The sequence below is a fragment of the Micromonospora sp. NPDC051543 genome, from assembly GCF_044454415.1.
GTDB lineage: Bacteria > Actinomycetota > Actinomycetes > Mycobacteriales > Micromonosporaceae > Micromonospora.
In genome coordinates this window covers 86,554-139,593 of record NZ_JBITDT010000017.1, presented here as the reverse complement: position 1 = coordinate 139,593, position 53,040 = coordinate 86,554, and the positions used below count along the sequence as shown (strand labels likewise).

Genomic DNA, 53,040 nt, shown 5'->3' with positions numbered 1-53,040 from the left:
TTGCACAAGCCACCCCGCGCGCCCCCTTCCGGCCCACGCGCGCGCCCACCCACCCACCCCCCCCGGGGGGGGGGGGGGGCGCCCCCCCCCCCCCCCCCCACCGGTGTACCCGGCCTCGGCCGAGGTGAGCTGACCGTCGACGGGCTGTCGGCCCGTCGGCACGTTCAGGAGTTGGGGCGCTTACCGTGGTTCGCGCTGCTCTTCTTCCGGGCCTTCTTCTTCCGGGCCTTCTTCGCCATGCTGACCTCCTCGTGATGGGTCGGATCCGTCTCGCGCGCGGCCTCGCGCCGGTTGCATCCACCGGCCGCCCGGCGTCGGGTCCGACCCGCTGATGGTAGTGCGACCGACACCCCGTCCCTGCCGCCGGGGCCGATCCGCGCCGCTGCGCACCCATGCTCCAGCCTCGCGTGATTGGATACGTCGGCAGGTACATCGCGAAAAGGGAGGGCCGTGGACATGGCCGAGGAGATCCGCGCCGAGATGGTGGCGAACGTCTGGAAGGTCGTCGCGTCGGCGGGCGACACCGTGTCCGAGGGCGACACCCTGGTGATCCTCGAGTCGATGAAGATGGAGATCCCGGTCGTCGCGGAGGCGGACGGCGTGGTCCAGCAGCTCGCCGTCCACGAGGGCGACGTCGTGCAGGACGGCGACCTGATCGCGGTGATTGGTTGACCGGCCCGCTGGTCCGGCTCGCCGACCCGGCCGACTTCCCGGCGGTCGCCCGACTGACCGTGGCCGCGTACGAGGCGGATGGTCAGCTCAAGGGCGAGCACGGGTACGCGGCGGTACTGGCCGACGTGTCGACCCGGGCCGCCGCCGGCGAGGTGCTGGTCGCGGTGGACGAGGTGACCGGGTCGGTGCTCGGCTCGGTGACCTTCGTGCTGCCGGGCACCCCGTTCGCCGAGTTGTCCGGGCCGGGCGAGGCGGAGTTCCGCATGCTGGCCGTCGACCCGGCCGCCCAGGGGCGGGGTGTCGGCGCGGCACTGGCGCGCGCGTGCGTCGACCGGGCCGCCGAGCTGGGCTGCTCAGCCGTCGTGATCTGCGTCCGCGCGGGGATGGCCGTGTCGGCCCACCGGGTCTACGAGCGTCTCGGCTTCGTGCGGACGCCGGAGAAGGACTGGTCGCCGGCGGCGGGCGTGGCCCTGCTCGGCCTGCGGCTGGAGCTGCCCCGCGGCTGACCGTCGGCCCGTCAGCCGCGAGCGTCGGCCGGGCTGGTGGGAGTGGCGTCCCCGTCTTGCCGAGTGCCGATCGCGGCCAGCAACTCGTCGGCGACCTCCAGCGCGAGCCGGCGGCGTTCGGAGTCGGTGATGCCCGGCGCCCGTACGGCGAACCAGCTCGTGTGCACGGCGAAGAGGGACAGCGCGGCGCGGAGTTGGGCGGCGGGGGAGTCGTCGCCTCGGCAGAGCGCGTTGGCGAGCTGCATCATCCGGCCGCGCATCTGTTGGCCGGAGGAGAGGCTCTTGAGCACGGTCTGGTTCTGCTCGAAGAAGCGCATCACCGAGGGCATGTCGCCGCCGAACATCGTGTCGGCGTAGCGGGAGATCAGCTCGCGCCGAGTCTCCAGGGTCGCCGGCTGTGACTCGCCCCAGGCGGTCAGCGCGTCCATCTGGTCGAGCCGATCCTCCACGAAGCTGGCGACGATGTCGTCCTTGCTCTTGAAGTGGTAGTAGAGCGCGGCCTTCGTGACGTTGAGGCGTTCGGCGATCTCCCGCAGCGAGGTCTTCTCGTACCCTTGCTCGGTGAAGAGCTCCAACGCGACGGCCTTGATCCGCTCTCGGGTGCCGCCTGTGCTCTCCCTCACCCACGCCCTCCAATTCGTTTGACCGCGTGCTGGTATCCAACTTACCGTGCGGCTAGTAAGGTGACTAGCCGGGCGGCAAGTAAGTACGACAAACCTCGGGGGGGGCTTACCCATGACTCAGGCAACCCAGGCCGACGTGCGACCCAATGTACGGGTCGTGCTGTTCGGGCTGATGATCGCGATGATGCTCGCGATGCTCGACAACATGATCGTCAGCACCGCGCTGCCGCGGATCGTCGGCGAGTTCGGCGGCCTCAACCACTTCACCTGGGTGGTCACCGCGTACGTCCTGGGTACCACCGTCTCCACCCCGATCTGGGGCAAGCTCGGTGACCTCTACGGCCGCAAGTCGGTCTTCCTGACCTCGGTCGTCATCTTCCTCGTCGGCTCGGCGCTCTGCGGCATGGCCGGCTCCGGCATCTTCGGCGGGCCCGAGGACGGCATGGTGCAGCTCATCGCCTTCCGGGCCGTGCAGGGCCTGGGCGCGGGCGGCCTGATGGTCGGCGTCATGGCGATCATCGGCGACCTGGTCCCGCCCCGCGAGCGCGGGCGCTACCAGGGCATGATCGCCGGCATCATGGCCATCGCCATGGTGGCCGGCCCGCTGGTCGGTGGCTTCATCACCGACAACCTCTCCTGGCGGTGGGCGTTCTACGTCAACCTGCCGCTGGGTGGCATCGCGCTGCTCGTGCTCATCACGACCATGCACCTGCCGAAGTACCGGACCGAGCACCGGATCGACTGGCTCGGCGCCGGGCTGCTCTCGGTGGGCATCACCGCGATCGTCCTGATCACCACGTGGGGCGGCAACGAGTACGACTGGACCTCGCCGCAGATCTTCGGCCTCGCCGCGTTGGCGCTGGTGACGCTTGTGGCGTTCGGCCTGGTGGAGCGTCGGGTCCCGGAGCCGATCCTGCCCTTGACGCTCTTCGCCAACCGCAACTTCGCGCTGATCTCGGTGGTCGGTTTCCTGCTCGGCTTCGCGATGTTCGGTGCCATGAACTTCCTGCCGCTGTACCAGCAGACCGTCCAGGGGGCCTCGGCCACCAACAGCGGTCTGCTGCTGCTGCCACTGATGTTCGGCATGCTCGTCGTCTCGCTGGCCATCGGGCGGGCGATCACCAAGAACGGCAAGTACCGCGCGTATCCGATCGTCGGTGGCGTGGTGATGGCCGGCGGCATGGCGCTGCTGTCCATGCTCGACACCAACACCAGCAAGCTGACGTCCTCGCTCTACATGGTCGTGCTCGGCGTCGGCATGGGCTTCCTCATGCAGACCTCGATGCTGATCGCGCAGAACAGCGTGGAGCAGAAGGACCTGGGCGCGGCGAGTGGCGCGGCCACGTTCTTCCGGTCGATCGGCGGCTCGTTCGGCATCTCGCTGTTCGGCGCGATCTTCGCTAACCGGCTGGCCGACTCCGCCGCCGGCGCGGCCTTCGGCGGTGAGTCCAGCGGCGGTGGGATGGACCTGGAGAAGCTCAAGCAGCTCCCCGCCCAGGCGCAGGAGCTGGTCCTCAGCGGCCTGGCCGACGCGATCTCGCACGTGTTCCTCTGGGCCGTGCTGTTCACCGTAGCGATCCCGGTGCTCGCCTGGTTCATCAAGGAGATTCCGCTGCGCACCGCCAACGAGGCGCCGGCGCAGGCGACACCGGAGGAAGAGGCCGAGGTCGCCCTCGGCAAGGCCCCGGTGGCCTGACCCTCCCCCGAAGAAGCGCCCCGCCGATCCTCGGCGGGGCGCTTTTTGGCGGGGCGCGGGAAACTCAGCGTCGGTGGGTCAGGCGCTGCCAGAGACGGCGTAGCGGGTTGCGGGGGCGGGGAAGGCGGGGGGCCCGCTCGTCGAGCATCCGGGTGGCCAGGGCGGTGGTGACCGGATCGACGGCGGGGGCGGCCAGCGCGAGGTGGGCCAGCGAGGTCGCGATCGGCACCGGCCGCGTCTGGGCCACCGTCGCCACGTCGGCCAACCGCTCCGCCACCACCCGGGCCACGTCCGACCGCGCCGCCGGGTCCACCCAGGCGGCGGTGACCAGGGCGAACAGCGCCGCCTCGGTGACCCAGTCCTCCACGCCCCAGACCAGGTCGAGCAGCACCTGTCGTCTCGTCGAGCCGTCCCAGGGCTCGTCGGTGCGCTGGTGCAGCAGCCCCAGGCAGGCCCACACCTGAACGGCGCGTACCCAGATCGACGGATCCTGCGCGGCCAGCAACCGGCCCAGCGCGTTGGCCGGCGCGGCGGGCGGGCGTACCAGCAGCCCGAGCAGGTCGTCCACGTCGAGGCCGGCCAGGCCGACCGCCGCGTCGTAGGCGGCCGGCGGGTGCGGCCACGCCGGTTGGGCCACCTGACCGATCCGCTCGACCGCCACCGCCGAGGGCCCGGCAAGCGCCGGCGTCGGCAGGTGACCCGTGAAGGTCCAGAGCCGCCGCGCGGACGCGCGCCGGGGCTCGCGCGGGTCCGGCTCGACCGCGCCCTCCACCTCGACGCGCAGCCCGGGCGCCACGGACGTCACCGTCCGCAGGGCGCTCGGTGGGGCTGCCGCCGTGAGGTGTACGACGCCGCCGATGCCGTTGTCGTCGTCGGCGACCGCCTGGCGCAGCGCGTCCAGCAGGGGCCCGCCGGCCGGCGTCAGTTGCCCCAGCCAGGGCCGCGCACGGCAGCACTGGGCCAGGTCGCCGTGCTCGTGACTGTCGTCCGGGTGGTCACGGATGAAGTCGGCGAGCGCGACCAGGTGGGACACGTCGCCGTCGCGCAGGTGCCGCAGGCGGTGCGTCGTGTGCACCGCGCAGTCGAACGTCGGGTCCCGGGCCAGCGCCCGCTCGGTCCACTCCAGCGCGTCGTCGAGCCGGCCGATGTCCGCCAGGGTGCCGGCGATGTCGGCATAGACGGCCAGGTCGTCGGGGTCCAGGTCGACCGCCCGGTACAGGGCCGCGAGGGCGTCGCGGGTCCGGCCCGCGCTGCGGTACGCGTACCCGAGCCAGACCTCGCCCATCTTCGACGGCTGGCTCCGTACCCCTCGGCTGGCCCAGCGGATCGCCAGCGCGACCTCGCCGAGACGCCGGGCCAGCGCGGACGCCGCGCCCAGCAGCGTCCCGTTCTCCGGATGGACGGTGACGGCGTTGCGGGCCAGCGTGAGGTACGGGGTGAGGGCGGCCCGGCCGGCGCGCGGCACCGGGTCGCCGAGCGCCGCGCAGACCTGCATGAGGACGCGGGCCAGGCGGTCCGGGTCCAGCCGTTCGGCCAGTTCGGGAGCGGTCACCCAGGGCACGCCCGCCCACTCGGCGCCGGGCGCGTGGCCGGTCGCCGCGGCGAGCAGTTCCAGCCCTTCGGCGGGGCGGCCGGCGGCGGCCAGTAGGTGGGCACGGGCGACGACCGCGCCCACGAAGGTGTGGTGGTTGATCGGAAAGAGGTCGAGGCCTCCTCCGTCGGCCGCGGCGAGGCGGGCAAGCGTCTCGTGCACCTCGGGCAGGGTGGGCGCTCGTGCCAACGCGCCAGCGAGGTGGCGGGCGGCGTGGTGGAGGTCCCCCTCGTCCAGTGCCAGCCGGGCCAGGGCCAGCTCCTCCGTCGCGGAGAGCGCGGGGTTGTCCCTTCCCTCGGGCACGGTGTCCTCTCGTCGCAGTTTCTCGGCCGGGCCAGCGTAGTTGATATTGAGATGATCAAGTGATCAACTGCGCACTCGTGCTCGAATAATTGCTCTGACCAACAGAAGGGTGCAAGACTGAGCAGGAAACGCGCGGCAATCGCGCAGGAGGGGAGTGTCCGTGTCACGTGCAGGGTCCGGAATGGCCGCCGACATCGACGAGCAGCCGGCCGGTTACGCGCGCCTGCTCGACACCGCCAACACGGCGGCGATCGCACGGGTGGCCGCCGTCGTCGCCGAGCGTCGACCTCGACACGTCGTCTTCACCGCCCGGGGCACCTCCGACCACGCCGCCCTCTACGGGGCGTACCTGACCGAGATCCGGCTCGGCCTGCCCGCCGGGCTCGCCTCGCCGAGTGTGGTCACCCTCTTCGGCGCACGCCCCGACCTGTCCGACGCCCTCGTCGTCGGGGTCAGCCAGAGCGGTGGCTCGCCCGACCTGGCCGAGGTGCTGCGCGCAGCGCGGGCCTCCGGCGCGCTCACCCTCGCGGTGACCAACGCCCCCGACTCCCCGCTCGTCGAGACGGCCGAGTTGAGCATCGACATCGCCGCCGGGCACGAGCGCGCGGTGGCGGCGACGAAGACGTACACCGCCGAGCTGCTCGCCCTGCTGATGCTGGTGGAGGGCATCCGGGCCGGCGACGGCGTACTCCCCACGGCCGAGCGCGAGGCGCTCGCCGCGCTGCCCGACCTGGCCGCCCGCACCCTCGCCGACGACACCCCGGCCCAGCTCGCGCCGCGTTACCGCTTCGCCCGCCAACTCGTCACCACCGGCCGGGGGTACGCCTACCCGACCGCCCGCGAGGCGGCGCTGAAGCTGATGGAGACCTCGTACCTGCCGGCGCTCGCCTTCTCCGGCGCCGACCTGCTGCACGGCCCGCTCGCGATGACCGATCCGGAGGTCCCGGTCCTCGCCGTGGTCGGCTCCGGCCCCGGCGGCCGGTCGATGGGCGAGGTGCTGCCCCGGCTCGGCGAGCGCCGCGCCGACGTCGTGGTGGTCGGCTCCGCCGACGTGCCGGGCACCGCGCGGCTCGCCGTCCCCGAGGTCGACGAGCGGTACGCCCCGCTGCTGGACATCCTGCCGTTGCAGCGCCTGGCGTTGGCGTTGGCGCTGACCCGCGGCGAGGACCCGGACGCGCCGCGCGGCCTGAAGAAGGTCACCGCGACGATGTGAGGCGCGGCGCGGCGTGGCACCCTGGTCACCGTGTCCACGCTGCGCGACCTCGCCGAGGAGCACACCCACCTCCGTCCGGCCGACATCGACCACCTGCACCGGATCGCCGGTGACTGGCAGTTGCTCTCCGACCTGTCCTTCGCCGACCTGCTGCTCTGGGTGCCCGTCGACGCCGAGGGCACGTTTCTCTGCGTCGCCCAGGTGCGCCCCACCACCGCGCCGACCGCGTACCAGGACGACCAGGTGGGCCGGATCATCGGCGGCTCGGAGGTGGCCCACCTGGCGGTCGCCTACTCCCAGGGGCGGATCTGGCGCGAGGGCGACCCGGTCTGGTACGGCGACGTGCCCGCCCGGCACGAGGCGATCCCGGTCCGGCTGCGCACCGCCGACGGCGAGGCCGGCGAGGTGATCGCCGTGGTCGGCCGGGACACCAACCTCTCCACCGCGCGAACGCCCAGCCAGCTCGAACTCAACTACCTGACCACGGCCGACGACCTCGCCCAGATGATCGCGGACGGCACCTTCCCGCCGCCCCGGCACCCGGGCGAGACAACGTCCGCGCCCCGCGTCGGTGACGGCCTGGTACGCCTCGACGCCGGGGGCAAGGTCACCTACGCGAGCCCGAACGCCCAGTCGGCGTACCGGCGGTTGGGTTACGCCTCACACCTGGTGGGTGAGGACCTGGCGGCGTTGCACCGCCGACTGGCCGGCGACCCGCTCGACGGCACCGAGGCGGCGACCGGGATCCTGGCCGCGCTGCGCGGCGAGGCCCCGCCCCGCCGGGAGATCGACGCGCGCGGGGCCACGATGCTCACCCGGGCGCTGCCGTTGATGCCCGCCGGCGTACCGATCGGCGCGCTGGTGCTGGTGCGGGACATCACCGAGGTCCGCCGCCGGGATCGGGCGCTGATCACCAAGGACGCCACCATCCGGGAGATCCACCACCGGGTCAAGAACAACCTTCAGACGGTGGCCGCGTTGCTGCGCTTGCAGGCCCGCCGGGTGGCCATGCCGGAGGCCCGGGTGGCCCTGGAGGAGTCCGTCCGCCGGGTCGCGTCGATCGCTCTCGTGCACGAGACGTTGTCGATGTCCAGTGACGAGGCGGTCGAATTCGACGGCATCGTCGACCGGGTCGCCAGCGCGGCGACCGAGGTCGCGGCGACCGAGGTGAGCGTCGGGATGCGCCGCCAGGGCAGCTTCGGGGTGCTGCCGGCCGAGATCGCCACGTCGCTGGTGATGGTGCTCAACGAACTGCTGCTCAATGCCGTCGAGCACGGCTTCCCACCGGCGGACGAGGCGGAGGAGCCAGCCGCGGGCGTCGTCGCCTCGGGCCTGGTGCCGGTGGCCGCACCCGAGGTCGATCCGTCGCTGCGACCCGAGGTGGTCGTCTCGGCGCACCGGTTCCGCAAGATGCTGCACGTCTCGGTGACCGACAACGGACGCGGGCTGCCGCCCGAGTTCGACGCCGAACGCGGCAGCCGGCTCGGCCTCCAGATCGTCCGGGCACTGGTCACGGGGGAGTTGCGCGGCACCATCGAGCTGCGCGCGGGCGTCAACGGAGGCACCGAGGCGTTGCTGGTCGTCCCACTGGGCCGCAGCGCCTCGGACGGCCGCTCCCAGGGCTGAGCGGCCCGTTGCCGGCGGGCCCTGCCGGGAAGCGGATATGTGGATGAGCGCGATGCCGGTCAGTCATCAAGATGACTCACCGGCATCACGCTCATCGCAGTGGGCCGGCCACGCCTCCTGGGCGATGAGGTCGTCAGCCGACGCCGCGTCGGTCCGCCCGCCTGCTGCTCGGTCGGGCCCACGGTCGGCCTCGCCTGCGAGCGATCAGGCCGACGGGCGGGTCCGCGCGGTGGCCGGCCGGTCAGCGGCTGGTCAGCAGGGCGACGGTCAGGCCGGGGCGCTGCCAGACCTGGGCGACGGTGAACTGCGCGCGCAGCGCGTCGCCCTTGGCGTCCGGCACGGAGGCCAGCGGCTCGGCGTGCCGGCCGGCCACCACGAGCCAGACCCGTGCCGTGCCGGCCAGGCACTGCGCCGGTCGCGGGCACTCGGCGGCCCACAGATCGCCCCGGGCGACCTCGTCCTCGGTGACGAGCACGTCCCGTGGCGGGTCGTGGAGGTGGTACTCGATGCCCAGATCGAGGAAGAGCCAACTGTGCCGGGGGGAGTAGACCACGGCGTCCCCGGGGCGCTGGCCGTCGGCGATCACCCGGGCCACGCCCGCGTAGTCCACCGGCGCGCTGCGCGGCCACTCGTGGGTCCGCCGCAACGCGGCCTGGTCGGGGAGGCCGAGAAGCCCGGCCAGGACCACCACGGCGAGCGCGGCCGGCGCGGGCACCGACGCCAGCGCCGCGCCGGCCAGCACGCAGGCGAACGGCACCACGAACACCAGGTAGCGGGGCACCCACAGCGGTACGACCGTGCCGGCCGCGAAGAGCAGCAGGACCGGCAGCAGCACCGCGCTCAGCGGTAGCAGGGCGCGCCGTCGGAGTCGGGCCGCGCCGAGCGCCGCCACCCCGACCAGCAGGCCGCCCACCACGCTGCTCTGGGCCACGCCGCCCGGCAGCGCGCTCAGGTCGTCCGGCCGTGCCAGGCCGACCCAGTTCAACTGCTCGGAGCGTTGCGCGCGGGCATACAGCAGCAGCGGTGTCACCACCAGCGCGACCGGCACCAGCGCGACCGCCCACCGCCACACCCGCCGATCCCGACCGCCGGTCGCGGCGATGCCGGCCACCCCGGGGCCACCCCACCAGGCGACCAGCACGACCAGCGCGTGCGCGGCCAGCAGGGTGAGCGCGACCAGGTGGGTGAGCCCGAGCGCGGCCACGGCGACGCCGTACCCGGTCCAGCGGGCCCAACCCGGCCGGCGCAGCGCGGCCACCAGCAGCAGCGTGGCGAGTACCGCGAGGGCGGTGGCCAGGGCGTACGGGCGGGCCTCCTGCCCGTACCGGGAGGTGCTGGGCAGCACCGCGAACAGCAGTCCGGCGAGGAGACCTCCGCGCCGGTCGACGAGGTGCGCCCCGAGCACGGCCAGCAGCCCCGCGGCGAAGGTCATGGCGAGCGCGGCAGGCACCCGCAGGGCGATCGTGGAGTCACCGACGACCAGGACCCAGACGTGCATGAACAGGTAGTACGGGCCGGTGGCGGCGTCGATGGTCCCGGCCAGCCGGGCGAGTTCGTCCGGCGACCGGGTGGCGGCGCTCCAGGTCGCCAGCTCGTCGCGCCAGAGCTGCGCCGAACCGATCCCGGTCAGAGTGACCGCCAGGGTCAGCAGCGCCGGAAGAAGCCAGACCGGCACGCCGCGCGCGACCCCCATCGCCTTCCCGGACAGTCCGCCCACAGCCCCGAGCCTGCCACGCCGCCGGGGCCCCCGGCCGCACCAACCCGCGTCGATCTTGCAGTTTCGGTTGCCGATATGGGTGTCGTGCGCCTTGTGTCGCAACAGAAAGTGCAAGATCGTGGGAAGGGGAGAGGGTTGGCCCGTGATGTGGGATCCCGCACGTGGACATTGGCCGGGCCTTACCTGGTGTGGCAGCATGGGCGCATGACCGCCGCTGTCGTCCGCCGCTTCGTGGCTCGTCGCCACGTCGACTACGGCCGCGTGCGTAGCGCGATCTGTCCGGCTCACTGACGACGCCCGACCAATCTGTCTCGGGCGCGCTCCGCGCCGGCTGTCTCTGACACCGTTGTCCCGCCCGCTTCGTCGGGCCGGCCGTCGCGCCCCGCGCGTGCCCCGAGGCACAGCAGACAACGGAGGACGCCGCGATGGCGGTCAGCAGCATCCCGGCCCGGCCCGAGGACCCAACGGCCCGGCCGGCCCGGCCGCCGCGCCGGCCCCGGGGCGAGGGTCAGTGGGCGCTCGGCCACCGTGAGCCGCTCAACCCCAACGAGCGGATCAAGAAGGACGACGACCCGCTCAACGTCCGGGCCCGTATCGAGAACATCTACGCGCACCGTGGCTTCGCCTCCATCGACCCGCAGGACCTGCGCGGCCGGTTCCGCTGGTGGGGCCTCTACACCCAGCGCAAGGCGGGCATCGACGGCGGGCGCACCGCCGTGCTGGAGCCGCACGAGCTGGAGGATGAATTCTTCATGCTCCGCGTCCGCATCGACGGCGGCCAGCTCAGCCTGGCCCAGTTGCGGGTCATCGCGGACATCTCACGCGAGTTCGCCCGGGACACCGCCGACATCACCGACCGGCAGAACATCCAGTTCCACTGGATCCGCGTCGAGGACATGCCGGAGATCTGGCGCCGGCTCGAGTCGGTCGGCCTGCAGACCACCGAGGCGTGCGGCGACTGCCCGCGCATCGTTCTCGGCAGCCCGGTCGCCGGGGTGGCCCGCGACGAGCTGCTCGACCCGACCCCGGCGATCGACGAGATCGTCGCCCGGTACGTGGGTGACAAGCAGTACTCCAACCTGCCCCGCAAGTTCAAGACGTCGATCTCCTGGCTGGTCGACACGCCGTACGAGTCGAACGACATCGCGTTCCTCGGGGTCGACCACCCCGAGCACGGCCCCGGCTTCGACGTCTGGGTCGGTGGCGGCCTCTCCACCAACCCGATGCTCGCCCAGCGGCTCGGCGTCTGGGTGCCGCTGGCCGAGATACCGGACGTCTGGGCCGGGGTGGTCGGCATCTTCCGTGACTACGGCTACCGCCGGCTGCGTAACCGGGCGCGGCTGAAGTTCCTGGTCGCGGACTGGGGCGTCGAGCGCTTCCGCGAGGTCCTGGAGAAGGACTACCTCGGCCGTACGCTGCTCGACGGCCCCGCGCCGACCCTGCCGTCGAAGCCGATCGACCACGTGGGCGTGCACGAGCAGGCCGACGGGCGGCACTACGTGGGTGCCGCCCCGGTGGTCGGGCGGGTCTCCGGCGCGCAGCTGCGCCAACTGGCCGACGTGGTCGAGGCGCACGGCAGTGACCGGGTGCGGCTCACCCCGTACCAGAAGCTGCTGGTGCTCGACGTGCCGACGGCGCGGACGGAGTCGCTCGTCGACGCGCTCCGCGGCATCGGCCTGGAGGCCCGGCCGTCGGCCTGGCGACGCGGCACGATGGCGTGCACCGGCATCGAGTACTGCAAGCTCGCCATCGTCGAGACCAAGGCTCGCGGCGAGGAGTTGGTGGCCCGGCTGGAGCAGCGGCTGCGCGACTTCGACGCGGACATTTCGATCCACATCAACGGCTGCCCGAACGCCTGCGCCCGCACCCAGGTGGCCGACATCGGCCTCAAGGGGCAGTTGGTGGTCGGCCCGGACGGCCGGCAGGTCGAGGGCTTCCAGGTGCACCTGGGCGGCGGCCTGGGCATGGCGCAGGGGCAGACCGCCGGTTTCGGCCGCAAGCTGCGTGGCCTGAAGACCACCGCCGAGGAGCTTCCGGAGTACGTGGAACGGCTGGCCCGCCGCTACCTGGCCGGGCGCGACGAGGGCGAGACGTTCGCCAACTGGGTGATCAGAGTCGACGAGGAGGAACTGCGGTGAGCAGCGAGAACCGAGCGGCACCCCTGTACTGCCCGTACTGCGGCGAGGAGGACCTGCGGCCGCACGAGGCGGGGCACGGCGCCTGGGAGTGCCACGCCTGCGCCCGCGTCTTCTCGGTGAAGTTCACCGGGCTGCTCTCCCGGACGGTGACCCGATGAGCCTCGTCTCCGCCGCAAGCCTGCGCCTGGTCGGCCCGGGTGGTCCGAAGCCCGCCGACCCGTCCCTGCGCAGCCCGGACGAGCTGCGCGTGCTGGCCGAGGACGCCGGCCGGGAGCTGGAGGGCGCTCCCGCGCTGGAGATCGCCCGCTGGGCGGCGCAGACCTTCGGCGACCGGTTCTGCGTCACCAGTTCGATGGCCGACGCCGTCCTGGCCCACCTGGTGTCCCGGGTCGCCCCGGGCGTGGACGTGGTCTTCCTCGACACCGGTCTGCACTTTCCCGAGACGCTCCGCGTACGCGACGAGGTCGCCCGTACGCTGCCGGTGAACGTCCGGTCGATCCGACCCCGGCTCACCGTGGGGCAGCAGGACGGCCAGTACGGTCCGCGACTGTTCAACAAGTCGCCGGACGACTGCTGCCAGTTGCGCAAGGTGGAGCCGTTGGAGCGGGCCCTGTCCGGGTACGACGCCTGGGCCGCCGGTCTGCGTCGGGACGAGTCGCCGACCCGGGCCAACACGCCGGTGGTGACGTTCGACGCGCGGCGCGGCAAGGTCAAGGTCAACCCGATCGCGGCCTGGTCGCAGGGGGACGTGGACGCCTACATCGCCCGCTGGAACGTGCCGGTCAACGAGCTGTTCAAGCAGGGGTACGGCTCGATCGGCTGCTGGCCGTGCACCCGCCGGACGAAGGCCGGCGAGGATCCGCGCGCCGGCCGCTGGGCCATGTTCGAGAAGACCGAGTGCGGGCTGCACGTCTGACCTCGTCGTCGACGACCCCGACCGGCCCCGGTGCGGCCGGCGGGGCGGCCCCGGTGGTGCTGGTGGCGCACGGCAGCCGGGATCCACGAGCCGCCGAGGCCACCCGGGCGCTGGCCCGGGCGGTGTCGGCGGCCCGGCCCGGCCTGTCGGTGTGGGCGAGTTGGCTGGACCACACCGAGCCGGGGCCGACCGAGGTGCTGCGCACGCTGGCCCGGGCGGGGCACCGGCGTGCGGTGGTGGTGCCGCTGCTGCTGACCGCCGCGTACCACCGTCGGGTGGACATCCCGGCGGCGGTGACCGCCGCGACGACGGCCGGAGCAGCGCTGACGGTACGGGTGACCGACGTGCTCGGCCCGGCGGACGGGACGGTCGCGCCAACGCTGCTGGCGGGGCTGCGTCGTCGGCTCGCGGAGGTCGCTCCGGGCCGCTTCGACGCCCTGGTGCTGGCCGCCGCGGGCACCCGGGACGCGCGTGCGCGCGGTTCCGTGGGCCGGGTGGCCGATGCGCTCGGCGTCGAGTTCGGGGTGCCCTGCCGGGTGTCGTACGCCTCGGCGGCCCCGCCGGCGACGGGTGTGGCGGTGACGCGGCTGCGGTCGGCGGGCGCGCATCGGGTCGCGGTGTCCGCGTACTTCCTCGCGCCGGGCCTGTTCCACGACGCGGTGACCGCCTCGGCGGGGGCGGCCGGCGCGGTGGCGGTGGCGGCCCCGTTGACGGATGCGCCCGAGCTGGCGGAGCTGGTGCTCAGCCGGGTCGACGAGCCGGCCTGACCGCTCGTCCGACCCGTTCGGTCCTGGACAGCAGTACGCCCCGGCAGGCGGACCTGCCGGGGCGTACTGCTGTGTCGTTGGGGGATCAGGCGGAGTGAGCGCGCAGCACCCGGAGGCCGCCGCGCCGCTTGACAGCGCGCCGCTCCTCCTCGCTCATCCCGCCCCAGACGCCGGCGTCCTGACCCGACTCGAGCGCCCACTGAAGGCACTGGTCGGTGACGGAGCAGCGCCGGCAGACGGCCTTGGCCTGCTCGACCTGAAGGAGAGCCGGTCCGGACGTCCCAATCGGGAAGAACAGCTCCGGGTCCTCGTCGCGGCAGACAGCATGGTGACGCCAGTCCATGGCGGCAACACTCCTCATTCTGGATGGGTGGCAATTAATTGCGGGTCGTGCTTTTCCTATATGCATCCGCAGTGCCTATGGTGACCGTTCGCGTCTGACCATTCGGCAGTGCGTGAGCAGGCAGTCAGCCCCGGGGACCTGCTGGAACAGCTCAACCTGACGAGCATATCCAGGCAATGTCCCGGTAACTCAAGTTCGCTTGTGAATACTTTCACGAACGCTCGCGATGTCAAGGGTGACGCTCGGAAAAACTCCGCGCGGTGAGCAAGCCCACAACCCATTTGTCCGGGTTCCAGTGCCTTCCTGGTTACCCGCCGTGCCACAGTCGAGGATCAATATAGTACAGTCCGCGTGACATTGCTGACATTTCCGGCACCCGCCCCTCGGTGTGGCGGCGCCTGTCGAAGCGGTTGCGGCGCCGCGTCGACCAAGGGCAGTACCCGAGACCTAGCAGATTACTCTCAGTGCGGCCGGAATGGAGGTGAATCTGACCTTCTCCCGCTCGCCAAGATAGTCGCCGTCGAGCTGGAACGCCTGCGGGCGGCTGGAGACCAGCGTGAACTCCGCAGTGTCATGGAGGCGTAACACCTGACGTCCGTTCGGATCCGGCCGCCGACCCATGAATTGAGTGACTGTCCGTGTTGTGCTAGCCACCCGGAGCTGACGCAGCGCCAGCACGTCGAGGCCGAGGTCGAACGACGCCTCCGGATTCGGGTTGACCTCCCGATCACCCAGGTACGTCCACGGGGCGGTGTTCTGGATGATGACGGTGGCCAGCTCGCCCTCCGGCTCCTCACCCGGTCGCTCCAGGCTGATCGCGGGATGCCGCCGGTCCGAGGCGAAGAAGTACTGGCCCATGATCGAGCGGAAGTAGAGCCCGGGCGTCGAGACCCGCCCCTTGCGCCGGGCCTGCTCCACCCGGTGGATCACGGCGGCGTCCAGCCCGAACCCGGCGCAGAAGGTGAAGTAGCGGTCGTCCGCTCGGCCCAGCCCGACCGTGCGCTGACGGCCCAGCCGCAGCCCTTCCAGGATCATGCTGGTGGCGTCCGGCCACTCCCGGGGCAGACCCAGCGCGCGGGCGAACACGTTCGTCGAACCGCCCGGAACGGTGGCCAGCGCGGGCAGCCGCTGCGCCATCGAGGCGCCCTCGCCGCCGGCCGGTGGCTCGGCCGTCATCAGGCCGTTCACCACCTCGTTCACGGTGCCGTCACCACCCAGGGTGACGACGAGATCGACGCCCTCGGCGGCGGCCTCCCGGGCCAACGCCATGGCGTGCCCCCGCCGGCGGGTGTAGCGCACGCTGAGGTCGACTTCGCTGCGCAGCGCACGGACAAGCACGTCTCGGCTGCGTTCGCTGGTGGTGGTGGCCTTCGGATTGACCACCAGGACGGCCCGCATGGGCGGCACTGTACCTCTCGGTAGCACGGGTATCGTGGCGCGCGTGACCATCGACTCGGCCCGGATTCCCGGCACGCTTCGCTGGGCGGTGCGGTTGCTGTGGGCGGAGGCGGTCGCCGTCGGGCTGATCGCGGTCTGGTTGGTCTGGGCCGACCTGACCGCCGACACCACCGATCTCGCGTCGGCGTTGCTGGTGACCGCGTTCGCCATCGGAGCGGCCGTCGCGCTGTGGGCTCTGGGTCGCGCGCTGCTGCGCCGCCGGGCCGGCGCACGGCCCCCCGCGATCGTCCTTCAGCTGATGCTGCTGCCGATCGGCTGGTTCATGATCCAGGGCGGGATGGGCTGGCTGGGCATTCCACTGATGGCGCTCGGTCTGGGCGTCGGCTGGCTGCTCGTCAGCCCGCCCACGACGAAGGCCCTCGGCTTCGAGTGACGTCCGACCGGCGGGCTCGACGCAGCCCGACGCAGCCCGCTGGCGCGAGTGGTGGCCCCCGCCCGCGACACCGCGCCTCGCGGCGCAGCGCGGCAGGGCGTGCCGGTCAGTAGCCGCCGGAGCGGCGGGTCAGCAACGAGATGGTCGCCCGGCCGTCGCTGGCCGTGGCGGACGCCGACGTGGTCAGCGCGGTGAGCACCTTCCAGGCGAAGGACGACTCGGCGGGCAGCGTGGCACCGCGGACGGTCGGCACGGTCACCTCGACGGTCAGCGCGTCGTTGGTGACAGCGAACCGACACTCCAACTCGGCGTCACGGGTGGCGATGGCGAGCAGCATGGCGCACGCCTCGTCGACCGCGATCCGCAGATCCTCGATCTCGTCGAGCGCGAACTGCAGCCGGGCCGCGAGGCCTGCGGTGGCGGTACGGAGCACGCCGAGGTAGCCGCCGTCGGCGGGCACCGTGAGGTGCACCACGTCGTCGTCGGTCGTTGGCTGGCCGGTCAGTTGAGTCACGCTCATCCCCCCGGTCGGGGACTCTACCCGGTCAGTCGCCCGGGCGCGTCTCGGCGGCCTCTGCCTGAGCCGCCAGATCCCGTAGGGCGTCCCCGCTGAGCCGGTACGGGACCCACTCGTTCATCTGCTCGGCGCCGATCGAGGCGTAGAAGCCGGCGGCCGGATTCCACTCGATCATCCACCACTCCAGCCGGCGGTAACCCCGACGTACGCAGATGTCGGCCAGCGTGGCGAGCAGTAGTCGACCCGCGCCGGTGCCCCGGGCCGCCGGGGAGACGTAGAGGTCCTCCAGGTAGATGCCGTGCACGCCCGCCCAGGTGGAGAAGTTGAGGAACCACAGGGCGAAGCCGACCGGCACGTCGTGCTCGTCGACCGCGACGTGACCGAAGAGCGCCGGAGCGGTGGTGAACAGCGCCGAGGTGAGCTGTTCCTCGGTGAGGTGGCACTGGTCGGGGGCGCGTTCGTACGCCGCCAGTTCGTGCACCATGGCGACGACGGCCGGTACGTCCGCGGGACGTACCGGCCGGATCGTCGGGGTGACCGGGTTGGTCACGCCTTCTTGGTCTCCCAGAAGATCTTCGCGATCTCGTCGATCTTCGCGAGGAGCTGGTCGGCCGTGGCCGGGTCGAGGCTGCCCTTGACGCCGCTCGCGCCGGCGAGCTTGGTGGCCTCGTTGAACAGGGTGTGCAGGTTCGGGTACTTCTCGAAGTGCGGCGCCTTGAAGTAGTCGGTCCAGAGCACCCACAGGTGGTGCTTGACCAGCTCGGCGCGCTGCTCCTTGATGATGACCGCCCGGGTGCGGAACTCCGGGTCGGTGTTCGCCTGGTACTTCTCGCAGATCATTTTGACCGACTCGGCCTCGATCCGGGCCTGGGCCGGGTCGTAGACGCCGCACGGCAGGTCGCAGTGAGCGCTCGCGGTGACGCGGGGCGCAAGGATGCGCGGAAGTCGCATCGGGATCCTCCATGGGAAGTTTGCGATGATCAAAGGCGACATTACTCCTGGGAATGCTCCCCGAACCGGGTGGAGGTGAAACCGGTGCGCGCCGATCACCCGAGTGAGCCGCCTCGTTTGCGCGGCCCGCTGACGGCGGTCGCGGTGGCCGGCCCGTCCATGGCGCCGACGCTGCGGCACGGCGACGCGGTGCTGGTCCGCTCGGGCGGGCGTCCCATCCGACCCGGCGACGTGGTGGTCGCGGTCTTCCGGACACGGCCGGAACTGCTGGTCGTCAAGCGGGCGGTCCGGCCGCAGGATGGCGGCTGGTGGCTGCGCGGTGACAACGAGTTGATCACTGACGACTCCCGGGCGTACGGCGTGGCCGACGTACGCGGTCGGGTGGTGGCGCGCTACTGGCCGCGCCCCGGACGGGTGCCTCGTCGGGTTATATGACCCTGCTCACATCCGAGGGGCAGGGTCGACACTATGCTCGGAAAGTGCCGGGTGACCCCCCGCGCCGCGTGCCATCGCTCGCCGCCCACCTCGCGGCCGGGCCCGCCGCCTCACATCTGCTCGACAGATCCTGGAGTCACCGCCATGTCTTCATCCACCGTGGACCCCGCTGATCCCGTCTTCCAACTGCACCTCGGCGGCAAGATGGTCGTCGCCTCGACGGTGCCGCTCACCAGCCGCGAGGACCTCTCCCTCGCGTACACCCCGGGGGTGGCCCGGGTGTGCGAGGCGATCGCCGCCGACCCCGCCCTGGTCGATGAGTACACGTGGGTGTCGCACGCTGTCGCGGTGGTGACCGACGGCTCGGCCGTGCTGGGTCTCGGCAACATCGGCCCGCGCGCCGCCCTGCCGGTGATGGAGGGCAAGGCGGTGCTGTTCAAGCAGTTCGCGGGAGTGGATGCGGTGCCGATCTGCCTGGACACCCAGGACGTGGACGAGATCGTCGCGGTGGTGCGGGCGCTGGCCCCCTCGTTCGGCGGGATCAACCTGGAGGACATCAGCGCGCCGCGCTGCTTCGAGATCGAGCGTCGACTCGACGAGGCGCTGGACATCCCGGTCTTCCACGACGACCAGCACGGCACCGCCATCGTGGTGCTCGCGGCGCTGCGTAACGCCGCCACCCTGCTCAACCGCAAGCTCGGCGACCTGCGGGTCGCGGTGAGCGGCGCGGGCGCGGCGGGCGTGGCCGTGACGAAGATGCTCATCGCCGGTGGCGTCAACCCCGACCAGGTCGTCGTCTGCGACTCGAAGGGCATCATCGGCGCGCACCGCACCGAGCTGACCGGTGGCAAGGCCGAGTTGGCGGCGAGCACCAACGCGGACGGCCGCCACGGCGACATCACCGAGGCGCTGCGTGACGCGGACGTGCTGATCGGCGTCTCCGGAGGCGAGATCCCGGAGGCCGCCATCGCCGGTATGGCACCCGGTGGGATCGTGTTCGCGCTGGCCAACCCCACCCCGGAGGTGCATCCGGAGGTGGCCGCCCGGCACGTCGCGGTGGTCGCCACGGGCCGCAGCGACTACCCCAACCAGATCAACAACGTGCTGGCGTTCCCCGGCGTGTTCCGGGGCGCGCTGGACGCCGGCGCCACCCGGATCACCGAGGCGATGAAGGTCGCCGCGGCGGACGCGATCGCCGGGGTGGTGGCTGAGTCGTTGACCCCCGAGGCGATCGTCCCGTCGCCGCTGGACCCGCGTGTCGCTCCGGCCGTCGCCGAGGCGGTGGCCGAGGCCGCCCGCCGCGACGGCGTGGCCCGGCGGTGACCGCGACGCCGCGACCGACGGTGACCGCGACCGGCATGGTGACCGCGACGGCGTGACCGGCGTGCGGCGTGGCCGGGCGGTGAGCCCTTCTTAACGAGCGCTCAGCTTGTTACCGTGCCGATCATGCGTGCTGCCTTCGTCTCCCGCTTCGACGACTCCGATCCGCTCGCCGCCCTCACCGTCGGTGAGCGACCCGAGCCGACCCACCCGGAGGACGACTGGGTGACCGTGCGGGTGCGCGCCACCTCGCTCAACCACCACGACCTGTGGTCGCTGCGCGGGGTGGGGCTCACCGAGTCCCAGCTGCCGATGATCCTCGGCTGCGACGCGGTGGGTGTGGACCCCGAGGGTAACGAGGTGGTCGTCTACCCGGTCGTCGTCACTCCCGGTGACCCGCGCGGCGTCTCCATCCTCTCCGAGCACTTCGCCGGGACCCTCGCCGAGCGGGTCGCCGTACCCCGGTCGAACCTGGTCCCGCTGCCCGACGGCATGGCGGCGACCGACGCCGCGTGCCTGCCCACGGCCTGGCTGACCGCGTGGCGGATGCTGACCACCAAGGGCCGCGTCGCGGACGCCGACAGCGTGCTGGTGCAGGGCGCCGGCGGCGGCGTCGCGACGGCGGCCGTCGCGCTCGCCGTCGCGATGGGCAAGCGGGTGTACGCGACCAGCCGCGATGCCGCCAAGCGCGACCGGATCTCCGCTCTCGGGGCCACCGCCGTGGAGCCCGGCGCCCGGCTGCCGGAGCGGGTCGACGTGGTGATCGAGACGGTCGGCGCGGCGACCTTCGAGCACTCGATGAAGTCGGCCGCCCCGATGGCCCGGATCGTGGTCTCCGGCGCCACCTCCGGCCACCAGCCGACGGTCAACCTGCGCCGGGTCTTCGCCATGCAGTTGGAGATCCTGGGCACGTCGATGGGCACGCCCGGGGAGCTGTACGAGCTGCTGGCGTTCTGCGCCGAGAGCGAGGTCCGCCCGGTGGTGGACAGCGTGGTCCCGTTCAGCCGTGTCGAGGAAGCCTTCACTCGCCTCCACTCCGGCGAGGCCTTCGGCAAGGTCGTCATCGACCACACAGCCTGAGCGCCCCGCCCCCGCGCCTGCCCCGCCCCCGCACCCGCGCCCGCGATCTTGCACCTCCTGTTGTCGATTAGCGGTAATTGTCCCGTTATGCCGCGACAGAAAGTGCAAGATCGCGCAGGGGAGGGGCGCGGGAGGCTCAGAGGTGATCGTCGAAGGTGGCGATGTCGTCGCGGGTCGCGTCCGTGGCGATGCGCTTCTTGGCCTTCGGGTCGCCGTAGAGGGACCAGCGCAGGAACTCGACCGTCGTGTCGGAGACGACCCGCAGCATCGCGGCGTCGCCGAGCAGCGTCCGGCCGTGGTCGCCCTTGGGCAGGCTCAGCAGCGCCTTCGGCCACGGCACCTTGTCGTACGCCGCCTTGCCCGCCGCGTAGTCGACCACCTCGTCCAACTCGCCGTGCACGAACAACTGCGGCGCGGTCGCGCCCGCGAACGCCGTACCCACGCCGACGGCCGTACCGGCGAACACCACCCCGGCGTCCAGCCGCTCGTCCCGGTTCGCGGTGAACAGGCCGATGGTGGTCACCCCACCGGCCGAGTGCCCCGCCGCGGCCACCCGGTCGGTCGCCAACCGGCCGCGCAGCCCGTCGCCGGCCTTGCCGTCGAGCGCCAGCACCTGGGTCAGCGCGTACGACACGTCGGCCGGTTGGTTGAGCACGTCGAGCACGTTGCCGTCGCCGCCCTCGGAGGTGTGCGGGAAGGCCGGCGCGGCCACCACGAAGCCCGCCGCCGCCCAGCGGGTCAGCAGCGCGGCGTAGTCCTCCGGCCGCCCACCGAGGCCGTGGCTGAACATCACCACCGGAAACCGGCCGTCCGCCGCCGCCGCGGACCGCCGGGCCCCGCCGCCGGCCTTCCCGGCCGCCGGATACCAGACGGTCACCGGCAGCGCACGGCCGTCCCGGTTCAGCTTGAGCTGTCGTACGCCGACGCCGAAGGCGTTCTCGGGCGCGGACCCGGCGGGTACCCGCGGTGTCGGCGTGGCGGCCGGCGGCGGTTCGACGGCGACCGGCGGGGTCTCCTTCTTCGGGGCGTCCGTGGAGCAGCCGACCAGACCGGCCAGGAGCAGGGCGCTGGCCAGCAGCGTGGGGGTGACACGACGCGACATGGCCTCAATTGTGCCGTGCCGCCCCGGTGGCTCGGGACGGTCCGGCCCACGCTGTCACCGGTCGTCTCCGGCCGCCGCGCGTTCGGAGAGCGGACGCCGCCGCCGCGCCGGGTCGGTCAGGGAGGGCGGGCGGAAGGCGGCGTTGGGCTCGTACCGGTTGGTCCCGGGTGGCACGATCTCGTCGATCCGGTCGAGGGTCGCGTCGTCGAGGGCGAGGCTCGCACCCTTGAGCAGGTCATCCAGGTGCTGCATGGTCCGTGGTCCGATGATCGCCGAGGTGACCGCCGGATGGGCCACGGTGAAGGCGATGGCGAGTTGTGGCAGCGTGCACCCGATGTCCGCCGCGAGGTCGACGAGTTGCTCGACGATGTCGAGCTTGGCCACGTTCTCCGCGATCGTGGGATCGAACTGCGCCGGCCGGAGAACCGCCCGCCCGGTCGACAGGTCGACGGCCCGATCCTTGCGGTACCTGCCGCTGAGGAAACCGAAGGCCAGTGGGCTCCAGACCAGCACCCCCATGCCGTAGCGCTGGCAGACCGGCAGGATCGACGCCTCCACCCCACGGGCGAGGATCGAGTACGGCGGCTGCTCGGTGCGCAGCCGGCCGAGGCCGCGACGTTCGGACACCTGGTGTGCCTCGACGATCTCCTCGGCGGGAAACGTCGAACATCCGAAGGCGCGGATCTTTCCCTGACTCACCAGGTCGGTGAGCACCGAAAGCGTCTCCTCGATGTCGGTCGAGGGGTCGGGGCGGTGGACCTGGTAGAGATCGATCCAGTCGGTACCCAGACGCCGGAGGCTCCCCTCGACCGCCTTGAGGATCCACCGCCGCGAGTTGCCGCCCTGGTTGGGCCCCTCGCCCATCGGAAAGTGGACCTTGGTGGCGAGGACGACGTCGTCGCGACGCCCCCGCAGCGCCTTGCCCACGATCTGCTCGGACTCACCCCGGCCGTACATGTCGGCGGTGTCGACGGCGTTGATGCCGCTGTCGATCGCGGTGTGGATGATGCGGACGCACTCGTCGTGGTCCGGGTTTCCGACGGCACCGAACATCATGGTTCCGAGGCAGTGGGTGCTCACCTCGATGCCGGTGCCGCCGAGCGTGCGGTAGCGCATGCCGATGTCCCCCCTGGCGTGTCGTAACGATCAGGGGGACCCTAGGAGCTCGAGTCGGCTCTAGGTCAAGCCCCGCTACCCTGCTCGACATGGCCGAGGACATCGCGAGTCTGAGCATCGGGCAGGTCGCCGAACGCACCGGCCTGAGCGTGCACGCCCTCCGCTTCTACGAGCAGGAGGGCGTCTTCGTCGATCCGGTCCGCCGGGGGCCCGGCGGGCGTCGCGTCTACAGCCAGGACGACGTCGACTGGCTCACCGTCTGCATCATTCTCCGTGCCTCGGGCATGCCGTTGCCCGCGCTCCGCCGGTACACCGACCTCGTCCGGGCGGGCTCCGGCAACGAGGAGGAACGGCTCGCGCTTCTGCGCGAGCACCGCGCGCGAGTCACCAGCCAGATCGGCAGACTCACGCAGTGCCTGGACCTGATCGGCTTCAAGGTCGGGTTGTACGAGGATCTGCTCGACGAGGCCCAGCGCGCAGTCGAGCCAGGTCGGCCGCGTCCTTCGGACGGCGGGGACGCTCCGGCATCCACACCGGGTACATCTGCTTGAACTCGATCTGGGCCGCCACCGAGATCGCCGGCACGACCAACGAGCCGATCCGGCCGGGCGGCGCGTCCAGCATCCCGGCCGGCAGGGGGGTGCCCGCCCAGGGGCCGGCGCCCACGGTCGGCCGACCGCTGTCGTCCCGCCCCAGGTACGCGACGCTGACCTCGACGTCTCCGGCGAACAGGTCGAGCTGTAGCTCCGCCGGCATCCTCGGGTCGGGACGCCAGCCCCGGGCCAGCAGCAGTGCGGCGAGTCGTGGTGCGTCCTCGTGCCAGCAGTACCAGTCGACGTCGACGTGCGGGCGGGTCACCGCGCCGAGGTGGAAGTCCATCGCCCAGCCGCCGCGCAGCCACACCGCGATACCAGCCGATGTGCAGACCTCGACCAGTTTGGCGATGCTCGCCAACTGACGCCGCGCGAGATCGTCCATCGGGCCACGGTACCGGCGGAGAGGCGTACGCGGCGGACCCCCGGCCCGAGCCGGCAAGGCCGCTGACGTAGGCGGCCGAGCAGGCTAGACTAATCACTTAGCTAAGCGAGGAGGTTGCGCCATGTCGGCTGAGGCCGTGCACTACAACATGCATGATGCCAAGACCCATCTGTCGCGAATCATCGAACGGGTGGAACGCGGCGAGGAGATCATCATCGACCGGGCGGGCACCCCGGTGGCGAAGGTCGTACCCCTGGTCCGGCGGGCCAACCGCACCGCGATCAGTTCGCTCGCCGGCCAACTGGACCTCTCCGGCGACTGGGACTCACCACAGACCAACGCCGAGATCGCCGAGGACTTCGGCATCGGCGCATGAACCTGCTGCTGGACACCCACGTCGCGCTCTGGGCCATCACCGGCGATCCGACCCTCGGCCCCGAGCTACTCGACCAACTACGCCACGAGCCAGACATCTTTCTCTCCCCGGTCACCCTGTGGGAGATCACCAGAAAGCAGAGCGTCGGGAAACTCGCCGGACCACCTGACCTCGCGGAGCGGGTACGGGACATGGGTTTCCGGGACCTTCCGGTGACCCATGCCCACGCCATCGCCGCAGGCCGCCTGCCACCACATCACCGTGACCCGTTCGACCGCATGCTGGTGGCACAGGCGATCACCGAGGGGCTGACCCTCGCTACCCGCGACGCGTCAATAGCGCTGTACGACGTGGACGTCCTCAAGGTGTGATCGGACGGCTCGGCCGGGTATCGGGCGAGGGACGCTAGCGGGCCGGGCGTGACTCGTAGCGCGTCAGCGCCGTGCGGGCGTCGAGGGGGAGGCGTGCGCCGGCCGCGTTGTCGCCGTAGAGGGTCCAGCGCAGGAAGTCCGTCGTCGTGGTCAACACCGGTGCGAACCCGGGACGGTCCGGCGTGAGGTACTCGCCGTGCCCCTGCCCGACGACGCTGAGGAAGGCAGCCGGACCCCGGGTGCGCGCGTACGCCGCCCGGCCGACCGTCACCGGCACCACCGGGTCGGCCGTGCCGTGCACGAACAGCACCGGGGCGTTCGCTCCGGCGAAGCTGCCGGGCAGTCCGCCGCCGGCGATCACGATGCCGGCGCGCAGCCGGGTCGGGTGGCCCTCGGTGAACATGCCGGAGGTGGTGAAGCCGCCCGCCGAGTGACCGGCGGCGGCGACCGACGCGAGATCCAGGTGGCCGGCGAAGGGATCACCCGGGTCGCGGTCGAGGCGTCCCAGGTGCCGGATCAGCCGCCAACCGTCGGCGGGCTGGTTGCGGACGTCGGCCCGGGTGAAGTGCGCGGCGTCCGAGCGGGTGTGCGGGTACGCCGGCGCGGCCACCACGAAACCGGCCGCCGCCCAGCGGGTGGTCAACCCGGCGTGCAGCTCGGGCCGGCTGTGTAGCCCGTGGCTGTAGACGACCACCGGGAACCGTCCGGCGGCCACACCATCGGTGCCCGCCGGATACCAGACGGTCACCGGCAGGGGGCGCGCCGAGCGCGGATCGAGGGTGAGCGTACGCACGCCGACGGTGTACGACCCCTCGGGCGCTCGGCGCGCGGCCGGTGGCCCGGTGGACCCGCCGGCCACGGCGGAGGCCGGCGCGCACCCCGCCAGCAACGCTGTCACCAGTACGGCGACCAGCCGTCCCGCCCCCACTGTTTCACCGTAGGCGTCGGGACCTGCGCGACGAGCCCGCCGTCCGGCCTGCCTCTGCCCGCCACCCGGTCGGGTCGCCTCCGCCGCCCGGCCCGACCCGATGCGACCACGGGAGGTGGGGGCGGTGCGTCGGCCGGGGCTTCGCTAGGGTCACCGGCATGGCTGAGAACTACACCGACCCCAGCGGTAACACCGAGGCGTTCCGTGCCTTCACCCAGACGCCGGAGGCCACCGCCCCGGCCGACGCGCCGTCCCGGCTGCCCCTCATCGTCGGCGCGGCGGTGGTCGTGGTGCTGCTGGTGGCCCTGGTCGTCTGGCTCGCCTAGAGCTTCCCCACCACGTCCCGGGTCTGCCGGGCGATCTCCCGTTCCTCGTCGGTGCGGATGACGCACACGCTCACCTCGGCGCCGTCGGGCGAGATCACCCGGTCACCCTGGCCGTCGTTGCGGGTGTCGTCCACGCTGATGCCGAGCCGGTCCAGGCCGACCAGCGCGGCAGCCCGCACTTCGGCGGCGTGCTCGCCCACCCCGGCGGTGAACGCGATCGCGTCGACGCGGCCGAGCAGCGCGTAGTACGCCCCGACGTACTCGGTGATCCGCCGGCAGTAGACGTCGAACGCCAGGGCGGCGGCCGCGTCGCCGTCGGCCCGGCGTTGCAGCACCTCGCGCATGTCGTTGACACCGCTCAGGCCGAGCAGGCCGCTGCGGTGGTTGAGCAGGTCGTCGATCTCGTCGACCGACAGTCCGCCCTCGCGCCGCAGGTGGAAGATGACGGTCGGGTCGAGGTCGCCGCTGCGGGTGCCCATCACCAGCCCTTGCAGGGGCGACATCCCCATCGAGGTGGCGACGCTGCGGCCACCGGCCACCGCGCAGGCGCTGGCCCCGTTGCCCAGGTGCAGGGTGATCGTGTTGAGCTGCCCGTACGGCCGGTCCAACAGCTCGGCGGTACGCCGGGAGACGTACGCGTGCGAGGTGCCGTGGAAGCCGTACCGGCGGATGTCGTACCGCTCGGCGGTGTCCCGGTCGATGGCGTAGGTCGCGGCGGCCTCGGGCAGGGTGTGGTGGAACGCCGTGTCGAAGACGGCGACCTGCGGCACGTCCGGCAGGGCCGCCCGGGCCATCTCGATGCCGGCCAGGTTGGCCGGATTGTGCAGCGGGGCGAGCGGGACCAGGTCGCGGATCGCGGCCAGCACCGCGTCGTCGACGAGCGTCGGGGCCGTGAACGTCCGGCCGCCGTGCACCACGCGGTGCCCGACGGCCGTCAGCCCGGTCAGGTCCAGCCCGTCGAGGATCTGCCGGACCGCGCTGGCATGGTCCGCCGGGCCGCCACCGGCCTCGCCGACCCGCTCGACGGTGCCCTGCCCGAGCGTGCGGTCCCCGTCGTAGAGCCGCCACTTCACCGACGACGACCCGCAGTTGAGCACCAGGACCCGACTCATGACGCCTCCCCGGCGGCCGCCTGGATGGCGGTGATCGCCACCGTGTTCACGATGTCCGGCACCAGCGCGCCCCGGGACAGGTCGTTCACCGGCCGGCGCAGGCCCTGCATCACCGGCCCGACGGCGACCGCCCCGGCCGAGCGCTGCACCGCCTTGTACGTGTTGTTGCCCGTGTTGAGGTCCGGGAAGATGAAGACCGTGGCGTGCCCGGCGACCTTGCTCTCCGGCAGTTTGGTCGCCGCCACCGCCGGGTCGATCGCCGCGTCGTACTGGATCGGCCCCTCGGCCAGCAGGTCGGGCCGGCGTTCGCGGACGAGCGCGGTGGCCGCGGCGACCTTCTCCACGTCCTCGCCCGCGCCGGAGCTGCCGGTGGAGTACGACAGCATGGCCACCCGGGGCTCGATGCCGAACCGGGCGGCGGTGTCGGCCGACGAGATCGCGATGTCGGCGAGTTGGGCGGCGTCCGGGTCGCGGTTCACCGCGCAGTCGCCGTAGACCAGCACCCGGTCGCGCAGCAGCATGAAGAAGACGCTGGAGGCCACCGAGACGTCCGGGACGGTACGGATGATCTCGAACGCGGGTCGGATGGTGGCGGCGGTCGTGTGCGTGGCGCCGGAGACCATGCCGTCGGCGTGGCCGGTGGCCACCATGAGCGTGCCGAAGTAGTTGGGTTGGGCCACGATGTCGTACGCCAGCTCGGCGGTGACGCCCCGGTGGGCGCGCAGGCGCGCGTACTCGGCGGCGAACTCGTCGCGCCACCCACTGCTCGTCGGGTCGACGAGCCGCGCGTCGCCGAGGTCGATGCCCAGCTCGCGGGTGCGCCGGGCGATGTCGTCGGGACGACCGAGCAGCGTCAGGTCGGCCACGCCCCGGCGCAGCAGGATCTCCGCCGCCCGCAGGATCCGGTCGTCGGTGCCCTCGGGAAGCACCAGGTGGCGGCGCTGCGAGCGGGCCCGGTCGATCAGCTCGTTCTCGAACATCAGCGGGGTGACCCGCGTCGAGCGGCTCACCCGGAGCCGGCGGGCCAGGTCGTCGGTGTCCACGCAGCGCTCGAACGCGCCCAGCGCGGCCTCCACCTTGCGCGGGTTGGCCACGCTGGGCCGCCCCTCGATCCGGCTGGACGCCTCGACCGTGTCGTAGCTGTCGCTGCTCACGGACAGCACCGCCAGGCCGGTGTTCAACCCCTCCACCAGCCGCATGACCCGGGGATCGGGCTGCTCGCCCAGGGTGAGCACCAACCCGGCCACCGACACCTGCCCGGCCACGTGGGCCGCGCTGGCGGCGACGAGCAGGTCGGCCCGGTCGCCGGGGGTGATCACCAGCGCCCCCTCGGTGAGGTGGCCCAACAGGGTCGGCACGTGCGCCGCGCCGACCACGAAGTCCAGCACGTCCCGCCCGAGCGCGGCGTCGTCCCCGGCCAGCAGGGTGGCGCCGAGCGCCGCCGCCACCTCGGCCACCGTCGGCGCCGACACGCTCGGCACCTCCGGGATGGCGTACGCGGGCACCGGCAGCTCCGGCAGCGTCATGGGCCCGGGCACCCGGTTGGCGATCACCGCGAGCACTGTCGCACCCAGATCGGCCACATCGTGGTACGCCCCGCGCATGGCCGCCGCGACGGCCGCCGGCTCCTGCTCGTAGCCGTCCACGACCGGCACCACCACGCTGCCGAACTCGGTGGCCAGCCGGGCGTTGAAGGCCAGCTCGCGGGGGTGCGCCGGGTCGCCCGGCTCATCGAAGTCGCTGCCCACCACGACCACCGCCGGGCACTGCCGCTCGACCGCCCGGTAGCGCTCCACGATCGCGGAGATCAGCTCCTCGCGCCGGCCGTCGGCGACCAGCGCGGCCGCCTCGGCGTAGGTGGCCCCGGCCAGCTCGGCGACCGGCACCTCGACCCGGTACCGCTCGCTGAGCAGGGCGAGGATCGAATCGGGGCCGGTGTCGGCGACCAGCGGCCGGAACACGCCGATCCGCCCCACCTGCCGCGACAGCAGTTCGGCCAGCCCGAGAGCGATGGTCGACTTACCCCCGCCCGAACCCACGCTGGTCAGGTACACGCTGCGAGCCACGCCCCCACCCTAGAAGATCGCCGGTCTCCCCACCCGGCCCCTCCCGAGCACCCCACCGCCCCGCCCCGTTGCCCGTGCCCCGTTGATCATGAAGTTATCGCTCGACACGCCGACGACACGCGCGCACAACTTCATGATCAACGTGGCGGGGCGGGGGTTAGGCGTCTTCGTCGTCGGGGTCGTCCAGGCGGGCCAGGTAGGTTGCCAGGCGTTCGATGGGGGTTTCGAACTCCGGGTTGAGGTCGACGAAGTCGCGCAGGCGCTCGCCCAGCCACTCCAGGGTCACCTGCTCGTCGCCCCGGCGTTCGACCAGCTCCTCGATGCCACGGTCGGTGAAGTACACGGCGTACGTCCTCTGCTCGGCCCAGCCCGGCGCGGGCCGGGCGGCTGGATCGGGTTGTTCCGGCCGCTCGACCCGGCGCGGGCCGGGCGGTGGGCCGACGCGAGCCGGGGCAGGACCGTGGTCGACGGCCCTGCCCCGGCTCGCGTGGCGCGGTCAGGTCACGGGCGGGGGAGTGCCGCCTCGATGAGCGCGGTCTGCTCGACCTCGTGGGTCTTGGCCGAGCCGACCGCCGGGGCCGCCGCGGCCGGGCGGGAGATCCGCCGCAGCCGGACGTCGGTGAGGTGCTCCAGCAGGTTGAGCGCCACGAACGACCACGCGCCCTGGTTGGCCGGCTCCTCCTGCACCCAGGCGAAGTCCTCCGCGTTCGGGTACTGCGCCAGGGCGGCGCGGATCTCCTCCACCGGTAGCGGGTAGAGCTGCTCGATCCGGATGATCGCGGTGTCGGTGACGCCGCGCTCCTGCCGGGCCTGGAACAGGTCGTAGTAGACCTTGCCGGAGCAGAGCAGCACCCGCTTCACCGCCTCCGGCGCCGGGGCGGCCGTGTCGCGCAGCACCGGCTGGAAGGTGCCGGTGGTGAAGTCCTCCACGGAGGAGACGCAGAGCTTGTGCCGCAGCAGCGACTTGGGCGTGAACACCACCAGCGGCTTGCGCTTGGGCGACAGGGCCTGGCGGCGCAGCAGGTGGAAGTAGTTCGCCGGGGTCGTCGGGATGGCGACCCGCATGTTGTCCTCGGCGCACATCTGCAGGAACCGCTCCGGGCGGCCGGAGGTGTGGTCCGGGCCCTGGCCCTCGTGGCCGTGCGGCAGCAGCAGGGTCACCGCGGAGCGCTGACCCCACTTCACCTCACCGGACGAGATGAACTCGTCGATCACCGACTGGGCGCCGTTGACGAAGTCACCGAACTGGGCCTCCCAGGCGACCAGCGCGTTGATGTTCTCCACCGAGTAGCCGTACTCGAAGCCCATCGCCGCGTACTCGCTGAGCAGCGAATCGTGCACGAAGAACCGGGAGCGCTCGCCGTCGCCGGTGAGCGACTTGAGCGGCAGGTAGTCGTCCCCGGTGCGGGAGTCGACCACCGACGCGTGCCGCTGGACGAAGGTGCCACGACGCGAGTCCTGACCGGCGAGCCGGACGGTCACCCCGTCGTGCAGCAGCGCCCCGAACGCGATGATCTCGCCGTACCCCCAGTCGATGTTGCCCTCGACGGACATCTTGGCCCGGCGGTCGAGCAGCTGCTGGATGCGCTTGTGCGGGGTGAAGCCCTCCGGCAGGTTGACGTGCGCCTCGCCGATCGCCTTGACGACGGCGGCGTCGGTGGCGGTGTCGACAGCCGGCTCCGGCTCCTCCTCGCGGCGCGGCCGGTTGAGCTGGCGCGGCGCGGCGGCGGCGTCCCGGGTGGCCTTGAAGACCTTCTCCAGTTGCGCCTGGTAGTCGCGCAGCAGCTCCTCCGCGTCCTCCACGGTGATGTCGCCGCGCCCGATCAGCTCCTCGGTGTAGAGCTTGCGCACCGAACGCTTCGAGTCGATGATCTTGTACATCTGAGGGTTCGACATCGACGGGTCGTCGCCCTCGTTGTGGCCGCGCCGGCGGTAGCAGACCATGTCGATCACGACGTCCTTGTTGAACGTCTGCCGGTACTCGAAGGCCAGCCGGGCCACCCGGACCACGGCCTCCGGGTCGTCACCGTTGACGTGGAAGATCGGCGCCTGGATCATCCGGGCCACGTCAGTGCTGTAGAGGCTGGACCGGCTGTACTCCGGGGCGGTGGTGAAGCCGACCTGGTTGTTGACCACCACGTGCACGGTCCCGCCGGTGCGGTAGCCGCGCAGCTGCGACAGGTTGAGCGTCTCGGCGACCACGCCCTGCCCGGCGAACGCGGCGTCACCGTGCACCGCCAGCGGCAGCACGGTGTAGCCCTCCAGCTTGAGGTCGATCCGGTCCTGCTTGGCCCGGACGATGCCCTCCAGCACCGGGTCGACGGCCTCCAGGTGCGACGGGTTCGCCACCACCGACACCTTGACCGCGTGCTCGCCGTCCGGGGTGGTGAACTTGCCGTTCTGGCCCAGGTGGTACTTCACGTCGCCGGAGCCCTGCGTGGAGCGCGGGTCCAGGTGGCCCTCGAACTCCGAGAAGATCTTCTCGTACGGCTTGCCGACGATGTTGGCCAGCACGTTGAGGCGGCCACGGTGGGCCATGCCGATGACGACCTCGTCCAGGCCGTTCTCGGCGGAGGACTCCAGCACCTCGCCGAGCAGCGGGATCAGGGACTCGCCACCCTCCAGCGAGAAGCGCTTCTGGCCCACGTACTTGGTCTGCAGGAAGGTCTCGAACGCCTCGGCGGCGTTGAGCCGGTTGAGCACGTGCTTCTGCTCGTCGGCGGACGGCTTCTCGTACTTGCGCTCGATCCGCTCCTGGATCCAGCGCCGCTCCTCCGGGTCCTGGATGTGCATGTACTCGATGCCGACCCGGCGGCAGTACGAGTCGCGCAGCACGCCGAGGATCTCACGCAGCTTCATCCGCTGCCGGCCGGCGAAGCCGTTGACCGGGAACTCGCGGTCCAGGTCCCACAGGGTCAGCCCGTGCTGGAGGACGTCCAGGTCGGGGTGCTTGCGGATCTTGAACTCGAGCGGGTCGGTGTCGGCCATCAGGTGGCCGCGCACGCGGTACGCGTGGATCAGCTCGTGCACCCGGGCGGTCTTGTTGATCTGACCCTCGGAGTTGACGGCGACGTCCCGCATCCAGCGCACCGGCTCGTACGGGATGCGCAGCGAGGTGAAGATCTGGTCGTAGAAGCCGCGCTCGCCCAGGATCAGCTCGTGCATCACCTTGAGGAACTCGCCGGACTGCGCGCCCTGGATGATCCGGTGGTCGTACGTGCTGGTCAGCGTGATGACCTTGCTGACCGCCAGCTCGGCGAGGGTGGCCTCGGACATGCCCTGGTAGGGGGCCGGGTACTCCATCGCGCCGACGCCGATGATCGCGCTCTGCCCCTGCATGAGCCGCGGCATCGAGTGCACGGTGCCGATGCCGCCCGGGTTGGTCAGCGAGATCGTGGTGCCGGCGTAGTCCTCCATGGTCAGCTCGTTGCGCCGCGCCCGTCGGACGACGTCCTCGTACGCCTGCCAGAACTGCCGGAAGTCCATCTGCTCGCAGCCCTTGATGGAGGGGACCACCAGGTTGCGGGTGCCGTCCGGCTTGGCCAGGTCGATGGCGATGCCGAGGTTGACGTGCGCCGGGCGGACCACGGCCGGCTTGCCGTTGGCCTCGGCGAACGAGTTGTTCATCTCGGGGTGCTCGACCAGCGCGCGGACCATCGCGTAGCCGACGAGGTGGGTGAAGCTGACCTTGCCGCCCCGCCCACGGGCGAGGTGGTTGTTGATCACGATGCGGTTGTCGACCAGCAGCTTCGCCGGGACCGCGCGCACGCTGGTCGCGGTCGGCACGCTCAGCGAGGCGTCCATGTTCTGGACGATCTTCGCGGCGACACCCCGGAGCGGCGTGGTCTGCGGGCCGTCGGCGGTCGGCGCGGGCGCCTTCGCGGCCGGCTTGGCCGGGGCCTGGGCGGCCGGTGCCGGGGCGCTCTTGGCCGGGGCGGGCGCGGCGGCGGCCGGCTTGGCCGGCGCGGCGGCGGCCGGCTTCGTGGCGGGCTGGGTCACCTTGGCCGCGGCCTCGGGCTGGCCGTCCGGCTCGGGGGCGGCGGCCGGCTTGCCGGCGCTCTCCGGGCGCGGTGTGGCGGCGCCGGGCGCTGGTCGATAGTCGGCGAAGAAGTCGTGCCAGGCTGAATCGACGCTCGTGGGGTCGGCGAGGTACCGCTGGTACATCTCCTCGACGATCCACTCGTTCGGGCCGAAACCCGCCAGTGGGTTCTCCTGCGAAGTCTGCTGGGTCGACACGGCCGGTAATCGCCTCTTTCACGCGGGTTTGTGTGTCACGCGGTGTCCGTCACGCCGATCAAGGAGAACGGACAGACGACTCCCAGGCTACGCCGTACGGATCGCCCCGGCATTTCCGCCTCGGTCGGGTGGCCCGATTCACAGAAGATGCCAGAAGTTCGGCAACCCCTGCGGCGATCGCCGCCGGCTGGTACGGCGAGATTGAGTATCCCGACGGATGTCTCGGCCGGCCCTCCTCCGCCAGGATCGGGCGCATGGATGGACACGGGGCACGGGGGCGCTACGGCAGGAGCATGGGGGTGGCGGCCGGTTGGTACGTCACCGCCATCGCGGCCGTGGCGGTGGGCACCACGAGCGTGCCGAGCACACCGGTGGACGACGACTGCGCGGCCTGGTTCAGCTGCCTGTCGCCGGGGGAGTCGCTGGCGTTCGTCGCGCTGGTGTGGGGAGCACCGATATTCGTCGGGGTGATGTTCGTGACGGCGCTGGTGGCCGGGCTGGCCGCCCGGCTCGTCCCGTCGGCCGTGGTCGCCGGGACGCTGTCCGCGGTGGTCAGCCTCACGCTCTGCGGCGCCGTCCTCGCGGGGCTGGCATGAAGCGCCTCGGCCTCGGAGGGCTCTTCTTCGCCTGGCTCTACGGGGTGCCGTTCCTGCTGTTGGTGGGGCTGATCCGGCGCGTCTCCGCGCCCTACACGCCGACGTACGCCGAAGCCAAGGCCTTCGGCGCGACCAGCGACGCCCTGCTGACGACCGGGCTCCTGCTCAACGCGGTGCTTCCGGTGGTCGGTCTGCTGCTGGCCGGGCTGGCCGGGGAGGGGCTGTGGCGTCGCCACTTCGTCGGCGCGTTCGCCGGGGTGGTGCTGATCTACGTGGCGGTCGCGCTGGTGGGTGGCATGGCGACCAGCGCGCTGATCGGGCACGTCCCCGCCGACCAGGAGCCGGCCCCGCAGATCACCCAGTGCATACCCATCAGCGGCGGCCGGGGCTGCCCCGGCGGCTGACGAGCGGACAGGTCCCGGGGTGGCGGCCGTGCCGCCGCCACCCCGGAATCCGGTCGGTCAGGAGATGTCGCGCCGACGGATCAGCAGGGAGCCGGCCACGCCGGTGACCACCGCGTACCCGATCAGCACGGCCGCGCCGGCCCAGCGCGGCGGGTTGCCGGGGATGTCCGCCCCGGTGACCATCAGCGACGAGGCGAGCGACGGCACCAGCAGTTGCAGGTTGTTGATCCAGTCACCCCAGCGGTCCGCCAGGATGGCGATGACGAAGATGGCGCCGATCGAGCCGCCCAGGTAGAGCAGGATGCCGGTCACGGTCGCGCCGATCTGGCTGCGGATCAGCACGCCGATGCCGACGCCGAACACCGCCCACAGCAGGTACGCGAGCAGGTTCAACCCGATGGCCCGCCAGGCCGCGTCGTTGCCCAGTTGCCCGTCCACCCCGACCGCGCTCAGCACGGCCGACCCGGCGATCAGGTTGAGCACGGTGGTGACCAGCCAGAACAGCAGCGCCAGCACCCCCGCCGCGACCAGCTTGGCGAGCATCACCGCGGTGCGGTGCGGGCTCGTGAGGAACGTGGTGGTGACCGTCTGGTGGAAGAACTCGCTGGTCACCACGATGATGCCGAGCAGCATGACGATCAGCAGGCCGAAGAACTGCCCGGTGGTGAACAGGTTCGACGAGAGCGCGTCCGGAGTGGCCGCCGCGGCGAACTGGTCCGCCTGATCGCCCACCTGGGCGGGGTCGGTGCTGGTGAGGGCGTCGGCCTGCAACCAGTTGATGAGCAGCGTGAGCGCCCACAGCGGCAGGCTGATCAGCGCGAAGATCCACCAGGTGTTGGTGGTACGGATCTTGAGCAGCTCGGATCGGACCAGGTTCATCGGATGCCCGCCTTTCCGGCCGTCAGCTCCAGGAAGACCCGTTCCAGGTCGGGCCGTTCGGTGGTCAGTTCGTGCAGTTCCACGCCCGCGGCCAGGGCGGCCCGGCCGATCGTCGGGGCGTCCACCCCGGAGACCAGCAGGACGCCGTGCTCGTCGGTGGTGACCGTCGCCGACTGCGCCTTCAGCGCGGTGGTCAACGCCTCGGCCTGCGGGGTGCGGACCCGGACCTGGGCGCCCTGCGCCATCGACCCGAGCACCTGCTCGACCGGTCCCTGCCGGACGAGCTGCCCGGCCGCGATGATCACCACGTCGTCGGCGAGGAGCTGCATCTCGGACAGCAGGTGGCTGGAGACCAGCACCGTACGGCCCTCGTGGGCGAGGTTCTTGAGGAACCCGCGCATCCACCGGATGCCCTCCGGGTCGAGCCCGTTGGCCGGCTCGTCGAGGATCAGCACCCGTGGGTCGCCGAGCATCGCGGCGGCGATGCCGAGCCGCTGCTTCATGCCCAGCGAGTAGCCCTTGAACTTGCGCTTCGCGGCCGGGGTCAGCCCGACCAGCTCCAGCACCTCGTCCGCCCGGTTCCGGGGCAGACCGGCCGCCGCGCAGATCACCCGCAGGTGGTTGATGCCGGTGCGGCCCTTGTGCGCGCTGGACGCCTCCAGGATCGCGCCGACGTGCCGCAGTGGGTCGCTCAGGTCGGCGTAGCGGTGGCCGCTGATGGTGGCCGTGCCCCCGGTCGGCGTGACCAGGTTCAGCAGCATGCGCAGCGTGGTCGTCTTGCCGGCGCCGTTCGGGCCGAGGAAGCCGGTCACCCGCCCCGGTGCCACGGTGAAGGACAGGTTGTTCACCGCCCGCACGTTCTTGTACTGCTTTGTCAGACCGGACACCACGATCTGACCGTCGCTGGTGGGGCTTCGCTGCCCGTCAGTCATCGTTCTCCTCCCGTGTGGCGTCGAGGTACGCCGTGGCACAGCGTGACGGTACCGAGCAACAAGGTCAATCAGCCCGAGTACCTACGGCGTGGTCCTCCTTGGGAACGACGTCCGGGACGACGACGGACCTCAGCGGGCGATCCAGGTGGCCCGGGCCGCGCCGAGCAACGCGCCGTCCGGGCCGTACAGGCTGGTGTGTACCAGCGCCTTGCGGCCGTCGACACCGATCAGCGCGCCGGTCACCACGCACTCGTCGCCGGGCGCCGGCCGGGCCGTGACCACGGCGGCGATCCGGCCGAGCAGGTACGGGCGGTCCGACGCGAGCACCGTCCAGCCGCCGGGGCAGTCCAGCGCGGCCCAGACGGTGGCGTCGTCGACCTGCTCGGGCGCGTGGAACGGCGCGGCGGTCCGGCCGTCCGGCAGCCGTCCGGGGAAGATCCGCAAGCCGTCGGTCCGGCCCGGACCACAGACGAAACACCCGGGGTACGGATGCGCGACGAACCCGGGGTAGCGGGTGGCCGCCTCCGCCGCCGTCGGAGCGTCGACAGGTGGTACGACCGCGTCCACGACACCGGCCGGGCGGACCTCGGCCACCAGGTCGCCGGCCGGGTCCCGGACCTCGCCGTCGACGAGGGTCAGCTCCGTCTCCAGCGGCGGTGGCCGACGCAGCGTCACCTCGACCGGTCCGAACCCCGCCGCGGCGGCGAAGAGCCCGGCGCTCCACCCGCCGTTGCCGGAGCCGGTGGGCCCGTTGTAGCGGGACTCGACGCGCATGGGTGACCTCCGGTTGGCGTGGAGCGGCGTCATCGCCGGTCCGTCCCGCAGCCTCGCACGAAGGCATCCCGCAGGCATCCGCCGGCCGGCGTTCATCCGTCCGACACCAGCGGTGCCCGCCGATGGCACCCGGGGCCCTTACACAGATCCCATGGCCGTTCTGCATGTCGCTGGCACGCCAATGACGACCAGCGGATACACCCTGCTGATCGCTGACGACCCCACCCAGGTCGCGGCCGCGCAACGCCTGCGCCACGAGGTGTTCGCCACCGAGTTGGGCGCCACCCTCGCACCCGGCGCGGCCGGGTTGGACGTGGACCCCTTCGACGCCCACTGCGACCACCTCATCGTCCGGGAGGACAGCACCGGGCAGGTGGTCGGCACGTACCGGCTGCTGCCGCCGGGGCGTACCGACCGGCGGTACGCCGAGAGCGAGTTCGACCTCGCCGCGCTGGACCCACTGCGCGACGACCTCGTCGAGACGGGCCGTTCCTGCGTGCATCCGGACCACCGCTCCGGCGCGGTGATCAACCTGATGTGGGCCGGTCTCACCCGCTACCTGCACCTGCGCGGCTCCCGCTGGCTCGGCGGCTGCGCCTCGGTGCCGGTCGACGACGGCGGTCGTACGGTCGCCGGGGTGTGGGCCCAGGCCCAGGCCCGGCACCTGTCGCCGCCGCCGCTGCGGGTCCGGCCGCTGCGTCCGTGGTTCGCCGAGCCGGCCGCCGCCCTGACTCCCGCCGCCGATCCGGGTGCTCGGGTGGCGGTCCCGCCGCTGCTGCGCGGTTACCTGCGACTCGGCGCGTGGATCTGCGGTGAGCCGTCGTACGACCCCGACTTCGGGTGCGCCGACTTCTACGTGCTCTTCTCCCTCGACCGGATGAACCCGCGCTACCTGCGGCACTTCCTGGGCGGGGACGAGCGGTGAGCGTCGCGGCGCAGGACCTGTGGCGGCCCTCGTCGGGCTGCGACGACGACTGCCTGCCGACGGCCGGCGAGGTGCCCACGGTGTCGGTGGCCCGTCGGGCGCTCCGGCTGGTCGCGGCGGGCGGCATGTTGCTGGCCGGGGTGGGCGTGGCGGTGCTGCTCCCCGTACTGCCGGCGCCGGAGCGGCAGGCCCTGCTGCGCGCCTGGGCCCGTGGCACCGTGCGCGCCTTCGGCGTCCGGCTGGTGATCAAGGGACGGCTGCCCCGGCGGCGCGCGCTGCTGGTCGCCAACCACGTGTCGTGGCTGGACATCCTCGCCGTGCTGGCGGTCGCGCCCACCCGGATGGTGGCTAAGCGGGAGATCCGATCGTGGCCGGTGGTCGGGCTGCTGGCCGCCGCCGCGGGCACGGTCTTCGTGGACCGGTCGCGTCCGCGTGCGCTTCCGGCCACCGTGCGCCGGCTCGCCGACACGCTGCGCGCCGGCCGGTCGGTCGCGGTCTTTCCCGAGGGTACGACCTGGTGTGCCGGGAACGGCACGGCCGAGTGTCGCCCCGGGGGCGGCTTCCGTCCGGCCATGTTCCAGGCGGCGATCGACGCGGGCGCTCCGGTGGTGCCGCTGCGGCTCGGGTACCGGATCGCGGACACCGGGGCGTGCACCACCGTCGCCGCGTTCCTCGGCGCGGACACCCTGTTGCGCTCGGTGGCCCGGGTGGTCGCGGCCCGGCATCTGGTGGTGTCGGTGACGATCGCCGCCGCGCTGCACCCGGGGCAGGACGCCGACCGGCGGTTGCTGGCCCGGGCCGCCGAGTCGGCCGTACACCTGGTGGCGACCGCCCCGGCGCGGACCCGGCTGCGGCCCGTCGCCACCCTGCCCCCGGCCCTTCCAGCGCCGACGCCCGACCCCGGCCGGGAGTTGGACCTGGCCGCCTGAACCGGCGCGCTCGCAGGCTCCCCCGGGTCTTGGCGGGCGTCGTCGCACAACGTCTCGCGACAGTCTTGTCGTATCGCGATGTATCGCGTTACTGTCTTCTCGAGAGGCACGCTCCGTGCCGTCGAGAGGAGCACAGCCATGGCCGGATGGACGGTCGAGACGCCGCAGCGGCTCACCCTGGACGGTCCGGTCACCCGGCTGGACGTCCGCCTCGTCAGCGGACGGCTCAACGTGGTCGCTACCGACGGGCCGGCCCGGATCGACATCACCGAGATCGGCCGTCGACCCGTCCTGATCGACCACTCCGACGGCCACCTCAGCATCCGCCAGGAGCGCGAATGGGGCTGGCCGGGTTTCCTGCGCGGCCTCCGGGCGATCCACCGCTTCCCCCGGGTGGACGTGTCGGTTGCCGTCCCCGCCGATGTCCTCGCCGACCTGGGCCTGGGCGCGGGCTCGGTGGTCGTCTCCGGGCTGCGCCGGCAGACCACCGTCGACCTCGCCGCCGGCCAGATCACTCTCATGGGTCTGCGCGGCACCACCTTCGCGAAGCTCACCTCGGGGCCGGTGGAGGCGCTCGGGGTGCGCGGCGACCTCACCCTGGAGACCGTCTCCGGGGAGGTGATCCTCGCCGACAGCGCCGCCGAGCGGGTGCGGGCGCAGACCGTCTCCGGCGCGATCACCTGCGACCTGGACAATCCCCGACGCAGCGACATCCGGCTCGCCACGATCTCCGGCAGCATCACCGTCCGGGTCCGCGAGGACAGCGACCTCTCCGTCCGGCTGAACACCGCCGCCGGCCGGATCACCAGCGGCTTTCCGCAGGTCCGCAGCTCGACATACCCGCTGCCGAGCAGCGAGGGGGTGCTCGGCAGCGGTGACGGTAAGCTCTGGGCCTCCGCGACCTCGGGCAGCATCGCCCTGCTCGCCCGAGCGGTCGACGACGATTCCGAGGAGCTGCCGTGACCGCCGTGTTCAGCCACGGACGGCTCCGGCTCTACCTGCTCAAGCTCCTGGACGACGGTCCCAAGCACGGCTACGAGCTGATCCGCCTCCTGGAGGACCGGTTCCTCGGGCTCTACGCGCCCAGCGCCGGCACCATCTATCCCCGGCTGCAACGGCTGGAGGCCGAAGGGCTGGTCAGCCACACCGCCGCCGGTGGCCGCAAGACGTACGCCATCACCGACGCCGGCCTCGACGAGCTGCGCCAACGCGCCGGTGAGCTGGCCGCGTTGGAGGCGGACATCGCGGCCTCGGTGGCGGACCTCTCCACCCTGGCCGGCGAGATCCGCAGCGAGGTGCGCGGCTCGACGCGTGACCTCAAGCGGGAGCTGAGCGAGGCCGCCCGGCAGACCCGGCGGGCGCGGTGGGCACCCTCCGCGTCGTCACACCGACCGCCACCGCCCGACGCGCCACGCGCCGCCCTGCTCGACGAGTTCGACGAGCGGCTGGCCTCGTTCACCGGTGAGGTGAGCCGCCTGGCGCGCGGGCGGCAGTTCAGCGACACTCAACTGCGCACGGCGATCCGGCTGCTCGACGGAGCCCTGGACGGGCTGCGCCGGCTGCTGCGCTGACCGTTCGGCGACTCACAGGATTTTTCCAGGAAGCGTCCAGCGTCGGCGCAGTGATGTCACCGATGATTGGGCCCATGGCCGCTACCCAGACCGAGGCGCGACTTCTCGTCGTCGAGGACGACCCCAACATCCTCGAACTGCTCTCCGCGAGCCTGCGCTTCGCGGGCTTCGACGTGGCCACCGCGACCAGCGGCAGCGCGGCCCTGAACGCCGCCAAGGACCACCGGCCCGACCTCGTCGTGCTCGACGTGATGCTGCCGGACCTCGACGGCTTCGAGGTCATCCGGATGCTGCGCGAGGGCGGTACGCGTACCCCGGTGGTCTTCCTGACCGCGCGGGACGCCACCGACGACAAGATCCGCGGGCTCACCCTGGGCGGCGACGACTACGTCACCAAGCCGTTCAGCCTGGAGGAGTTGACCGCCCGGATCCGCGCCGTGCTGCGTCGCACCACCACCGGCGAGCAGACCCCGTCCCGGCTCACCTTCGCCGACCTGGAGCTGGACGAGGAGACCCACGAGGTGCACCGCTCCGGGCAGCGGGTGCAGCTCTCCCCAACCGAGTTCAAGCTGCTGCGCTACCTGATGCTCAACGCCAACCGGGTGCTGTCCAAGGCGCAGATCCTCGACCACGTCTGGAACTACGACTTCCGGGGCGACGACAACATCGTCGAGTCCTACATCTCCTACCTGCGCCGCAAGGTGGACACCGGGCAGCCCCGGTTGATCCACACCCTCCGGGGCGTGGGGTACGTGCTGCGCAAGCCGGCGGCGTGAACCCGGTCCAGCAGGCGAAGGTGCGGGTCCGCAGCGTGCCGCTGCGGCTGAAACTGGTCACCTCGGTGCTCACGCTGGTCGCCGTCGCGCTGCTGGTGATCAGCTCGCTGACCGCCTACTTCCTGCGCAACTACCTGCAGGGCCAGGTCGACGGGCAGGTCAGGTCGACCGCCCAGGGCCTCGGCCAGTTGCTCCCGAAGCTGCGCAGCGGTGAGGTCGGCGCGATGCTGCCCAGCGACTACGTCGTCATCGTGGCCGACGAGCAGCAGGTGTACCAGCCCAAATACGACCGTCTCAGCTACGACCCCGACCAGCTGCCCGCGTTCCCCACCAGCCGCGCGGGTTTCGAGGCGGCGGAGGGCGAGCCGCAGACCGTCCTGGCCCACAACGGCTACACCCGCTGGCGGGTGTTCTACGCCCCCCAGCCGGACGGCTCCGTGCTGGCCGTGGGCCAGCCGCTGACCGACGTGGACCGGGCGGTCAAGCAGCTCGTCTGGATAGACCTCCTGGTCGGTGGCGCGGTGCTGATCATGCTGGCGTCGGTCGGCGCGGCGATCGTCCGGACCAGCCTCAAGCCCCTCGTCGAGATCGAACAGACCGCCGCCGCCATCGCCGGTGGCGACCTCACCCGCCGGGTGCCCGACCCCGAACAGGGCCAGGAGCATCCCACCTCCGAGCTGGGGCGGTTGTCCCGCGCTCTGAACGCGATGCTCACCCAGATCGAGGCGGCGTTCACCGCTCGCGCGGCGTCCGAGACAGCCGCCCGTTCGGCGGAGAGCAGCGCCCGGGACGCGGCCGCCGCCGCCCAGACGTCCGAGGCGCGGGCCCGGCGCTCCGAGGAGCGGATGCGGCAGTTCGTGGCGGACGCCTCGCACGAGCTGCGGACCCCGCTGACCACCATCCGCGGCTTCGCCGAGCTGTACCGGCAGGGCGCGGCCCGTGCGCCGGAGCAGACCGCCGGCCTGCTGCGCCGGATCGAGGACGAGGCGGCCCGGATGGGTCTGCTGGTGGAGGACCTGCTGCTGCTGGCCCGGCTGGACCGGGAACGCCCGCTCTCGCTGGCCCCGGTGGAGCTGCCGGTGCTCGCCTCCGACGCGGTCCAGGCGGCCCGCGCGATGGCCCCGGACCGGCGGATCGACCTGGACATCGAGCCCGGATCGGGTCCGCTCGTCGTCTTCGCCGACGACGCACGCCTGCGCCAGGTCATCGGCAACCTCGTCACCAACGCCCTCACCCACACCCCACCGGACGCCGAGATTCGCCTGCGACTGCGCGCCGAGACGGGCAACCTCGCCGTCATCGAGGTGGCGGACACCGGCCCGGGGCTCTCCCCGGAGCAGGCGGAGCGGGTGTTCGAGCGGTTCTACCGCGCCGACGCGGCGCGGACCCGACGCGCCGACGGCAACACCGGTACGGGCCTCGGCCTGGCCATCGTGGCGGCTCTGGTGACCGCCCACCACGGCTCGGTCGAGGTGGCGGAGACGCCAGGTGGTGGGGCGACCTTCCGGGTCCGGCTGCCGCTGCTGCCGTCGACCGAGGAGAGCGGTGAGTGACTTTCAGCCAACTTCCAGGACGGTTCCAGCTTGATTGCAGTGCCGAGGGAGAAGGTAGGGACATGACCGAGTTCGAGTCCGACCCGCAGCGCCGGCCGGCCCCCACCGACGCCGAGCCGTCGCACCCCACCGCCGAGCTGCCGCGCGACGAGCGCGCGCAGTCCGACTCTCCGACCACCTCCCTTGCGGCCCACGGGGACGCGACGCCGACCGCCGCCATCCCGGCCGCCGACGACGCGCCGACCGCGCCCGTCGCGCACGTCGGCCAGCCCACCGGGTACGAGCCGCCGACCGACACGCAGCCCACCGGGTACGAGCCGTCGACCGCCGCGCAGCCCACCGGGTACGAGCCGTCGACCGCCGGGTACCAGCCGGCCGCCGGCCAGCCCACCGGGTATCAGCCGCCGACCGCCGGTGCGTCCGCGCCGCCGTACCCGGTCTCCGGCCACCCGGCGCCCGGCCAGCACGGCTACCCGCAGCCGACCGACGGTCGCTACCCGGGCGCCCCCTGGTACGCGGGCCAGCAGTCCGGCTGGGCCGGCGGGGGCCAGCCGGGCGGGGCCTACCCGCAGCACCCGGGACAGCACGCCCAGCACCCGGGACAGCACGCGCAGCACGCCCAGCACCCGGGACAGCCCGTGCCGCCCTGGGGCCCGCAGGCCACGCCGCCCGGTTCCGGGCCCCGGCCGGGCCGGATCGCCAAGTTCGCCGGCGCCGGCGTCGCGGTGTTCGCCCTGATGCTCGGCTCCGGCGTGGCCGGTGGGGCGCTCGCGCTCGCCCTCGACGGCGACCGTGGCGGCGTCACCCGCACCTACACGGCAGCGCCGGTGCTCAACAGCGCCGACCTGCCGAAGATCGCCGCCGCCGTACAGGACAGCGTCGTCTCGATCGCCACCGACAGCGGTGAGGGTTCCGGCGTGGTGCTTACCTCCGACGGCTACGTGCTCACCAACAACCACGTGGTCGCCTCCGCGAGTGGGGACACCGTGCAGGTCGTCTTCGCCGACGGCAGGAACGTCCAGGCGAAGATCGTCGGCACCGACCCGAAGACCGACCTTGCCGTGGTCAAGGCCAACGGGGTGAGCGACCTCAAGCCGGCGAAGTTCGGCGACAGCGACGCCATGCAGGTCGGCGACCAGGTCCTCGCGCTGGGTAGCCCGCTCGGCCTCCAGGGCTCGGTGACCGCCGGCATCCTCAGCGCCCGGGACCGCACCATCCGGGCCGGCGAGGGCCAGCAGCAGGACCCGAGGCAGCAGGGCCAGGCCGTCAGTTCGATCTCCGGGCTGCTCCAGACCGACGCGCCGATCAACCCGGGTAACTCCGGCGGCGCGCTGGTCAACACCCGGGGCGAGGTGATCGGCGTCAACACCGCCATCGCCACCTCCGGGCAGAGCACCGGCAACATCGGCGTCGGCTTCGCCATCCCGAGCAACAAGGCCAAGGACGTGGCGGGCAAGCTCCAGCGCGGCGAGAAGGTCTCCCACCCGTCGCTCGGGGTCGGCGTCAACCAGGCCGAGGGCGGCGGCGCGCTGGTCGCCTCGGTCACCCCGGGCAGCCCCGCCGAGAAGGCCGGCCTCCAGCAGGGCGACGTCGTCACCCGCTTCGGCGACAAGCCGATCAACGACTCCGACGACCTGGTGGGCGCGGTGCAGGCCGGCAAGGTCGGTGACCGGGTCGAGCTGCACTTCAAGCGCAACGGGGCCGAGAAGACGGCGACGGTGACGCTCACCGAGACGTCCTGACCGTCCACCGAACCTGCCTCCCTCCGGCGGCGGGTGGCGGAGCCAAGGGGGTTGGCTCCGTCACCCGCCGCTTTTTCCACGGCGGTTCACCCGAGGAGGGTGAGCCGCCGTCACCCGTACGCCCGGAAGGCTCGTCGGGCGAGCCGGCGAGCGTACGGGGGTAGGCCGATGAGCACGGTGGATGTCGAGGACGACCAGCGGATCCAGCGGGACGTCCTGGCCGAGCTGGCCTGGGATCCGCAGGTACTGCCGAACGAGATCGGGGTGACCGTCGATCGGGGGGTGGTCACCCTCACCGGGTACGTCGACGGCGCTGCCCGTGGCTGGGCGGCCACCCGGTGCGCCCAGCGGGTGCGGGGCGTACGGGCGGTGGCCGACGAGATCGAGGTACGGCTTCCGGGGACGCCGGGGCGTACCGACGGTGACATCGCCCTCGCGGCGTCCCGCGCCCTCGAATGGGACAGTTTCGTGCCCGCGGAGCGGTTGGACGTCAGCGTGGCCAACGGCTGGCTGATGCTGCGTGGCGAGGTCGAGTTCGGCTGGCAGCGCCGTGCCGCCGAGGGGGAGCTGCGCCGCCTGGACGGCGTACGGGGTGTCACGAACCTCGTCGAGGTGCGACCGTCGACGCCGCCGCCGGACGAGCGGACACGGCAGGACGTCCGGCGCGCGCTGGCGCGGACGCTCGGCGGCGAACGGGTGACGGTGGAGGTGGACGGCGACACGCTGGTCCTCGCCGGGGTGGTCCGCTCGTGGTGGGAACGGGACCAGGTGGAGCGGGTGGCGTGGTCCACGCCGGGTGTGCGGGTCGTGCACGACCAACTCCTGGTCGGCGGGTGAGCGTCCGTCTTGTCCGGTTTATCGGTGGTCGCGGGGGGAACCCTCGCGAACCATGCCGACCGGGGGACCAACGGGGAGGACTCGTGGCCGTGAACCACCCGCCCGCCGACCGCCCGCCGGAGCGGTCGTTGCGCATCGCGATGGTGGTCCCGCCCTGGCTGTCCGTGCCGCCGCCCGGCTACGGCGGCCTGGAACAGGTGGTGGCCGGCCTGGTGGACGCGTTGACCGCGCACGGTCACGCGCTGACCCTGTTCGGGGCCGGCGATCACCATGGCACCGCCGCCAGCGGCTTCGTCTCCACCGTGGCGGAGGTGCAGTACGAACGGCTCGGCGAGTCACTGCCGGAGCTGGCGCACCTGGCCCGGGTGAACCGCCTGATCACGCCGGCCGACTTCGACGTGATCCACGACCACAGCACGATCGGCCCGCTGGTGGCCGGTCGCCGGTCGGTGCCGACGGTGGCGACCGTGCACGGCAACCCGGTGGGGGAGTACGGCGACGTGCTCGGCGACGCCGACGAGAACGTCGCCCTGGTGGCCATCTCGCACGCCCAGCGTCGACTCAACATGGGCCTGCCCTGGGCCGGCACCGTGCACAACGCACTGGACCTGCGGGGCTTTCCGCGTAAGACCGAGCCGGGCCCCGGGCCGGTGCTGTGGCTGGCCCGGTTCAGCCCGGACAAGGGCCCGGACGTCGCCATCCGCGCCTGCCGCGAGGCGGGCCTACCGCTGCTGCTGGCCGGCAAGTGCAACGAGCCGGCCGAGCGGCGCTACTACGAGCAGGTCGTCGAGCCGCTTCTCGACGAGGACGTGACAGTCGTCCTCAACGCCGACCGTGCCGAGACCCTGCGGATGCTCGTGGACGCCCGCTGCCTGATCATGCCGATCCAGTGGGACGAGCCGTTCGGCATGGTGATGCTGGAGGCGATGGCGACCGGTACGCCGGTGGTCGCCCTGGACCGGGGTGCGGTGCCGGAACTGGTGCGTCCGGGACGTACCGGGCTGATCTGCCGCGGGCCTGCGGAGTTGCCCGCCGCGCTGCTGGCCGCCCGGGAGCTGGACCCACGCGACTGTGTCGAGCATGTCGCCGAGAACTTCTCGGTCGAGCGGATGGCGTACGGCTACGAGGAGGTCTACCAGCGCTTCGCCCTCGGCCGGGCCGACGTGCGGCGCACGGCCACCGTCGCGGTGCGCTGACCGCCCCGCCCGGATCAGACACGTGCCGCGCCCAGTTCGGCGATCGCGGCGTCGAGCCGCTGCGCGTACGCCGGGCTGATCCCTCCCTCGCCGAGCCGGACGGCGACCTTCGCCCGCAGCCGCGCCACCGATGGTGCCAGCTCGTCCTGGCCGGAGCTGACGGCGACGAGCAGATTGCCCAGCGACTGGCGCAGGTCGAGGCCGACATCGCTACGGATCTCCCCGTCGCGTACCCCGGCGTCGACGAGCGCGTTGACGCGGATGCCAGCTTCGGCGAGGGTGCCCGGCCCGGCGGTGGACGCGGCGCTGGGCGGCGCTGACGACCTCGCCGGCGCCGGTTGGAACGGTTGGGTGGCGGGCGGATCGGTCGGCGGCCCGCTGGGTGCGGGCGTCGTCGGGCCGGCACTGGGCCGCGCCTGGCGACGAGGCTGGTCGTCGGGGAGCAGGGCCACCCCGGCCAGCGCCACGCCGACGGCCAGGACCACCGGGATCAGGAGCAGCGCCGGACGTCGGAACGACCGGCCGGGACCGTCGCCGGGCGATGTCAGCGGCCGGGCCACGTCGTCGACGCGTACCACCGTCACGACGCCCGCCCGCGCGGCCGGAGCGACGGTCGGCTGCGGCAACGAGCCCGACGGGGTCGGGACCGGCACCGCGATCGTGGCGTTCGGTGGGTCGGGCGTCAGCAGGTGGCCGCGCAGCACGGTGGCGACCTGCCGGGCCGTCGGTCGGTCGGCCGGGTCGCGGGCGAGGCTGCGCAGGCAGATCCGGGCGACCTCGGTGGGCAGCTCCGGCACGCCGGCCAGCGTCGGCGCGGGGCCGCCGGCGAGCGCGGCGCTGAGCTGTTCCCAGGTGTCCGCCGGGTACGGCACCCGCCCGGTCAACGCCTCGTACAGCAGCACGCCGAGCGAGTAGACGTCGGTGGCCGGCTGGGCGGGCGCGCCGTCGAGGCGTTCCGGGGCGACGTACGCCGGGGTGCCGAACGTGCCGCCGTCCTCGTCCTCGTCCGGTGCGCCGATCCGGGTGGCGATGCCGAAGTCGAGGACCTTCACCCCCATCGCCGTCATCATGACGTTGGCCGGGGTGATGTCCCGGTGCACGATGCCCAGCCGGTGCGCGGCGGCCAGAGCGTCGGCGACCTGGGCGCCCACCTCGACGGCCTCGGCCCACGGCAGCGGCCCCTCGGTGAGCCGTAGCTCCAACTCCTCGCCGCTCAGCAACTCCATCACGACGAACGAGGTGATGGAGCCGTCCGGGTCGACCGTCTCGCCGTAGTCGTGCACCGACGTCACGTGCGGGTGCACCAACTGGGCGGCGGCGCGCGCCTCCTCCCGCACCATGTCGCGGAACCGCGCGTCGGCGGCCAGCGAGGCGGCGAGCACCTTCAGCGCCACGAAGCGGTCGAGCACCTCGTCCCGCGCTCGCCAGATGACCGACATGCCGCCGGCACCGATCTGGTCGATGAGTCGGTACCTGCGGGCCAGCAAGCGGCCCGGATGCAATGCTGCCTTCACGGATCGCACCTGCCCTCGGGGTGGGAGCGGTATCAGGTTGCGCGAATGTGTCCACCCTGTCAACGCCGACGGTGAGGATCGTCGGCGGACGGTGGCTGGGGTGCGCCGACCGTCCGGTGGCGGCGGCCCGTGGGTGGGCGGCGGGCCCGTGCCAGGATGAGGACATGGCTGCGGGACCGGTGGCGTTCGTACTCGGCGGCGGCGGGGTGCTCGGCGCCGTCGAGGTGGGCATGCTGCGCGCCCTGTTCCGCGCCGGCATCCAGCCCGACATGGTGCTCGGCACGTCGATCGGCGCGGTCAACGGCGCGCTGGTCGCCGCCGACCCGTCCGAGGCGGTGACCGACCGGCTGGTCCGGCTCTGGGCGTCACCCGAGGCCAGCGAGGTGTACGGCGACTCGGTCGCCCGGCAACTGCGCCGCTTCGCCGCCCGTACCCATCTGCACTCGCCCCGGCCGCTGCGCCGGCTGCTCGAATCTGAGCTGGGCGTGGACACCACCTTCGCCGACCTGCGGGTGCCGTTCCGCTGCTGCGCCGCCCACATCGAGCGGGCCGCCGAGCACTGGTTCACCAGCGGCCCGGTCGTGCCGGCGGTGTTGGCGTCGGCGTCGGTGCCGGGCCTGCTCCCACCCACGGAGATCGACGGGGCGCACTACATCGACGGTGGCATCGTCAACTCCATCCCGATCGGCGAGGCGGTGGCCGCGGGCGCGAGTCAGGTCTTCGTCCTCCAGGTGGGCCGGATCGAACGGGAGCTGACGCCGCCCCGGCGGCCGTGGGAGATCGCGCAGGTGGCGTTCGAGATCTCCCGCCGGCACCGATTCTTCCGGGAGATGGCCGCGCTGCCCGAGGGCTTGGAGGTGCACGTCCTCCCGACCGGTGGGCTGAATCCGCGCGACGACACGCCGTGGGCGTACCGGGACATGGCGGCGGTGGGCCGCCGGATCAGCCGGGCGTACACCGCTTCCCGCCGCTACCTCGCCACCCACGTGGAACGCTGATGCCACTTCCTCCCAGGTGGTTGCGGCGGCTGCTGATCGCTCCCGGCGTGGTGCTGCTCGCGGTCGTCGTGGTGACCACGCTGCCGGTCTGGGCGTTGCTGGCCGCGGCTGCCTCGCCGCTGGTCCCGGGCCGGCTGCGTCCCCTGCGGGTGCTCTGGATCGGCTGTGTCTACCTGGTCTGGGACGCCGCCGCCCTGCTCGCCCTGTTCGTCCTCTGGCTCGCCTCCGGCTTCGGCTGGCGCAGCCGGTCGCCGGCCTTCCAGCGCGCGCACTACGTGCTGGCCGGCTGGTTCCTGCGGGTGCTGTTCTGGCAGGCCCGCTGGTCGCTGCGGCTGAGCATCGACGTGGTCGGCACCGACCCGGACACTGCCCTGCCCGGGCGGCCCGAGCTGGTGCTGTGCCGGCACGCCGGGCCGGGCGACTCGTTCATCCTGATCCACGGGCTGGTCAACTGGTTCAAGCGGGAGCCGCGGATCGTCCTCAAGGACAGCCTCCAGTGGGACCCGGCGATCGACGTGCTGCTCAACAGGTTGCCCAACCGGTTCATCGCGCCCACGGCGGAGCGTGGCGAGGAGACCGTACGCCAGGTCGGGCACCTGGCTACCGGCCTGGACGACAACGACGCGTTCGTGATCTTCCCGGAGGGCGGCAACTTCACCCCGAGGCGGCGACTGCGCGCCATCGCCCGGCTCCGCTCGCTCGGCCTGGAGCGCATGGCGAGGCGTGCCGAACGGATGCGCCACGTGCTCGCCCCGCAGCCCGGTGGGGTGCTCGCCGCGTTGGACGCCGCACCGGACGCCGGGGTCATCTTCGTCGCCCACACCGGTCTGGACCAGATGCTCACCATCGGCGACGTGTGGCGGGAACTGCCCATGGACAAGCGGATCGTGATGCGGTTCTGGTCGGTGCCGCCGGAGGAGGTGCCGACCGAGCGGCAGCAGCGCATCGACTGGCTCTTCGACTGGTGGGCGCAGATCGACACGTGGATCGCCGCCAACCGTGAGGTTGCCGCGTAGGGTGCGCTCGTGGACCAGATCTGCGTGGTGACGACGGTGGTGGATGCGCGTTCGGTCGCGGACGTGTTGGCGGCCGCGGCCGTCGCCGGGCGGCTCGCCGCCTGTGCCCAGGTCGGCGGTCAGGTGGACAGCACCTACTGGTGGCGTTCCGGGGTGGAGACCAGCACCGAGTGGTCCGTGCAGTTCAAGACCGCGCCAGACCGGTTGGCCGCGCTGGTGGACCAGATCCGGGCCAGCCACCCGTACGAGGTTCCGGAGATCCTCGTGTCGAGAGTGGAGAGCGGGAACCCTGCCTACGCGGCCTGGGTGCACGACCACACCCGCCCCTAGGTACGCCTACTCTGGGCCGTACCCCACCGGTTTCTCGATGATGACCGGGTGGACGACACCCGCTATCCCTGCCCCGCCTGCGGCGGCCCGGCCGACCTGAGCGCCGGTTGCGCCAGTTGCCACCGCCCACCGGACCCGACGGCGGCCGAGGTGGTCCGACTCGGCCGCGAGGTGGCTCGCCTCGAACCCGAGGTCGAGCGGGCCCGCCGGACGTACACCGAGTTGGCGGGTCTGCTGGCGACGACCTCGCGACGGCGCGCCGAGCTGGCCGCCGCCGTGCGGGCACAGCGGGCGGCGGGGACTCCGGTCGTGCCGGCGACGCCGCTCGCAGCGTCGACGCCAGCGGTGGCTACGCCGGCACCCGGCGTGGCGGAGACCTCGACGCGGACTGTCCAGGGGCTGCTGTTCGTCCTGGGTGGACTGCTGCTCGGCACGGCGGCGGTGGTCTTCACGGCGGTGGCCTGGGCGGCCGTGGGGGTCGGTGGCCGGGCGTTGATCCTGGCGGCGGTCACGGCCCTGGTCCTGGCCGTCCCGCTGCTGGTGGTCCGGCGGGGTCTACGGGGGACGGCGGAGACGTTCGCCGCGGTGGGCCTGCTGCTGGTGCTGCTCGACGGGTACGCCGCCTGGTCGGTGGACCTGGCCGGGGTGTCCGACTGGCCGGGCACCCGGTACGCCGCGCTGGTCGGGGTGGGCAGCGCGGTGGTCGCCGTCGCGTACGGGCGGCTCAGCGGGTTGGCCGGGCCCTGGTTCACCGCGCTGGTGGCGGCCCAGCCTGTGCTGCCGCTGCTCGCGGTGGAGGCCGAGGTCGGCGCGGACGGCTGGGCGCTGGTGTTGCTCGGGGTGGCCCTGCTCGACCTGGGGGTGCTGGTCGCGCTGCGCGACGGCGTGGCGGGCGCCCGGCTGGCCGGTCGGGTGCTCGCCGGGGTGGGTCACGTCGGCGCGCTGGTCGCCGCCGCCGCGTGTGCGCTGGTGCCGTTGCTGCTGGGGCGGGCGGCGGGTACGCCGTTGCTGGCCGGGGCGCCGTTGCTGCTGGTCGCGGTGACGGGGGTCGGCGCGGCGTGGCTGGTCGGCGGCGCGGCGCTGCGGGCGGTGGCCGCGGGGCTGCTGGTTCCGGTGCTCGCCGCCGCGCTGCTGCGCCCGGTGGGCGAGCTGCGTCCGTCGCTGCTGCTGCTCGCGGCGTCGACGGTGGCGCTCGTCCTAGCGGGGGCGGTGCGGTTGCTGCCCGCCGGTTGGCGTGCCGGGCCGCGAGCCGGCGCGCTGCTGGTCGCCGCCGGCACGGCGCAGATCACCGTACTGATCACCGGCGCGTTGGCGGTGGCCGCCGCCGCCCGGTCGCTGCCACCGTGGCACGGGGCCGGTTGGGGGCCGGACCTGAGGTGGGGTTGGCAGGTGGCGCCCGCCGTGGCACTGGCGCTGGCCGCGACCGTGTCGCTGCTGCCCCGACGCCTGTGGGCGGTGCTCGCCTCGGCCGGAGCGGTGGCGGTGCTGCTCGCCGTCCCGGTCGGCTGGACGGCGTCGTGGGCGACGGTGGTGGCCGTGGACCTGGTGGGTGGGTCCGTGCTGCTGCTCGCCGTGCTGGCCCGTCCGGCGACCCGAGCGGCGATCCTGCTCGGCTGGGCGTCCGGCGGCGCGGTCCTGCTCGGGCACGCCCTGCTGGTGGCGCTCGCCGATCCGGTCGGCGTGACGGTGGCGTTGGGCACCACGGGGGTGCTCGGGGTGGCCCTCGCGTCGCGGCGGGGGGTCGGGGCGTACCGCCGGGTGGCGGGTGTGGGTGTGGTGGTCGCGCAGCTCGCGCTGCCCGGCGTCGCCGCGACGGCGGTATTCGCGGCCGGTGCGCCGCCGTGGTGGCAGGCCCGGGCGGCCCTGGCCGCCGCCGGGCTCTCGCTGGTCGCGGCGCTCGCGGTGCGTCGCCGCCGGACCGACCTGCTCGGGTACGCGGTGACGGGCTCGGTGGTCGCCGCGCTGGCGGCCGGGGTCGCGCCGCTGTTGGCGGCGGGGGACGAGCCGGTCACGCTGTACGCCGCGCTGGCGGCGCTCGGTGTCGCGTTCGTCGTCCGTTGGGGCGGCCTGTCGACGACCGGTGACGAGCCGGTCGGGGCGGGGGAGCAGCCGTCGGTCGGGGGGCCGTCGGTGGTCGGCGCGTCGGGTGTGCTGGCGGCGGGTGCCGTGCTGGCGGGGGTCGCGGTGCTGGCCGCGTTGCCGGCGGTGTGGGGGGCGCTGTTCGCGCCGTACGGCATCCCCGGGCCGGTCTGGTCCGGCGCGCCGGCCGTCGTCGCCGACCGTGGGCTGCTCCCCGCCGGGCTGGCGCTCGGCACGCTGGCGGTGGCGGCGGTGCTGGCCGGATGGCGGGTACGCCCACCCGTGCTGGCCGCCGTGCCATTCGTCGGTGCCGCGCTGCCGGTGCTGCTCGTCGCGGTGGGCGCGCCCTGGCCGGTGCTGCCGGCGGCCACCCTGCTCGCCGGGGTGTCCGCGCTGCTGCTCGCCGCGCTGCTGACGCCCCGGTGGGCGCTCGCGTCGCTCGTCGCGCCGACGGGGGCGGTGCTGGCCGTGTCCGGGGTGACGGGGTTCCTGGCCACCCGTTCCGGCACGCTCGTGGCCGAGAGCGCGCTCGTCGTGGCGGCCGTGGTCATCGGCGTCGGGGCGCGGCTGGCCGGGGTACGCGTCGCCGGCAGCGTCGCGGCAGTGGGCGCGGCGTGCGCGTTGGCGGTGTCGGCGACGCTCGCCGGCGGGATGCCGGTGCGGGCGGCGGCGTACCCGCTGCTGGGGGTGGCCGTGCTGGTCCTCGCCGTTGCTGCCGCCGCGAGCGGCCGGCGGGTGGTCGTCGGCCGGGTGCTGGATGCCGCCGCGCAGGCGGTGGCGCTGGTGGCGGCGGTGCTCGCCGTCGAGTCGGCCCGGCATCTCGCGACCGTCTGCGTGCTGTGGGGGGTGGCCGTGGCGCTGCGGCTGCTGCGGCGGGGCGAGCCGGCCGGTCGACGGTGGCGGTTCGCGGCCGTCGCCGCCGGCAGCGAGCTGCTCGGGGCGTGGGTGCTGCTGGCGGCGGGCGGGGTGACCGTGCTGGAGGCGTACACCCTGCCGGCGGCGGCGCTCGCCGTCGGGGCAGGGCTGCTGGTGATGCGGACCCGGTCGGGGCTGACCAGCTGGCCGGCGCTCGGTCCGGGGCTGGTCGCGGCGCTGGTGCCGAGCCTGGTGTCGGTGCTGGCCGGGCCGGACCC

At 72.8% G+C, this 53,040-nt stretch carries 53 protein-coding genes (1 of these 53 only partly in view); 32 read left to right on the top strand and 21 right to left on the bottom strand.

What is annotated here, in order from left to right; all coding sequences use genetic code 11:
* Positions 1-164 precede the first annotated feature (164 nt).
* Positions 165-239: a 50S ribosomal protein bL37 gene (locus ACIA3K_RS26760; protein ID WP_369752275.1), complete on the bottom strand. Its 75-nt coding sequence runs from the start codon at positions 237-239 to the stop codon at positions 165-167.
* Between the two features lie 211 nt (positions 240-450).
* Here ACIA3K_RS26760 and ACIA3K_RS26755 point away from each other — a divergent pair, with 211 nt between their 5' ends.
* Together ACIA3K_RS26755 and ACIA3K_RS26750 are read left to right on the top strand one after the other, a co-directional pair.
* Positions 451-672, top strand: coding sequence for a biotin/lipoyl-binding carrier protein (locus tag ACIA3K_RS26755; protein ID WP_007464729.1), 222 nt, complete (start codon positions 451-453; stop codon positions 670-672).
* On the top strand, positions 669-1,178 hold the full coding sequence (locus ACIA3K_RS26750) for a GNAT family N-acetyltransferase (protein WP_396804403.1): 510 nt from the start codon (positions 669-671) through the stop codon (positions 1,176-1,178). Before ACIA3K_RS26755 ends, ACIA3K_RS26750 begins: the two co-directional genes overlap by 4 nt.
* Positions 1,179-1,189: 11 nt before the next feature.
* Here ACIA3K_RS26750 and ACIA3K_RS26745 read toward each other — a convergent pair whose 3' ends face one another.
* Positions 1,190-1,801 (bottom strand): TetR/AcrR family transcriptional regulator, encoded by a 612-nt coding sequence (locus tag ACIA3K_RS26745; RefSeq protein ID WP_396804402.1) that lies wholly within the window; start codon positions 1,799-1,801, stop codon positions 1,190-1,192.
* 112 nt (positions 1,802-1,913) lie between these two features.
* On the opposite strand from ACIA3K_RS26745, the gene ACIA3K_RS26740 reads away from it, so the two are divergent.
* A complete protein-coding gene (locus tag ACIA3K_RS26740; protein WP_396804401.1) occupies positions 1,914-3,497 on the top strand; it encodes an MDR family MFS transporter in 1,584 nt (527 codons plus the stop codon).
* 64 nt (positions 3,498-3,561) lie between these two features.
* Here the strand turns inward: ACIA3K_RS26740 and ACIA3K_RS26735 are convergent, their stop codons facing one another.
* A complete protein-coding gene (locus tag ACIA3K_RS26735) occupies positions 3,562-5,391 on the bottom strand; it encodes a tetratricopeptide repeat protein (RefSeq protein ID WP_396804400.1) in 1,830 nt (609 codons plus the stop codon).
* Positions 5,392-5,572: 181 nt separating this feature from the next.
* Between ACIA3K_RS26735 and ACIA3K_RS26730 the strand changes: the two genes are divergently transcribed.
* Positions 5,573-6,604, top strand: a complete 1,032-nt coding sequence (locus ACIA3K_RS26730; RefSeq protein WP_396804413.1) for an SIS domain-containing protein — start codon at positions 5,573-5,575, stop codon at positions 6,602-6,604.
* Between the two features lie 30 nt (positions 6,605-6,634).
* On the top strand, positions 6,635-8,230 hold the full coding sequence (locus ACIA3K_RS26725; protein WP_396804399.1) for a histidine kinase N-terminal domain-containing protein: 1,596 nt from the start codon (positions 6,635-6,637) through the stop codon (positions 8,228-8,230).
* Between the two features lie 241 nt (positions 8,231-8,471).
* On the opposite strand, the gene ACIA3K_RS26720 is transcribed toward ACIA3K_RS26725, so the two are convergent.
* Positions 8,472-9,923 carry a glycosyltransferase family 39 protein gene (locus ACIA3K_RS26720; RefSeq protein WP_396804412.1) on the bottom strand — a complete coding sequence of 484 codons (1,452 nt, stop codon included), beginning with the start codon at positions 9,921-9,923 and terminating at the stop codon, positions 8,472-8,474.
* A 449-nt stretch (positions 9,924-10,372) separates the two neighbouring features.
* Here ACIA3K_RS26720 and ACIA3K_RS26715 point away from each other — a divergent pair, with 449 nt between their 5' ends.
* The 4 genes from ACIA3K_RS26715 to ACIA3K_RS26700 are packed head-to-tail and all read left to right on the top strand — an operon-like array spanning position 10,373 to position 13,768.
* On the top strand, positions 10,373-12,085 hold the full coding sequence (locus tag ACIA3K_RS26715) for a nitrite/sulfite reductase (RefSeq protein WP_396804398.1): 1,713 nt from the start codon (positions 10,373-10,375) through the stop codon (positions 12,083-12,085).
* Positions 12,082-12,243: a hypothetical protein gene (locus ACIA3K_RS26710; RefSeq protein WP_355050529.1), complete on the top strand. Its 162-nt coding sequence runs from the start codon at positions 12,082-12,084 to the stop codon at positions 12,241-12,243. Before ACIA3K_RS26715 ends, ACIA3K_RS26710 begins: the two co-directional genes overlap by 4 nt.
* Entirely contained in the window at positions 12,240-13,001 is a 762-nt protein-coding gene (locus ACIA3K_RS26705; RefSeq protein WP_357125848.1) for a phosphoadenylyl-sulfate reductase, read from the top strand. Before ACIA3K_RS26710 ends, ACIA3K_RS26705 begins: the two co-directional genes overlap by 4 nt.
* A complete protein-coding gene (locus tag ACIA3K_RS26700) occupies positions 12,983-13,768 on the top strand; it encodes a sirohydrochlorin chelatase (RefSeq protein ID WP_396804397.1) in 786 nt (261 codons plus the stop codon). The genes ACIA3K_RS26705 and ACIA3K_RS26700 overlap by 19 nt, the downstream gene beginning before the upstream one ends.
* Positions 13,769-13,853: 85 nt before the next feature.
* On the opposite strand, the gene ACIA3K_RS26695 is transcribed toward ACIA3K_RS26700, so the two are convergent.
* Both ACIA3K_RS26695 and ACIA3K_RS26690 read right to left on the bottom strand, forming a co-directional pair.
* On the bottom strand, positions 13,854-14,111 hold the full coding sequence (locus ACIA3K_RS26695; RefSeq protein ID WP_007072794.1) for a WhiB family transcriptional regulator: 258 nt from the start codon (positions 14,109-14,111) through the stop codon (positions 13,854-13,856).
* A 447-nt stretch (positions 14,112-14,558) separates the two neighbouring features.
* Positions 14,559-15,509, bottom strand: a complete 951-nt coding sequence (locus ACIA3K_RS26690) for a diacylglycerol/lipid kinase family protein (protein WP_396804396.1) — start codon at positions 15,507-15,509, stop codon at positions 14,559-14,561.
* A 43-nt stretch (positions 15,510-15,552) separates the two neighbouring features.
* Here ACIA3K_RS26690 and ACIA3K_RS26685 point away from each other — a divergent pair, with 43 nt between their 5' ends.
* A complete protein-coding gene (locus ACIA3K_RS26685; protein ID WP_396804395.1) occupies positions 15,553-15,942 on the top strand; it encodes a hypothetical protein in 390 nt (129 codons plus the stop codon).
* Positions 15,943-16,048: 106 nt separating this feature from the next.
* Here ACIA3K_RS26685 and ACIA3K_RS26680 read toward each other — a convergent pair whose 3' ends face one another.
* Genes ACIA3K_RS26680 through sodN form a run of 3 tightly spaced genes read right to left on the bottom strand, consistent with a single transcriptional unit; the run spans position 16,049 to position 17,410 of the window.
* On the bottom strand, positions 16,049-16,456 hold the full coding sequence (locus ACIA3K_RS26680; RefSeq protein ID WP_355050772.1) for an ATP-binding protein: 408 nt from the start codon (positions 16,454-16,456) through the stop codon (positions 16,049-16,051).
* Between the two features lie 31 nt (positions 16,457-16,487).
* Positions 16,488-17,009, bottom strand: a complete 522-nt coding sequence (locus tag ACIA3K_RS26675; protein WP_396804394.1) for a GNAT family N-acetyltransferase — start codon at positions 17,007-17,009, stop codon at positions 16,488-16,490.
* On the bottom strand, positions 17,006-17,410 hold the full coding sequence (sodN, locus tag ACIA3K_RS26670; protein WP_355050524.1) for a superoxide dismutase, Ni: 405 nt from the start codon (positions 17,408-17,410) through the stop codon (positions 17,006-17,008). Before sodN ends, ACIA3K_RS26675 begins: the two co-directional genes overlap by 4 nt.
* An 84-nt stretch (positions 17,411-17,494) precedes the next feature.
* On the opposite strand from sodN, the gene ACIA3K_RS26665 reads away from it, so the two are divergent.
* The 3 genes from ACIA3K_RS26665 to ACIA3K_RS26655 all read left to right on the top strand — a co-directional run bounded on the left by ACIA3K_RS26665 (position 17,495) and on the right by ACIA3K_RS26655 (position 20,245).
* Entirely contained in the window at positions 17,495-17,845 is a 351-nt protein-coding gene (locus tag ACIA3K_RS26665; RefSeq protein WP_355050523.1) for a S24/S26 family peptidase, read from the top strand.
* Positions 17,846-17,989: 144 nt separating this feature from the next.
* Positions 17,990-19,168 (top strand): NADP-dependent malic enzyme, encoded by a 1,179-nt coding sequence (locus tag ACIA3K_RS26660; RefSeq protein ID WP_396804393.1) that lies wholly within the window; start codon positions 17,990-17,992, stop codon positions 19,166-19,168.
* A 114-nt stretch (positions 19,169-19,282) separates the two neighbouring features.
* On the top strand, positions 19,283-20,245 hold the full coding sequence (locus tag ACIA3K_RS26655; protein WP_396804392.1) for a zinc-binding dehydrogenase: 963 nt from the start codon (positions 19,283-19,285) through the stop codon (positions 20,243-20,245).
* 136 nt (positions 20,246-20,381) lie between these two features.
* On the opposite strand, the gene ACIA3K_RS26650 is transcribed toward ACIA3K_RS26655, so the two are convergent.
* Together ACIA3K_RS26650 and ACIA3K_RS26645 are read right to left on the bottom strand one after the other, a co-directional pair.
* Entirely contained in the window at positions 20,382-21,347 is a 966-nt protein-coding gene (locus ACIA3K_RS26650; RefSeq protein WP_396804391.1) for an alpha/beta hydrolase family protein, read from the bottom strand.
* A 54-nt stretch (positions 21,348-21,401) separates the two neighbouring features.
* Complete coding sequence (locus tag ACIA3K_RS26645; protein ID WP_396804390.1) at positions 21,402-22,463, bottom strand: aldo/keto reductase; 1,062 nt, start codon at positions 22,461-22,463, stop codon at positions 21,402-21,404.
* 89 nt (positions 22,464-22,552) lie between these two features.
* Here ACIA3K_RS26645 and ACIA3K_RS26640 point away from each other — a divergent pair, with 89 nt between their 5' ends.
* Complete coding sequence (locus tag ACIA3K_RS26640) at positions 22,553-23,014, top strand: MerR family transcriptional regulator (protein WP_396804389.1); 462 nt, start codon at positions 22,553-22,555, stop codon at positions 23,012-23,014.
* On the opposite strand, the gene ACIA3K_RS26635 is transcribed toward ACIA3K_RS26640, so the two are convergent.
* Entirely contained in the window at positions 22,896-23,441 is a 546-nt protein-coding gene (locus ACIA3K_RS26635) for a nucleotidyltransferase domain-containing protein (protein ID WP_396804388.1), read from the bottom strand. The two genes, ACIA3K_RS26640 and ACIA3K_RS26635, sit on opposite strands and share 119 nt — an antisense overlap.
* Before the next feature lie 121 nt (positions 23,442-23,562).
* Here ACIA3K_RS26635 and ACIA3K_RS26630 point away from each other — a divergent pair, with 121 nt between their 5' ends.
* Positions 23,563-23,817, top strand: coding sequence for a type II toxin-antitoxin system Phd/YefM family antitoxin (locus ACIA3K_RS26630; RefSeq protein WP_396804387.1), 255 nt, complete (start codon positions 23,563-23,565; stop codon positions 23,815-23,817).
* The gene (locus ACIA3K_RS26625; RefSeq protein WP_396804386.1) at positions 23,814-24,188 is read left to right on the top strand and encodes a type II toxin-antitoxin system VapC family toxin; all 375 of its coding nucleotides are present in this window, start codon (positions 23,814-23,816) and stop codon (positions 24,186-24,188) included. The genes ACIA3K_RS26630 and ACIA3K_RS26625 overlap by 4 nt, the downstream gene beginning before the upstream one ends.
* 34 nt (positions 24,189-24,222) lie before the next feature.
* Here the strand turns inward: ACIA3K_RS26625 and ACIA3K_RS26620 are convergent, their stop codons facing one another.
* On the bottom strand, positions 24,223-25,116 hold the full coding sequence (locus ACIA3K_RS26620; RefSeq protein ID WP_396804385.1) for an alpha/beta hydrolase family protein: 894 nt from the start codon (positions 25,114-25,116) through the stop codon (positions 24,223-24,225).
* A 158-nt stretch (positions 25,117-25,274) separates the two neighbouring features.
* Here ACIA3K_RS26620 and ACIA3K_RS26615 point away from each other — a divergent pair, with 158 nt between their 5' ends.
* The gene (locus ACIA3K_RS26615) at positions 25,275-25,442 is read left to right on the top strand and encodes a hypothetical protein (RefSeq protein WP_357175305.1); all 168 of its coding nucleotides are present in this window, start codon (positions 25,275-25,277) and stop codon (positions 25,440-25,442) included.
* Here ACIA3K_RS26615 and ACIA3K_RS26610 read toward each other — a convergent pair.
* The 4 genes from ACIA3K_RS26610 to ACIA3K_RS26595 form a co-directional block, all read right to left on the bottom strand.
* Entirely contained in the window at positions 25,439-26,554 is a 1,116-nt protein-coding gene (locus tag ACIA3K_RS26610) for an acetate/propionate family kinase (protein WP_396804384.1), read from the bottom strand. The two genes, ACIA3K_RS26615 and ACIA3K_RS26610, sit on opposite strands and share 4 nt — an antisense overlap.
* Positions 26,551-28,620, bottom strand: coding sequence for a phosphate acetyltransferase (pta, locus tag ACIA3K_RS26605; protein ID WP_396804383.1), 2,070 nt, complete (start codon positions 28,618-28,620; stop codon positions 26,551-26,553). Before pta ends, ACIA3K_RS26610 begins: the two co-directional genes overlap by 4 nt.
* Positions 28,621-28,777: 157 nt before the next feature.
* Positions 28,778-28,963, bottom strand: coding sequence for a DUF6104 family protein (locus ACIA3K_RS26600; protein WP_139582193.1), 186 nt, complete (start codon positions 28,961-28,963; stop codon positions 28,778-28,780).
* 158 nt (positions 28,964-29,121) lie between these two features.
* On the bottom strand, positions 29,122-32,856 hold the full coding sequence (locus tag ACIA3K_RS26595; RefSeq protein WP_396804382.1) for a multifunctional oxoglutarate decarboxylase/oxoglutarate dehydrogenase thiamine pyrophosphate-binding subunit/dihydrolipoyllysine-residue succinyltransferase subunit: 3,735 nt from the start codon (positions 32,854-32,856) through the stop codon (positions 29,122-29,124).
* 254 nt (positions 32,857-33,110) lie between these two features.
* On the opposite strand from ACIA3K_RS26595, the gene ACIA3K_RS26590 reads away from it, so the two are divergent.
* Complete coding sequence (locus ACIA3K_RS26590) at positions 33,111-33,452, top strand: hypothetical protein (RefSeq protein WP_396804381.1); 342 nt, start codon at positions 33,111-33,113, stop codon at positions 33,450-33,452.
* Positions 33,449-33,856, top strand: a complete 408-nt coding sequence (locus ACIA3K_RS26585; protein ID WP_396804380.1) for a hypothetical protein — start codon at positions 33,449-33,451, stop codon at positions 33,854-33,856. Before ACIA3K_RS26590 ends, ACIA3K_RS26585 begins: the two co-directional genes overlap by 4 nt.
* Before the next feature lie 57 nt (positions 33,857-33,913).
* Here the strand turns inward: ACIA3K_RS26585 and ACIA3K_RS26580 are convergent, their stop codons facing one another.
* The 3 genes from ACIA3K_RS26580 to ACIA3K_RS26570 form a co-directional block, all read right to left on the bottom strand.
* Positions 33,914-34,735, bottom strand: a complete 822-nt coding sequence (locus ACIA3K_RS26580) for an ABC transporter permease (RefSeq protein WP_396804379.1) — start codon at positions 34,733-34,735, stop codon at positions 33,914-33,916.
* On the bottom strand, positions 34,732-35,667 hold the full coding sequence (locus ACIA3K_RS26575) for an ABC transporter ATP-binding protein (RefSeq protein WP_396804378.1): 936 nt from the start codon (positions 35,665-35,667) through the stop codon (positions 34,732-34,734). Before ACIA3K_RS26575 ends, ACIA3K_RS26580 begins: the two co-directional genes overlap by 4 nt.
* A 129-nt stretch (positions 35,668-35,796) precedes the next feature.
* Positions 35,797-36,441, bottom strand: coding sequence for a hypothetical protein (locus tag ACIA3K_RS26570; RefSeq protein WP_396804377.1), 645 nt, complete (start codon positions 36,439-36,441; stop codon positions 35,797-35,799).
* A 151-nt stretch (positions 36,442-36,592) separates the two neighbouring features.
* Between ACIA3K_RS26570 and ACIA3K_RS26565 the strand changes: the two genes are divergently transcribed.
* From ACIA3K_RS26565 to ACIA3K_RS26525, 9 genes are all read left to right on the top strand, one after another.
* On the top strand, positions 36,593-37,366 hold the full coding sequence (locus ACIA3K_RS26565) for a GNAT family N-acetyltransferase (protein ID WP_396804376.1): 774 nt from the start codon (positions 36,593-36,595) through the stop codon (positions 37,364-37,366).
* Positions 37,363-38,295: a lysophospholipid acyltransferase family protein gene (locus tag ACIA3K_RS26560; RefSeq protein WP_396804375.1), complete on the top strand. Its 933-nt coding sequence runs from the start codon at positions 37,363-37,365 to the stop codon at positions 38,293-38,295. Before ACIA3K_RS26565 ends, ACIA3K_RS26560 begins: the two co-directional genes overlap by 4 nt.
* A 138-nt stretch (positions 38,296-38,433) precedes the next feature.
* Positions 38,434-39,258 (top strand): DUF4097 family beta strand repeat-containing protein, encoded by an 825-nt coding sequence (locus ACIA3K_RS26555; protein WP_396804374.1) that lies wholly within the window; start codon positions 38,434-38,436, stop codon positions 39,256-39,258.
* Positions 39,255-39,866, top strand: coding sequence for a PadR family transcriptional regulator (locus tag ACIA3K_RS26550; protein ID WP_396804373.1), 612 nt, complete (start codon positions 39,255-39,257; stop codon positions 39,864-39,866). Before ACIA3K_RS26555 ends, ACIA3K_RS26550 begins: the two co-directional genes overlap by 4 nt.
* Positions 39,867-39,940: 74 nt before the next feature.
* Entirely contained in the window at positions 39,941-40,642 is a 702-nt protein-coding gene (locus ACIA3K_RS26545) for a response regulator transcription factor (protein WP_396804372.1), read from the top strand.
* The gene (locus tag ACIA3K_RS26540) at positions 40,639-42,195 is read left to right on the top strand and encodes a sensor histidine kinase (RefSeq protein ID WP_396804371.1); all 1,557 of its coding nucleotides are present in this window, start codon (positions 40,639-40,641) and stop codon (positions 42,193-42,195) included. The genes ACIA3K_RS26545 and ACIA3K_RS26540 overlap by 4 nt, the downstream gene beginning before the upstream one ends.
* Positions 42,196-42,257: 62 nt before the next feature.
* Positions 42,258-43,937, top strand: a complete 1,680-nt coding sequence (locus tag ACIA3K_RS26535; protein WP_396804370.1) for a trypsin-like peptidase domain-containing protein — start codon at positions 42,258-42,260, stop codon at positions 43,935-43,937.
* 168 nt (positions 43,938-44,105) lie between these two features.
* A complete protein-coding gene (locus ACIA3K_RS26530) occupies positions 44,106-44,774 on the top strand; it encodes a BON domain-containing protein (protein ID WP_396804369.1) in 669 nt (222 codons plus the stop codon).
* A gap of 140 nt (positions 44,775-44,914) precedes the next feature.
* Positions 44,915-45,970: a glycosyltransferase family 4 protein gene (locus ACIA3K_RS26525; RefSeq protein WP_396804411.1), complete on the top strand. Its 1,056-nt coding sequence runs from the start codon at positions 44,915-44,917 to the stop codon at positions 45,968-45,970.
* Positions 45,971-45,984: 14 nt separating this feature from the next.
* Here ACIA3K_RS26525 and ACIA3K_RS26520 read toward each other — a convergent pair whose 3' ends face one another.
* Positions 45,985-47,484 (bottom strand): protein kinase, encoded by a 1,500-nt coding sequence (locus ACIA3K_RS26520; RefSeq protein WP_396804368.1) that lies wholly within the window; start codon positions 47,482-47,484, stop codon positions 45,985-45,987.
* Positions 47,485-47,648: 164 nt separating this feature from the next.
* Between ACIA3K_RS26520 and ACIA3K_RS26515 the strand changes: the two genes are divergently transcribed.
* The 4 genes in view from ACIA3K_RS26515 to ACIA3K_RS26500 are tightly spaced (at most 48 nt apart) and all read left to right on the top strand, a layout consistent with a single transcriptional unit that may run on beyond the window.
* The gene (locus ACIA3K_RS26515) at positions 47,649-48,482 is read left to right on the top strand and encodes a patatin-like phospholipase family protein (RefSeq protein WP_396804367.1); all 834 of its coding nucleotides are present in this window, start codon (positions 47,649-47,651) and stop codon (positions 48,480-48,482) included.
* Positions 48,482-49,498 carry a 1-acyl-sn-glycerol-3-phosphate acyltransferase gene (locus ACIA3K_RS26510; protein ID WP_396804366.1) on the top strand — a complete coding sequence of 339 codons (1,017 nt, stop codon included), beginning with the start codon at positions 48,482-48,484 and terminating at the stop codon, positions 49,496-49,498. Before ACIA3K_RS26515 ends, ACIA3K_RS26510 begins: the two co-directional genes overlap by 1 nt.
* Before the next feature lie 9 nt (positions 49,499-49,507).
* A complete protein-coding gene (cutA, locus tag ACIA3K_RS26505) occupies positions 49,508-49,828 on the top strand; it encodes a divalent-cation tolerance protein CutA (protein WP_396804365.1) in 321 nt (106 codons plus the stop codon).
* A 48-nt stretch (positions 49,829-49,876) separates the two neighbouring features.
* On the top strand, positions 49,877-53,040 hold the 5' portion of the coding sequence (locus ACIA3K_RS26500) for an SCO7613 C-terminal domain-containing membrane protein (protein WP_396804364.1). 268 nt of this gene lie beyond the right edge of the window; only the first 3,164 of its 3,432 coding nucleotides appear in the window; its start codon is at positions 49,877-49,879; its stop codon lies off the right edge, out of view.

Coding starts and splice junctions, on each gene's coding strand:
- ACIA3K_RS26630 (WP_396804387.1), top strand. CDS start 23,563: ATGTCGGCTGAGGCCGTGCACTACAACATGCATGATGCCAAGACCCAT.
- ACIA3K_RS26615 (WP_357175305.1), top strand. CDS start 25,275: ATGGCTGAGAACTACACCGACCCCAGCGGTAACACCGAGGCGTTCCGT.
- ACIA3K_RS26570 (WP_396804377.1), bottom strand. CDS start 36,441: ATGCGCGTCGAGTCCCGCTACAACGGGCCCACCGGCTCCGGCAACGGC.
- ACIA3K_RS26525 (WP_396804411.1), top strand. CDS start 44,915: ATGGTGGTCCCGCCCTGGCTGTCCGTGCCGCCGCCCGGCTACGGCGGC.
- ACIA3K_RS26650 (WP_396804391.1), bottom strand. CDS start 21,347: ATGTCGCGTCGTGTCACCCCCACGCTGCTGGCCAGCGCCCTGCTCCTG.
- ACIA3K_RS26545 (WP_396804372.1), top strand. CDS start 39,941: ATGGCCGCTACCCAGACCGAGGCGCGACTTCTCGTCGTCGAGGACGAC.
- ACIA3K_RS26645 (WP_396804390.1), bottom strand. CDS start 22,463: ATGCGCTACCGCACGCTCGGCGGCACCGGCATCGAGGTGAGCACCCAC.
- ACIA3K_RS26635 (WP_396804388.1), bottom strand. CDS start 23,441: ATGGACGATCTCGCGCGGCGTCAGTTGGCGAGCATCGCCAAACTGGTC.
- ACIA3K_RS26575 (WP_396804378.1), bottom strand. CDS start 35,667: ATGACTGACGGGCAGCGAAGCCCCACCAGCGACGGTCAGATCGTGGTG.
- ACIA3K_RS26720 (WP_396804412.1), bottom strand. CDS start 9,923: ATGGGGGTCGCGCGCGGCGTGCCGGTCTGGCTTCTTCCGGCGCTGCTG.
- ACIA3K_RS26695 (WP_007072794.1), bottom strand. CDS start 14,111: ATGGACTGGCGTCACCATGCTGTCTGCCGCGACGAGGACCCGGAGCTG.
- ACIA3K_RS26715 (WP_396804398.1), top strand. CDS start 10,373: ATGGCGGTCAGCAGCATCCCGGCCCGGCCCGAGGACCCAACGGCCCGG.
- ACIA3K_RS26640 (WP_396804389.1), top strand. CDS start 22,553: ATGGCCGAGGACATCGCGAGTCTGAGCATCGGGCAGGTCGCCGAACGC.
- ACIA3K_RS26690 (WP_396804396.1), bottom strand. CDS start 15,509: ATGCGGGCCGTCCTGGTGGTCAATCCGAAGGCCACCACCACCAGCGAA.
- ACIA3K_RS26565 (WP_396804376.1), top strand. CDS start 36,593: ATGGCCGTTCTGCATGTCGCTGGCACGCCAATGACGACCAGCGGATAC.
- ACIA3K_RS26585 (WP_396804380.1), top strand. CDS start 33,449: ATGAAGCGCCTCGGCCTCGGAGGGCTCTTCTTCGCCTGGCTCTACGGG.
- ACIA3K_RS26530 (WP_396804369.1), top strand. CDS start 44,106: ATGAGCACGGTGGATGTCGAGGACGACCAGCGGATCCAGCGGGACGTC.
- ACIA3K_RS26555 (WP_396804374.1), top strand. CDS start 38,434: ATGGCCGGATGGACGGTCGAGACGCCGCAGCGGCTCACCCTGGACGGT.
- ACIA3K_RS26730 (WP_396804413.1), top strand. CDS start 5,573: ATGGCCGCCGACATCGACGAGCAGCCGGCCGGTTACGCGCGCCTGCTC.
- sodN (WP_355050524.1), bottom strand. CDS start 17,410: ATGCGACTTCCGCGCATCCTTGCGCCCCGCGTCACCGCGAGCGCTCAC.
- ACIA3K_RS26580 (WP_396804379.1), bottom strand. CDS start 34,735: ATGAACCTGGTCCGATCCGAGCTGCTCAAGATCCGTACCACCAACACC.
- ACIA3K_RS26705 (WP_357125848.1), top strand. CDS start 12,240: ATGAGCCTCGTCTCCGCCGCAAGCCTGCGCCTGGTCGGCCCGGGTGGT.
- ACIA3K_RS26740 (WP_396804401.1), top strand. CDS start 1,914: ATGACTCAGGCAACCCAGGCCGACGTGCGACCCAATGTACGGGTCGTG.
- ACIA3K_RS26610 (WP_396804384.1), bottom strand. CDS start 26,554: ATGAGTCGGGTCCTGGTGCTCAACTGCGGGTCGTCGTCGGTGAAGTGG.
- ACIA3K_RS26535 (WP_396804370.1), top strand. CDS start 42,258: ATGACCGAGTTCGAGTCCGACCCGCAGCGCCGGCCGGCCCCCACCGAC.
- ACIA3K_RS26510 (WP_396804366.1), top strand. CDS start 48,482: ATGCCACTTCCTCCCAGGTGGTTGCGGCGGCTGCTGATCGCTCCCGGC.
- ACIA3K_RS26590 (WP_396804381.1), top strand. CDS start 33,111: ATGGATGGACACGGGGCACGGGGGCGCTACGGCAGGAGCATGGGGGTG.
- ACIA3K_RS26625 (WP_396804386.1), top strand. CDS start 23,814: ATGAACCTGCTGCTGGACACCCACGTCGCGCTCTGGGCCATCACCGGC.
- ACIA3K_RS26515 (WP_396804367.1), top strand. CDS start 47,649: ATGGCTGCGGGACCGGTGGCGTTCGTACTCGGCGGCGGCGGGGTGCTC.
- ACIA3K_RS26660 (WP_396804393.1), top strand. CDS start 17,990: ATGTCTTCATCCACCGTGGACCCCGCTGATCCCGTCTTCCAACTGCAC.